Raw genomic sequence first — 56,192 nt, 5'->3', positions numbered from 1 at the left:
AGCAACGCAACATCTGCATCCTCGGCCTGCGCTCGGTCGACCGCGCCGAGCGCGAAGCGCTGCAACAGACCAAGATCCGCTTTCACGACATGCGCCAGATCGACGAGACCGGAATCGCCAAGCCGCTCCAGGCCTTCCTCGACACCGTGGCGGCGGCCAACGGCCTGCTGCATGTCTCGCTCGACGTGGATTTCCTCGACCCTGCCATCGCACCCGCCGTCGGCACCACCGTGCCCGGCGGCGCCACCATCCGCGAGGGCCATCTGGTGATGGAGATGATCTGCGACAGCGGTCTGATGACCTCGCTCGATCTGGTCGAGCTCAACCCCTTCCTCGACGAACGCGGCCGCACCGCCCAGCTGATGGTCGATCTGGCCGCATCGGCGCTGGGCCGCCGCGTCTTCGACCGCCCGACGCGGAGCTTTTCATGACCACGATCCAGGCCCCCCAGGCGGTGGTGATGATCCGCCCGCACGCGTTCCGTTCGAACCCGGAAACCCGCGCCGACAACGCCTTCCAGACCGACAGCGCCACGGGCGACACCGCGCCGCGCGCCCTGGCCGAGTTTGACGCCGCCGTCGCCACCCTGCGCGCAGCGGGTGTCCGGGTGCATGTGTTCGACGACACCGGCGCACAGGACACGCCCGACAGCGTCTTTCCCAACAACTGGTTTTCCACCCATACCGGTGGCCATGTGGCGCTTTATCCGATGTATGCCGAGAACCGCCGCCGCGAGCGCCGCCCGGACGTGATCGAGCTGTTGAAACGCGAATACCGCGTCTCGGACGTGATCGACTATAGCGGGCTGGAACAGGACGGGCTTGCGCTCGAAGGCACCGGCGCCATGGTGCTCGACCATATCGGCCGCATCGCCTATGTCGCCCGCTCGCACCGTGCCGACCCGGTGCTGCTGGAACGCTTTTGCGCCCATTTCAACTATGAACCGATCTGTTTCGACGCAGCCGATGCACAGGGTTGCCCGGTCTATCACACCAATGTTCTGATGGGGATCGGCACCGACTATGCGCTGATCTGCCTGTCGATGATCCCCGACCCGGAGCGGCGCCGGACCGTCGCCGAACGTCTGGCGGAAACCGGTCGCACCGTCATCGACCTCACCCCGGAGCAGATCGGCGAGTTTGCCGGTAACGCCATCGAACTGACCGGTCATCGTCGCCTGCTGGCGCTGTCGGCCCGCGCCCACAGGGCGCTGACCCCCGATCAGATCGCGGTGATCGAACGCTCGGCACAACTGCTGCCGCTGGCGATCCCCACCATCGAAACCGCCGGCGGGTCCGTCCGCTGCATGATCGCCGGCATCCACCTGACACGCCGCCCGCAAAGGACCGCCGCATGACCCTCTCTTCCAGCACCCCCTCCGACAAGGCGCTTGTCCCTTTCGTGTCCGTCGACCACATGATGCGCCTGATCCACCATATCGGCGTCGAAGAGATGATGCGCGGCATCGCCAGCTATATCGAGGCCGACTTTCGCCGCTGGGAAAGCTTCGACAAGACCCCGCGCGTGGCCAGCCATTCACCCGTCGGCGTGATCGAGCTGATGCCGACCTCGGATGGCGAGCTTTACGGTTTCAAATACGTGAACGGCCACCCCAAGAACACCAAGGAGGGGCTTCAGACCGTCACCGCATTCGGCCTTCTGGCCGCGGTCGAGACCGGCTATCCGGTGCTGCTGAGCGAGATGACCATGCTGACCGCGCTGCGCACCGCCGCAACCTCGGCCATGGTCGCCAAATACCTCGCGCCCAGGGGCGCGCATACGATGGCGATGATCGGCAATGGCGCCCAGTCCGAGTTCCAGACCCTGGCGATGAAGGCTATCTGCGGCCTGAAATCCGTACGTCTCTACGATACCGATCCGGCCGCAACCGCCAAGGCTGCCCGCAACCTGACCGGTCAGGGCATCGAGGTGGTGAGCTGCACCAGCTCCGAACAGGCCATCGAAGGTGCCCAGATCCTGACCACCTGCACCGCCGACAAGCAATATGCCACCATCCTGACCGACAACATGGTGGGTTCCGGCGTGCATATCAACGCCATCGGCGGCGACTGCCCGGGCAAGACCGAACTCGCCGAGGCGATCCTGCACCGCTCGGACATCTTCGTCGAATACCCGCCGCAGACCCGGATCGAAGGCGAGATCCAGCAGCTGGCGCCCGACCACCCGGTGATCGAGATGTGGCAGGTGATCACCGGCAAGGTGCCGGGCCGCAGCTCTGACCGTCAGATCACCCTGTTTGACAGCGTGGGTTTTGCCATCGAGGATTTCTCGGCCCTGCGTTACGTGCGCGACCAGTTGCAGGCCACCGGCCTTTATCACGCGCTCGACCTGCTGGCCGACCCCGACGACCCGCGCGACCTGTTCGGCATGCTGCAACGGGCGGCACCTCCCAAGGGCTGAGGGCATGCGAGGCTCTGCCTCGCGCTCCGGAGTATTTGCGGCGAAATGAAAGAGTGGACCCCGCTCTTTCCTCTTGCTGCAAATATACCCGCCGGAGGCATCGCGCCTCCCGCGCGAACCGGCCCCTTGTCAGAGGCCGGGCGGGCCGGTAAGGCGGGGGCATGACCGATACATTGCCCCCCTGCCCCGACTGCGGCTCGGCTTTCACCTATCAGGTGGACGCGCTGCTGAATTGCCCCGAATGCGGTCACGAATGGCAGGCTGTGGAGGAGACCGCGACCGAGATCCGCGACAGTGTCGGCAACCTGCTGGCCGATGGCGACACGGTGACCGTGATCAAGGACCTCAAGGTCAAGGGGTCCTCGGCGGTGGTCAAGGTCGGCACCAAGGTGCGCAACATCCGCCTGGTGGGTGGCGATCATGACATCGACTGCAAGCTGCCCGGCATCGGCCAGATGGGGCTCAAGTCGCAATTCGTGAAAAAGGCAGCGGACTGACCGGTACAAAACGGTCAATCGGGGTCTGAAACGCTGTACAAAACGGTCAAAACCGGCGCTCAGGCGTCCAGCACGGCATCCCAGTAGAGATAGTCGATCCAGCTGTCATGCAGGTGATTGGGCGGGAACTTGCGGCCCACATTGCGCAGTTCTTCGGCCTGTGGCCGACGCGGCGGCCGACGCAAGGCCATGCCCGCCTGACGCAAGGATTTCGACCCTTTGCGCAGGTTGCAGGGGGCGCAGGCAGCGACCACGTTTTCCCAGCTGGTGACGCCCCCGGCAGCCCGAGGAACCACGTGGTCAAAGGTCAGATCGCCCTTGCCGCCACAGTACTGGCAGCGGAATTCGTCCCGCAAAAACAAATTGAAGCGCGTGAAGGCCACGCGCTTCTGAGGTTTCACATAGTCCTTGAGAACCACCACCGAAGGTATTCGGATCACCACGCTCGGGCTGCGGACGAGCTCGTCATACTCGGCGACAATGTCGACCCTGTCGAGCCAGGCCGCCTTGATCGCCTCTTGCCACGGCCACAGCGACAGCGGGTAGTAGGACAATGGCCGGTAATCCGCGTTCAGAACCAGTGCCGGGTGATGTTTCAACACCCCAGGCTCCCGTACAAACTCCGTTCTGAAATCGCCATCCATTCTGGACTCTCTCCTCGTCCCGGATTGCCACCGACCTGACCCGGAGCGGGGAGCGCCCGCTCCAGCTTGATACTGACTATATATCGTGGTTGGCCTCTGGCAAGTCCTGATTACCCACAAGATGTCGCCCTCGTGCTAACGCGCCCAGGTAACAGAGAAGTGACGGTTATCCACAGGCTTGCCGCCGCCGGTCCAGACAGTTATGGCCCTGTCTATGACATGGTTCATCCGCTTCAACAAACCCTATGACGTGCTGTCCCAGTTCACCGATCGCGGCAGCGCCGGTTCGCCGCGTCAGACCCTGTCCGATTTTATCGACCTGCCTGGCGTCTATCCCGCCGGGCGCCTGGATCGCGACAGCGAGGGACTGATGCTGTTGACCGATGACGGGCGCTTGCAAGCCCGCATCGCCGACCCCCGGCACAAGATGGCCAAGACCTATTGGGCACAGGTCGAGGGTATCCCCGACGAGGCCGCTCTGCATGCCCTGGCCAAAGGTGTTGAGCTGAACGATGGTCTCACGCGGCCCGCCCGCGCCCGGCTGATCGACGCGCCGCCGGAGCTGTGGCCACGCACCCCGCCGATCCGGGTGCGCAAATCGGTTCCCGACAGTTGGATCGAACTGACCATCCGCGAAGGCCGCAACCGGCAAGTCCGCCGCATGACCGCCGCCGTTGGCCACCCGACCCTGCGCCTGATCCGTGCGCGCATCGGCGAGTGGACCATCGACGGTCTCGCCCCGGGGCAATGGGAAACCCTGCCCGCGCCCCAATCCGGCCGCTGAGCCACGGCGGACGACCGATAGGCCAACAGCGCCTAAGCTCTTCTTTTTGGTTGCAAATACTCCCGCCGAAGGCATCCCGCCGATCCGCAAGCGGCTCACTTGGCGCATGGTCACCCGGACAGGTTTGCCGCGCTCAGAGCAAGACCTTGTCGCCGCCCTCGCGCCGATAGACCTCACGCGAAACCACACCCGCCTTTGCAAGAGCGGCGCGGAACCGTCCCATATGCGGGGTTGCGAAATGCGCCTCCAGCGCCGCCAGGTCCTGCCATTCCTCATAGACGCGGAACCGGGTCTCCTGACCAAGGACCTGACTGAATTCGTAGAGGATACAGCCGGGCTCATTCAGCGTCTCGGCAACCATGTCCACTGCCGCCGCGCGGGCAAGCTCCACCCCGCCCGCGGCAATCTCGATCACACCTGTCACGATCAGCATGTGTTTCTCTCCCATTCGCCTCTACAGGTTCAGCTTGTCACGCATGAAGGCCAGTGCCACCCCCAGGCCATCCTGGTCGATGCCATGGCCGGTGCCCTTCATCACATGGGCATAGATCTCCTTGAACCCCGCGCCTTGCAGCGCCTCGGCTGCTTGCGGCAAGGATTGCGGCGGCACCACGTCGTCGGCATCGCCATGCACCAGCAGAATCGGCATGCGGCTGACCACCTCGTCAGCCAGCAGGTCCGGCTCCAGGAGCCGTCCCGAAAAGGCGACGATCCCAGCGATCGGATCCTCACGCCGGGGGGCCACGTGCAAGCTCATCATCGTGCCCTGGCTGAAGCCGAACAGCACCACCTGTTCGGGCAGCAGATCCTCGTCCACCATCAGCGCGTCGAGAAAGGCGTTGAAGTCATCGACGGCGGCGGCCATGCCGCGCCGGGCCTCTTCCTCGGACGATCCGTCGAGCCATGGAATCGGAAACCATTGGAACCCAAAGGGCATGCCCGGGATGGTCTCGGGTGCATCAGGAGCGACGAACAGCGTGTCGGGCAGATACTCTCCCAGCACATCGGCCAGCCCCAAGAGGTCCGCGCCGTTGGCGCCATAGCCATGCACGAACACCACCGCCGAGCGGGTATCGCCGGATACCGGTGCCTTGCGCCCGGCCTTCAGAACACGTGTCATCTGATCCCTTCCCTGTCCTTTGACACCCGGTAATAGGCCCAGAGCACCCGCGCCGCAACCGAGCGCCAGGGCGACCAGGCCATCGCCATCTGTCGCAGGGCGCGCTCGCTGGGGCGCTCGGGCAAGTCATAGAGTACCCGTGCCGCCTCTTGCAGAGCCAGATCGCCGGGCGCGAACACATCAGCGCGGCCCAGGCTGAACATGGCGTAGATCTCGGCGGTCCAGACCCCGATGCCGGGCACCCGGATCAGTTCGGCGATCACCTCCTGATCCGGTGCTGTACGCAAGCCCTTGAAATCAATACGCGCTTTGGCAAGCTCGCGGGCATATCGGATCTTCTGTCGGCTCAGGCCCACCGCGCGCAGATCGTCGTCGCTGGCCCAGAGGATCTTGCGCGGGCCGGTCAGACCCGCCGCCCGCATCCGTGCCCAGATCGCGTTGGCCGAGGCGACGCTGACCTGCTGGCTGACAATGGCGCTGAGCAGTTCGGCAAAGCCATCCGGGCGCCGTCGCAATGGCAAGGGCCCGGTCAGCGTCATCGCATGGGCCATGCGCGGGCAACTTTCGGCCAGCCAGGCCGCCCCTTCGGCCACGCAATCGGGGGATTCGATGATACGTCCAACAGTCATCCCGACCCCTGCGACACGATTCCAGTTCACTCAAAGGTTAATCTGTTCACAATAGGTTTCAACCGGCTTGCCGCCGCTTGCATTCACCGATACGCATGCGTCCATGACGCTCGCCGACAACCACACCAGCGACAGTCGCGCCAAACGCAATGTCGCCGTTCTCGTCGCCGCCCAGGCCATTCTGGGCGCGCAGATGCCGATGATCTTTACCATTGGCGGGCTGGCCGGCCAGTCGCTGGCCAGCAATGTCTGCCTCGCAACGCTGCCGATCTCGCTGATCGTTCTGGGGTCGATGCTGGCGGCGACACCGATTTCGGCCATCATGCAGAAATGGGGCCGCCGGGCCGGATTCCTGCTGGGGGCGCTGGCGGGTGCACTGGGCGGCGCGGTCGGGGCCTATGGCCTGTACCTCTCCTCGTTCCCGGTGTTTCTGGTGGGCAGCCTGCTGACCGGCGTTTATATGAGCGCGCATGGCTTTTATCGTTTTGCCGCCGCCGATACCGCCTCGGACGCGTTCCGGCCCAAGGCGATCTCTTATGTCATGGCAGGCGGGCTGGCCGCCGCGATCATCGGGCCGCAACTGGTGAAGGCCACGTCCGACGCTTATGTCATCCCGTTTCTGGGCACATATTACGCGGTGATTGCGGTCAACCTGCTGGGTGCGCTCCTCTTCTTCTTCCTCGACATTCCGCGCCCCACTCCGCCCGCTGCCGACAGCCCGCGCGGGCGCTCGCGGATGGAATTGCTGAAAACTTCGCGTATCGCGGTGGCGGTGATCTGCGCCATGGTCTCCTATGCGCTGATGAACCTGGTGATGACCTCGACCCCGCTGGCGGTGGTGGGCTGCGGATATGATAGGGGCGATGCGGCGGATGTGGTGACCAGCCACGTGCTGGCCATGTATGTGCCCAGCTTCTTCACCGGCCATCTGATCGCCCGGTTCGGGGTGGAAAAGGTCGTAGCCGCCGGTCTGGTGGTGCTGGCCGCCGCCGGGGTGGTGGCGCTGCAAGGCGTTGACCTCAACAACTTCTTCATTGCGCTCATTCTTCTGGGACTGGGCTGGAACTTCGGCTTCATCGGCGCCACCACAATGCTTGCCAGTGCCCATGAACCGCATGAGCGTGGCCGGATGCAGGGACTGAACGATCTGTTGGTCTTTGGCGGCGTCACCATGGCCTCGCTGGCCTCGGGCGGGCTGATGAATTGCTCGGGCGGCAATGCGGTCGAGGGCTGGACTGCCGTTAACCTGGCGATGGTTCCCTTCCTGACCCTGGCGGGGGGGGCGCTGATCTGGCTGATGCTGCGCCCTAGGGATGCGTAAGCGGGGGCGCTGCCCCCGTCGCCTGACGGCGACTCCCCCGGGATATTTTCAGCAAGAGGAAAGAGCGGAGACTGGTTTCTTTGCACCTGGCAATTGCGCTTACCAGCGGCCTGTCATGGCCTGCAGGCTAAGACGCAGATGGCGCGCAAAGGGGCTGAGGCCGATTTGACCCGTCGCGACACGGCCCGGGTCCTGCTGCAACTGGCGAAGGACAGCACCGCTTTGCCAGCCTGCCAACAGCGCGGGCCGGGCAGCAAGTGAGATCAGGGCACGTTTGGCGCGGGCACGCGACAGCCGGTCAAGCCCCTCTTCTGCAAGGCGTCGGATGCCCGCGGGGGAACCATCGAGCAGCGGGATGCGCCCGCGTGCCTCCAGCTCGGGGATGGCGCGAAACCAGTTGGCCAGTCCCGTCGCATAGCCGTAATCGCGCAAGACATCCTCGTCCGCCTGCCCCAGCGCCGCTGCGCTCGCGCAAAGCAGGCTGGCGCTGCTCTGTTCCAGATAGCGGGTCAAGTGGGCGTCATCCTCGAACGGGTCGCGGTAGATGTCCCAGCGCCGCACCGCCACGAACCCATCCAGCCGCGCCGCCATCTGCGGGCTGAGGATACCCGCCAGCGGCGTCACCACCGGATGCCGGCGCGGCGGCTTGCCGAGCGCCAGTTCTTCCAGCGCGTCGCGCCACCATTGCAGCCGCATCTCGGCAATCATCGGCTCGGCCGAGGCCCAGGGCGCGCGCGCCACCTCGACCGCCAGCGCATAGAGCGGGAACAGCACCCGCCGCGCCGCCACCGGCGCCGCCATCGCCGCCGCGAAACGGTCCGGGTCGGCGCGCTGCACCAGCTCGGCGCAGGCGGACAGATCGGCGTCGAAGACGTCGTTCACTCCGCCGCCACCCCTTGCCCCGCGCAATCGCGCAACAGTTTCCAGTTGATCGCGTCCAGCAGCGCCTCGAACGAGGCGTCGACTATGTTGGCGCTGACGCCCACGGTGGACCAGCGCCGCCCCTTGCCATCCTCGCTGTCGATGATGACGCGGGTCACGGCCTCGGTGCCACCCTGGGTGATGCGCACCTTGAAATCCACCAACCGCATGTCGCTGAGGATCGCCGAATAGCGCCCCAGATCCTTGGCCAGCGCCTTGTAGAGCGCGTTGACAGGACCCCGGTCGCTGCCGGTCTCGTCCAGCGACTCGCTGACCGAAAGCAGCTTTTCGCCGTCCACCTTGACCACCACGACCGCCTCGGACAGGCTGACCATGCGGTCATACTTGTTCTTGCGCCGCTCGACCGTGACCTTGTAGCGCTTGACCTCGAAGAACGCGGGCATCTGGCCCAGTTCGCGCCGCGCCAGCAGCTCGAAACTGGCCTGCGCGGTGTCATAGGAATAGCCCTCGTCCTCGCGCAGTTTGATAAGGTCCAGTATACGCCCCAGCGCCGGGTCGCCTGGCGGCACGGTCAGCCCCGCATCGGTCAGCCGCTTGCGCAGGTTCGACTGGCCCGCCTGGTTCGACATCGGGATGATGCGCTCGTTGCCGACCAGCGCCGGGTCGATATGTTCATAGGTTGAAGGGTCCTTGAGGATGGCGCTGGCATGCAGCCCGGCCTTGTGCGCAAAGGCCGAGGAGCCGACATAGGGCGCCTGTTTCACCGGCACCCGGTTCAGGATATCGTCCAGCATGCGGCTGATCCGGGTCAGGTCGGCCAGCGCCCCCGCGCTGACACCGGTTTCGAACCGGCTGGCATAAGGCTCCTTGAGCAGCAGCGTCGGGATCAGCGAGGTCAGGTTGGCATTGCCACAACGCTCGCCCAGCCCATTCAGCGTGCCCTGGATCTGGCGCGCACCCGCCATCACCGCGGCCAGCGAACAGGCCACCGCCTGATCGGTGTCGTTGTGGCAATGGATGCCCAGACGGTCGCCGGGGATACCGGCGGCGATCACCTCGCCCACCACGCGGGCCACATCAGCGGGCATGGCGCCGCCATTGGTGTCGCACAGCACGATCCAGCGCGCGCCTGCCTCCAGCGCGGCGCGGCAGACCTCCAGCGCATAGGCGGGATTGTCGCGATAGCCGTCAAAGAAATGCTCGGCATCAAACAGCGCCTCACGCCCCTGCGCCACGATATGGGCCATCGAGGCGCGGATGTTCCCGGTGTTCTCGGGCAGGTCGATCCCAAGCGCATGGGTCACGTGGTAGTCATGCGCCTTGCCGACCAGACAGACGATGCCCGTGCCCGCGTTCATCACGGCGGCCAGCACATCGTCATTCTCGGCCGAACGGCCCGACCGCTTGGTCATGCCAAAGGCGGTCAGCCGCGCGCGGGTCGCTGGCGCGGCCTCGAAAAACGCGCTGTCGGTGGGGTTGGCGCCGGGCCAGCCACCTTCGATATAGTCGATGCCCAGACTGTCCAGCGCCTGGGCGATGCGCACCTTCTCGGCCGTGGAAAACTGCACGCCCTGGGTCTGCTGCCCGTCGCGCAGGGTGGTGTCGTAGAGGTAGAGGCGGTCAGCCATGGTCCGGCTCCTGCTTCTTTCTGGTAACAAATACTCCGGGGTCCGGGGCAGAGCCCCGGTCCGACGGCTTTGGCCTGCAAAACGGCACGAGAGTCATTGCAACGCTTCCAGCTTGGCCGCGTCGAAATCGGGCCCAGGCACAAGTTCGACGCCGCTCTTGCTCATGCGCACTTCGAGTCCCGCCGCGACCAGGGCGGATTTCAGCCGATCCACTTCCGAGAAATCCTTGCTTGCCATTGCATTCTGGCGCGCAGTGAAGAGCCGCGCCGCCTGCTCCGACAGGTCGACCACCGGAACCTCGGCCCAGGCTCCGATTGCCTCCGTCAGCAGTCCCATTATCCGGGCCGATGCCAGAAGCGCCGGAGGCTCACCTTCGGCAGCAAGACGATGCAGTTCGGCAATCGCGCCTGCCGTATTGAGATCGTCGGCCAGCGCCTCGATCACCGCAGGTGCGGCGCTGGCGGCGGGTTCGATGCCCGCTGTCAGCGCATGCCACTTGCGCAATGTCGCTTCCGCCTCTTTCGCTTTCTTCTCGGTCCAGTCCATCGGCTTGCGGTAATGCGTGCTGAGGAACACGAACCGGATCACCTCGCCCGGGATGCCCTGATCCAAGAGGTCGCGCACGGTAAAGAAGTTGCCCAGCGACTTGGACATCTTCTTACCCTCGACCTGCAACATCTCGTTATGCAGCCATATATTTGCAAAACGACCCTCGGGATGGGCGCAGCAGCTTTGCGCGATTTCGTTCTCGTGATGCGGAAACATCAGGTCGTTGCCGCCGCCGTGAATGTCGAAGCTTTCGCCCAAGAGCTCGTAACTCATGGCCGAGCATTCGATATGCCAGCCCGGCCGCCCCCGGCCCCAGGGGCTGTCCCAGCCGGGCAGATCGGGGGTCGAGGGTTTCCACAGCACGAAATCCATCGGGTTCTTCTTGTAGGGCGCGACCTCGACCCGGGCACCCGCGACCATGTCGTCGACCGAGCGGCCCGAGAGCTTGCCATAGTGCTCTTTCCACGAATCCACCGCGAACAGCACATGCCCCTCGGCCTCATAGGCATGGCCCTTGGCGATCAGGTCAGCGATCATCGCCACCATCTGCGGGATATATTGCGTCGCGCGCGGCATGTGGTCGGGTTCCAGCGCGCCCAATTCGCCCATGTCGTCCAGAAACCACTGGGTCGTCTCGGCGGTGATATCGCCGATAGGTCGCCCGCTTTCGGCCGCGCGCGCGTTGATCTTGTCGTCCACATCGGTGAAGTTGCGGGCATAGGTCACGTGATCCGCGCCATAGACATGGCGCAGCAGACGGTAGAGCACGTCGAACACCACCACGGGCCGCGCGTTGCCCAGATGCGCCCGGTCATAGACGGTGGGACCGCAGACATACATGCGCACATTCTGGGGGTCGATCGGGACAAACTCTTCCTTTGTCCGCGTCCTTGTGTTGTGCAGCTTGATTGTCGTCATCGGTCTTGTTCCTCAACAGCATGCGGCAGGCGCTTGTCAGCGCGGGCTTAGCAACTTGTCTTTGCGAAGGAAACGACGAATGACCAGCCCGCGATTGGATCAGCGGGTAATGCAGCAGATAATGATGCGAATGGTGCGGGTCATGGTATATCGTCTAGCACGCCAGGCCTGCTTCTCCAACATGAAAATCCGGACGGCGATTGACAAGCGGAACCACCTCTGCCCCTCTCCGCCTGGAACGCAGGCAAGGGAAGCGACATGAGACTGTCACGGCGGATAACCGGCCTCACCGGGGGTGGATCGGATGGGTGGGACCTGTTCCTGCGGGCGCGGCGGATGATCGCCGAAGGCATCGCCGTGACCGAGTTGACCATTGGCGAGCATGACACGCGGACGCACAGCTCGATTCTCGATGCCATGGACCGCTCCGCCCGGAGCGGTCATACCGGTTATGCCATGGTGCCCGGCACGGCTCTGTTGCGCGATACGGTGGCCGCGCGGGTGCAAGAACGGACCGGCCAGCGCACCACCCGTGACAACGTGCTGATCACGCCCGGAGGTCAGGCGGCCCTGTTCGCGGCGCATAGTGCGGCTTGTGATCCCGGGGATACGGCGCTGTTTGTTGATCCCTATTACGCCACCTATCCGGGCACGATTCGCGGTGCCGGCGCCCTGCCCCGCGCCGTGATCGCGAGGGCCGAGGACGGGTTCCAGCCGCGCGCCGAAGCGATCGGGGCCGAGGCAGATGGCGCGGTGTCTCTCCTGATCAACTCACCCAACAATCCGACGGGGGTGGTCTATGGCCGTGAAACGCTGGAGGGGATCGCCCGTGTCTGCCGGGATCGCGATCTGTGGCTGATCTCGGACGAGGTCTATGACACCCAGATCTGGGAAGGGGCGCATCTGTCTCCCCGTACTTTGCCCGGAATGGCCGAGCGCACGCTGGTCGTTGGTTCAATGTCCAAGTCCCACGCCATGACCGGGTCGCGCTGCGGCTGGATCGTGGGCCCGGAAGAGGCGATTTCGCATCTGATCACGCTGGCCCCCCATACCACCTATGGCGTGCCCGGGTTTGTCCAGGACGCGGCGGTGTTCGCCCTGGGGGAAGGACGCGACCTGGAAGAGGAAATTGCAACCCCGTTTCGTCGGCGCCGAGAGCTTGCGCAGCATATCCTGGCGGGCCAGAATGCCGTCCGTCTCAGCCCGGCCCAGGGGGCGATGTACCTGATGTTGGATATACGGGCGACCGGCCTGTCGGGCGAGGCCTTTGCCGCGACCTTGCTCGAAACCCACCATATCGCCGTAATGCCGGGGGAAAGTTTTGGCAAGGCGGCGGCGGGCCATGTTCGGGTGGCAATGACCGTTGCCGACGATGCCTTTGCCAAAGCGCTCAAGACGCTCTGTCATTTTGCGGCGCAGCAGGCGCCTAGCCTGCCCCAAATATGATATCGGGCGGCCCGCAGGCCGCCCGCCCTTGATTTCAATAGCCTCAGAACCGGAACGAAGCCCGCAGGTTGAAGGTATCGACGTTGAAATCGCTGCCCGCACCGCCCAGATCGTTGAACTCGTGGCGTAAAACCTCGCCGCTCACGGCCCATTTTTAGGTCACGGGATAGGCCAACCCGACCCCATAGACGAGCCCGGTGTCATTACCGAACGACGTGGTTGCCCGCGCGGCGCCCACCACGCCATAGCCCAGAACCGGTCCGAAATCGTACCCGGCCTTGGCCTTGAACCGGCCGATATTGTCGATCGTGCCGCCAGCACCGCCCAGATCGGCATTCACGCGGTCATATTCGACCTCGCCGCCCAGCACGAACCCGCTACCAAAGGAATAGTCATAGCCGACATGGCCGCCAAATCTGGTGTTGTCCCCGTCGCGCGCGCCCGGTCCGTCGGCGTCGGTGTAACCGACCCCCAGACCAAGATACGGGCCGTTGAACTCACCGGCCAAGGCGGGAAGGGATGCAACCGAGATGATCGCTGCGGCGGATACCAAGAGTTTCATTTTCTGAATCCTTGTCATTGACGCGCCAGCGTCGGATAGGACCAGGACTGCTCTGCCTGCACGTGGCGCCGGCGCATTCTCCAGATGTGAGTCCTGGGCCGGTGCTGCAATGAAAGGTCAGCCACGGATCAAGCCATGCGCTGAAACCTGCCCGATCCCTGGCAGGGATCGCGGTTTTCCGCGCATGGCGTCTGCGACCTTCTGGTCGCAAACAGGACAGAATACGTCGGCATGCACTGTAGGGTCTCGTCATTCGGGAGTGAGGCCATATGCAAGGCGAACGCAGCAAGATCTGTCTGGTCAGTCGCACCATCGGTGCCGATCGCGGTCGCGCGGCGCGGGGTCGGCCAGTCCGGGTCTGAGCACGGATCAGACCTTCGGACCTTTTCAATACCGGATACCCAGACATGAATGACCAGAATCGTAACTCCGCCCGCTCCGGCGGTCGTGCCGCCCGTCGTGCCGCCCGCGCCTCGGCCCTGCCAGATCACCTGCGCCCCATTCGCCCCGGCATGAGCGGCGGTGCGCTCAACGTGCTCAGCCAGCAGGACATGGAGCGCATCCATAACGCCGCGCTCGACGCGCTGGAGCGGATCGGGCTGGCCGATGCGCCGCAAAGCGGCATCGACTACCTGACTGCCGCAGGATGTACCCTGGGCGAGGATCGCCGCATCCGCTTCCCGCGCGCCCTGGTCGAGGATACGCTGGCCCGCGCCAATCGCTCGGTCACGCTCTACAGCCGCGATGGCAAGACCGATCTCGACCTGTCCGGCACCCGCGTCCATTACGGCACCGCTGGCGCCGCCGTGCACATGGTCGATGTGGAGGGTCGAGAATACCGGGATTCGACCGTTCAGGATCTGCACGACGCCGCGCGCATCTGCGAACAACTGGACAATATCCATTTCGTTCAGCGCCCTATGGTCTGTCGCGATATTCCCGACAACCGCGACATGGACCTGAACACGGTCTATGCCTGCTGCGCGGGCACGTTCAAACATGTCGGCACCTCGTTCACCGATCCGTCTTATGTGAAACCGGCCATCGAGATGCTGCATCTGATCGCCGGAGGCGAGGACAAATGGCGAGAGCGGCCTTTTGTGTCGAACTCCAACTGTTTTGTCGTCCCGCCGATGAAATTCGCCACCGAATCCTGCCTGGTGATGGAGGAATGCATCAAGTACGGCATGCCAGTGCTTCTGCTGTCCGCCGGAATGGCGGGGGCCACGGCCCCGTCTACCATCGCGGGTGCCATCGTGCAGGCGGTGGCCGAATGCCTTGCCGGGCTGGTTTACGTAAACGCCGTAAAGCCCGGCGCACCGGCAGTTTTCGGCACCTGGCCTTTTGGGCTGGATCTGCGCACCGGCGCGATGACCGGAGGCTCGGGCGAGCAGGCGCTTTTAACCGCGGGCTGCGCCCAGATGCATCGGTTTTACGATCTGCCGGGCGGTGCCGCGGCTGGTATCGCCGACAGCAAGCTGCCCGATATGCAAGCCGGGTGGGAGCAGATGTGTTCCAACGTGATGGCGGGCCTCTCGGGGTTGAACATGGTTTACGAAGCGGCGGGCATGCATGCCTCGTTGCTGGGCTTCTGTCACGAGAGCCTGATCCTGTCGGATGACCTGATCGGACAGGCGTTGCGCTGTGTGCGCGGGATCGAGGTCAATGACGAAACCCTGGCCCTAGATCAGATCGCCCAGGTCTGCCTGGGCGGATCGGGCCATTACCTCGGCACCGATGCGACGCTGAGCCGGATGCAGTTGGACCATGTCTATCCGACCTATGGCGATCGGACCTCGCCCAAGGAATGGGCCGAGATCGGCAAGCCCGATCTTGTGACCAAGGCAAAGGCACGCAAGGAGCAGATCCTGGCAGAGCGCTCGCCAGCCCGGTTCGACCCGGTGACCGATGCCGCGATCCGGGCACAATTCAACATTTACCTCCGCGCATAAGGCGCTGAAATAGCGCCGTAATACTATCTCAAAATGGTCAATTCAGCTGGCCATTCGGAAATGGGTCACGCTATTTCCAAAGAAAAGAAAAAGGGGGCCGGGGCCCCCTTTGAGTTTCGCCATCCAGGCTCACTTCGTTGACCGCCCGGTTTTTCTGCCTGCGGCCTGGACGCGTCGGGGGCGAGCGCACCCGCCCCGTGATCGAGTGAGGGGGCTGGTCACCCCGCCCCACCCGGGACCCGGCAACCCCAGCAGATGGGGCCGTCGGCTGGAACGCCGGGCACGGATGGACCGCGCCGCCGGTTCCGGATTTCGGCGGGGCCGGATTTCCGAGGGAAGCCCCCGGCCCCTACGCGCCCCGGCGGGGGCGCGATCCTGCACCGGTGGTTACGAGCAGCCGCTCGTCGCACCGCAGGTGTTGCACTTCATGCAGGTGCCGTTTCGCACCAGCGTGTAGTTGCCGCATTCGCCACAGGCCTCGCCCTCGTACCCCTGCATCCGGGCCTTGGTGCGCGCATCCATGCCGGTAACGGTGCCGGAGGTCAGCGCGGTGACAGTCACCGAGGCTGCGCCTGTTTCGGGCACAAGTGTCTGGAGCGCCGCCAACGGGTCGGCGCCGTTCACGGCGCCACCGTTCAGAACCACGAGTTCCTGCGGCAAACGCTTGCGCAGATAGCCGGTCGAGCTGATCTGCTTCAGCACCTCGAGCGATTTGGACGCCGCCGTTTCGGTCACCGGCGTCACGTTCGAGACGCCCTCTTCCTCGCCGCGACCGATATCGTCGAAGGTGGCGCCTTCGGGTTTGACATGCGCCAGGTCAGTGCGGTCGAGATAGCTGACCGCCAGTTCCCGGAACACGTAGTCGAGGATCGAGGTGGCGTTCTTGATCGAGTCGTTGCCCTGCACCATGCCCGCGGGTTCGAACTTGGTGAAGGTAAAGGCGTCGACAAATTCTTCCAGCGGCACGCCATATTGCAGGCCGACCGAAACCGCGATGGCAAAGTTGTTCATCATCGCGCGGAAACCGGCACCTTCCTTGTGCATGTCGATGAAGATCTCGCCAAGGCTGCCGTCACCATATTCGCCGGTGCGCAGATACACCTTGTGACCGCCCACGATCGCCTTTTGGGTATAGCCCTTGCGGCGATGCGGCAGCTTTTCGCGGTGGCTGCGGATCACCTCCTTGACCACGATCTTTTCAATCACCTTCTCGGCCAGCACGGCGGCCTTCTCGGCGGGAGAGCCGCTTTCCAGGATTTCCGCCGCCTCGTCGTCATCCTCGACCAAGGCCGTGGCCAGAGGCTGGCTCAGCTTGGATCCATCGCGGTAGAGCGCGTTGGCCTTGACCCCCAGCGACCAGCTCAGCTCGTACGCCTTCTGGCAATCCTCGATAGTGGCGTTGTTGGGCATGTTGATCGTCTTGGAAATCGCGCCCGAGATGAAACTCTGCGCCGCCGCCATCATGGTGATGTGGCTGTCCACGCCCAGGAACCGCTTGCCCTTCTTGCCGCAGGGATTGGCGCAATCGAAGATCGCATAATGCTCCTTGGAAAGATGCGGCGCGCCTTCAAGCGTCATGGTCCCGCAGACATGGTCGTTGGCGGCTTCGATATCCTTTTTCGAGAAGCCGAGATGGCGCAGCAGGTCGAATGTCGGATCGTTCAGCTTGGCATCCGGGATGCCCAGGACCTGCGTGCAGAATTCCTGGCCTAAGGTCCACTGGTTGAACACAAAGCGGATGTCAAAGGCCGACTCGAGCGCCGCCTCGATCTTGCTCAGCTCATTCGGGCCAAAACCGTGACCGGTTAGCGAGGTATGGTTGATCCCCGGCGCATTGCCAATCGAGCCATGGCCAACGGCATAGGACACGATTTCTTCGATCTGGGAACTCGAATAGCCCAGATGCTCCAGTGCGGCAGGTACCGAGCGGTTGATGATCTTGAAATATCCGCCGCCGGCCAGTTTCTTGAACTTCACCAGCGCGAAATCGGGTTCGATCCCGGTGGTATCGCAATCCATCACCAGACCGATGGTGCCGGTGGGTGCGATAACCGTGGTCTGCGCGTTGCGATAGCCGTTCTTCTCGCCTAGGCTCAGCGCCTCGTCCCAGGCGGTCATCGCCAATTCGACCAGCCGGTTGTCGGGGCAATTGGCGTGATCCAGCGGCACCGGCTTGACGCTCAGCTTTTCATAGCCGTTGGCCTTGCCATAAGCAGCGGCGCGGTGGTTGCGAATGACGCGCAGCATGTGATCGGCATTGCGCTGGTATCCGGAAAACGGCCCCAGCTCTCCGGCGATCTCGGCCGAGGTGGCATAGGCGACACCGGTCATGATCGCGGTCAGCGCACCACACAGCGCGCGCCCCTCGTCGCTGTCATAACCATAACCCATGTTCATCAACAGACCGCCGATATTGGCATAGCCCAGACCCAGGGTGCGGAAATCATAGCTCAGCTGCGCGATTTCCTTGGACGGAAACTGCGCCATCATCACCGAGATTTCCAGCGTCAGCGTCCAGAGCCGGATCGCATGCATATAGTCGTCGGCCTGAAACTCGCCCTCCTTGAGGAAGGTCAGCAGGTTCATCGACGCTAGGTTACATGCGGTATCGTCCAGGAACATATACTCCGAGCACGGGTTCGACCCGCGGATCGGCCCATCTTCGGGGCAGGTGTGCCATTCGTTGACGGTATCGTGGAACTGGATGCCCGGATCGGCACAGGCCCAGGCGGCATGGCCGACCTTTTCCCACAGATCGCGCGCCTTGACCGTTCGGGCGACCTTGCCATCGACCCGGTTGATCAGTTCCCAATCTGCGTCTTTTTCGACCGCCTTGAGGAAGGCGTTGGTCACACGGATCGAATTGTTCGAGTTCTGCCCCGAGACAGAACTGTAGGCATCGCTGTCCCAATCGGTGTCATAGGTCGGGAACTCGATGCTGGTGTGGCCCTGCCTGGCGTAGTCCAGAACCCGCTTGATATAGGTCTCCGGGATCGCGACCTTCTTGGCCTCGCGGATCGCGGCCTTGAGCCCATCGTTGGTGTTTGGATCATAGGCATCCGCCTCGACCCCGTCCCAGGACCGGATGGCGGCGAAGATGCCGTTCAGCATCTTTTCGTGCATCTTCGAGCCGGCCACGATGCTGGCGACCTTCTGCTCTTCGATCACTTTCCACTGGATGAACTGTTCGATATCGGGGTGGTCGGCGTCGACGATCACCATCTTGGCTGCCCGGCGCGTGGTGCCACCCGACTTGATAGCGCCCGCCGCCCGATCGCCGATCTTAAGGAAGCCCATCAGGCCCGAGGACTTGCCGCCGCCCGACAGTTTCTCTCCCTCGGCGCGCAGGTGGCTGAAGTTGGTGCCGGTGCCGGACCCGTATTTGAACAGGCGCGCCTCGCGTACCCACAGGTCCATGATCCCGCCGTCGTTCACCAGGTCGTCACTGACCGACTGGATGAAACAGGCATGCGGCTGGGGATGCTCATAGGCGCTGTCGGATTTGGTCAGCTTGCCGGTCTTGTAGTCTACATAGTGGTGACCCTGAGCCGGGCCGTCGATGCCATAGGCCCAATGCAGGCCGGTGTTGAACCACTGCGGGCTATTGGGGGCCGCGCGCTGGGTCGCCAGCATGAAGCGCATCTCGTCATAATAAGCGCGCGCGTCTTCTTCGGTGGAGAAATAGCCGCCTTTCCAGCCCCAATAGGCCCAGGCACCGGCCAGACGGTCAAACACCTGTTTCGATGAGGTTTCTCCGCCCATCACGGCACCTTCATCGGCGACCGACCGCCACAGGAACTCGGGCACGCCCTTCTCACGCACCTTCTTGAGACGGCTGGGAACGCCCGCCTTGCGAAAGTACTTTTGTGCGATAACGTCGCTTGCCACCTGGCTCCAGTCTTCGGGGATCTCGATGTCGTCCAACCGGAACACGATGCTGCCATCGGGATTGCGAATCTCGGAGGTCGCGGTGACAAACTCCAGCTCCGCATACGCATCCTGCCCTGCAATCGTGAACTTTCTATCGATCTTCATGTCCCCAGCCCCTGGTCCTTTGGTTCATATGTGGCCGCCTGGCCTTGCTCCGATTTCGGGTCCTGACCCGAACCGGATAGATACGCAAAGATCGGCCAGCCGACCCGGTCGGCACTCGGCATCCCTGCGCACTCGTTGGCTTGCGGTCGTCCCATCCATGCGCGGCCTCTGAATTATTAACTACCAGATTTAGTGGCTCAACGCTCGGCTCACACAATCTGACGTATTGGGACATATCAGGTCAACGGCAATTTTTGACTTTCGAGGATTCTTTTTGGTTGACCTCGCACGTGCCGGAATCCGCCCGTCACAGCGCTGCGATTCCTCCACATGTCGTCCACAGGAGTTCGCTGCGACCGCAAAATGACCGTTGCGACGTTTTCCCGATTTTTCAGGCAAGTTTAGCAGCGTTGTCGTTCAGACCCGCGCAACTATACTGCATCGCAGCAAATCTGAATCGGCCTCGCAGCGCCTGTCGAAATGGCATAGAGGTTGCACATCAGCCTGCCAAACACCTGAGTCTCGGACGTGTTCAATTTTCGTGCAATTCTGCTTTGCGTTCCGAGTATCGTTGCATCTTGCACACAAGATGTAGCACGATATCACACTGCCGCTGAGTTTCCGGAACGCCCGGTTGCATTGATCGAAGGATTCGAAGCCGCCTGCGCCGATCGAACCGAGACGTTTCGGCGTCCGGATGCAGAAACCGCGCAATGCTGGGTCTACCTGCCACCGGATGTCACCGCCGCGTTGATTCTGACCCATGGCGGTACCTACGAGGACCTGCCGCAACTCGTCCTTCAGTTGCGCGTGATCCGTCAGACCGATCAGCTATACCGCGCGGATCTGGAGAATTACATCAACGTCCCCCGGACGAAAGGGTCCGACCTGCGTGTTGCTTACAAGGACCAGACCACGCTGCGCAGTATTTCGCGCATGCTTGACGATCTGGGCGGCAAACCGATCATCGAATGAGTGAGGATGGTCGGGGCGGCGAGATTCGAACTCACGACCCCCTGTACCCAAAACAGGTGCGCTACCAGACTGCGCCACGCCCCGGACCGTGCGCCTTCCTAGCGGTGCGCCGTCGATTTGAAAAGGCCTAACACGGCCAAACTGCGGAACCTTGCAAAAAAACCGGATGTCTCAGCCTGGCACCAGCCGAGATTCCGTAACTGGCGGCAAGTCCACCATTTATTTCCAGCACGGCGAACACGTCATCCCCACCGGGGATCGCGGTTTCATCATGCGGGATCGCATTGGAATGCACGCGGGTAACCTCTCCGAACTGATCGACAAAGATCATGTCGAGCGGGATAAGCGTGTTTTTCATCCAGAAGGCCACCCGTTGGGGGCGTTCAAAAACAAAGAGCATGCCAGCGCTTCTGGGCAGGTGCTCGCGAAACATCAGCCCGCGCGACCGGTCCTGCTGAGTGGCGGCCACTTCGATCGAGAACCGCAGTTCGGTCTCCTCGCCTTGGACAAAGACGACATCGTCACGGCAGGCTTCGAGCGCAAACGCCGGCGCGCTCAGGATGATGGCAAGAAAAAAGAGCGCCGCGCGCAACATGGTGATGCCTCAGTCCTTGATGGCCGATTCCCAGGCCAGAACCTCGGCCGCCATCCGACCGCGTTTCCCATCAATGACCCGCATCGCCAGGGCTTCGCCCGGTTGCAGGTCGGCCAAGCCGGACTGGCGCAACACCTCGATGTGCAGGAAGACATCCTCGCTGCGCCCGAAGACATTGGCAAAACCAAAGCCCTTGCCCTTGTCAAACCACTTGACGCGCGCCGGTTCCATCGGCGCCATGCGGATCGCGTCCTGGTCCAATTCGGCAAAATCCGAAAGCACGGCAGCGTCCGACCGCTCTGGCGGAACAATCGAGATGACCTCGATCGCCTGAACACCCCGTTCGGTCCGGTGTGTGGAAATCTCGATCAGCGCGCCATCCGCAACCGAGCTTTGTCCAAAGTTACGCAGGACATTGACATGCAGGAGGATGTCCGGCCCCCCTGCGTCAGAAACGACAAACCCGTACCCTTTGGCAGGATCGAACCATTTCACCCGTCCCCGCACTTGATAGACACTGCTCAGATCTTCGGCCACTTGATTTCCATCGTGGTTGGATACTTTTTCAGACCTCTGATGTGCCGGATTTTCACCCTGATTTTCAAGCGAAAAAAACTTTTCTTTTTCAGGTGGTTGCATTTCACGTCACGCGAATATCAAGGATTTAGGCGCAGGACTTCCCAGCTGTCACCGGGTTTTGCGCAACGCCAAACAAAGCGGTCATGTAGTCTGAACGCACCATCTGCCCAGAACTCGATTTCAACCGGCCGCAACCGGAAACCGCCCCAAAACGGCGGACGGGGCGGATTTGTTCCCTTGGCCGCCGTGACCTTGGCGACCTCGGCCATCAGAGCGGTCCGGCTGGACAGCGGTCGCGACTGCATTGAGGCCCAGGCCCCCAACCGGCTCTTGAGCGACCGGGACTGATAATAGGCATCCGCCTGGGGCCCCTCCTCGCGGCTGATCAGGCCGCGCACGCGGATTTGTCGGCGTAGCGACTTCCAGTGCATGACAAATGCAGCCTTGCCGGCACCATCGAGTTCCTGGGCCTTTGCGCTTTCGTAGTTCGTGTAGAAGACAAACGCGTCTGTCTCGATATCCTTGAGCAGGACCATCCGGACATTTGGCAGTCCATCCGCGTTCACCGTTGCCAACGCGATCGCGTTCGGATCGTTGATCTCGGTGGCCTCGGCTTCGGCCAACCAGTTTCGCGCAATTGCAAATGGGTCATCACCGGCAAAAATGCCAGTCCGGTCACTCATGTCCATCCCCCTGAACAAGTTAATTCGAACCCTAAGCCCTCTTGCCCCTCTCAGCAAGAGCGCGCGCCCTTGAAGCGATATGTCCAATCGCATACACCACTTTCTCATGACGCGAAGACAGGCGGAGAACCGAAGATGTCAAATCAGTTGATGGCGGGCAAACGCGGCCTCATCATGGGGCTGGCCAACGATAAATCCATTGCATGGGGGATCGCCAAGGCACTGTCCGACGCGGGGGCCGAACTTGCCTTTTCATATCAGGGAGATGCGCTGAAGAAACGGGTCGATCCATTGGCGGCTCAGTTGGGCAGCGAAATCGTTCTGCCCTGCGATGTGGGCGACGAGGCATCCATCGATGCGTTATTCGACGCGCTCGAACAGAAATGGGGCAAGCTCGACTTTGTCGTGCACGCCATCGGTTTTTCCGACAAGAACGAACTGCGCGGCCGATATGTCGATACCAGCCGGGCCAATTTCAAGCTGACCATGGACATCTCGGTGTTTTCCTTCACCGCCGTGATGAAGCGGGCCGAAAGGCTGATGACCGACGGTGGCAGCGCCGTCACCCTCACCTATTACGGTGCCGAACAGGTGATGCCACACTATAATGTGATGGGCGTGGCCAAGGCGGCGCTGGAAGCTTCGGTCAAATACCTCGCAGAGGATCTGGGCAAGGACGGTATCCGCGTGAACGCGATCAGCGCCGGCCCGATCAAGACACTGGCCGCCAGCGGCATCGGCGATTTCCGCTACATCATGAAGTGGAACGAATACAACTCGCCGCTGCGCCGTAACGTCACCATCGAAGACGTGGGCAAGTCGGCGCTCTACCTGCTGAGCGACCTCAGCTCGGGTGTCACGGGCGAAAACCTGCATGTCGATAGCGGCTATCACATCGTCGGGATGAAGGCGGTCGACGCCCCCGATATCGACAAGGGGTAATACGGTATGAGCACCAAGGATCCGCATCGCCTGCCGCATGAAAAGGGCTTTCACATCAGCTGGGACCAGATCCATCGCGACAGCCGGGCGCTGGCCTGGCGGCTGGATGGTCAGGGGCCCGACGACGGCGCCTGGCGCGCGGTGGTGGCAATCACCCGCGGCGGCATGGCCCCCGCGATGATCGTCAGCCGCGAGCTGGACATCCGTACCGTCGATACGATCAGCGTGAAATCCTATCACCATCAGTCCCAGGGTCAGGCACAGGTGCTGAAGGCGCCGGATGCGGGTCTGATGGGTGATGGCACCGGAATACTGGTGATCGACGACCTGGTAGACAGCGGCAAGACGCTGGAACTGGTGCGCGCGATGTATCCCAAGGCGCATTTCGCAACTGTCTACGCCAAGCCCAAGGGTCGGCCGATGGTCGATACGTTCATCACCGAGGTCAGCCAGGACACCTGGATCTTCTTCCCCTGGGACATGGCATTGCAATATGTCGAACCCTATCGCGGCACGGATTGATCCTGTCCGGTAAACTCGCGCCCCCACGGGGCACGTTTCAACGATCCAATCACAGACAGAGCACGCCCGATGACCCTGCCCCGCACCGCGACGACCTTTGCCCCTCCGGTGATGGAGGCGCGGCGCTGGCTGGAGGGCGTCACGTTTACGCCTGAACGCCCGCTGATCAATGTCAGCCAGGCGGCCCCGGTCGAGCCGCCGCCCCATGCGCTGCGGCAGGCGATGGCCGACTTTGCCCTGACCGAGGACAGCGCACATCTCTACGGCCCGGTTCTGGGCAACTCGGATCTGCGCGCTGAACTGGCCGCCCAGATCAGCCGCCATTATGGCGGCGCGGTCAGGCCGGAGCAGGTTGCGATCACCTCAGGCTGCAATCAGGCCTTTGCCGCCGCGATCTCGGCGATCACCGGCGAAGGGGATGAAGTAATCCTGCCAACGCCTTGGTATTTCAATCATAAAATGTGGCTCGACATGGCGGGCGTCACGGCGGTGCCGCTGGCCACAGGACCCGATCTGCTTCCCGACGTGGACGCCGCACGCGCCCTGATCACGCCGCGCACCCGTGCCATCGCATTGGTGACGCCAAATAACCCCGGCGGCGTGGAGTATCCCGCCGAACTGGTCGGTGCCTTTTACGATCTGGCCGCCGAACACGGGTTGCGATTGATGGTCGACGAGACCTATCGCGATTTCGACAGCCGGTCAGGCGCGCCGCATGACCTGTTCACCCGGCCCGACTGGGACCAGACGCTGGTACATCTCTATTCCTTCTCAAAGGCCTATCGTTTGACCGGACACCGGGTCGGCGCGCTGGCCAGCGACACCGCCCTGCTGGCCGAGATCGAGAAATTCCTGGATACCGTGGCTATCTGCCCCGGCCAGATCGGCCAGCATGCGGCGCTGTGGGGTATGCAGAACCTTGGCCAATGGGTCGCCGGTGAACGGGACGAAATCCTCGACCGCCGAGCCGCGATCGAGGACGGCATGCCAGCGCTCGCGGCGCAAGGCTGGAAGTTGCTGGGACTTGGCGCATACTTTGCCTATGTCGAACACCCGTTTGACATCCCGTCCGACGAGTTGGCCAAGCGTCTGGTATCCGAGGCCGGTGTTCTGCTGCTTCCCGGGACGATGTTCATGCCCAAAGGCGACCCTGCGGGGGAACGGCAATTGCGCATCGCCTTCGCCAATCTCGACCGCGCCGGGATCGGGCGCTTGTTCGACCGGCTTTCCACCATCCGCATCTGACCTTGCCCACCGATGCCGCCCGGCGTATTCAGGGCGGCAATCAAAGAGGCATGGCAGAACAGCCAGATCAAGCCGCAGCAAGGGGGCGACATGGCCGCACGCGTCAAAAGCTTATCGAAAACCTTCGTCTGGATTCTCATGGGTCTGCTGATGGCGGGCCTTGCAGGGTTCGGCGCCGTGAACCTGAGCGGCACCATCCGCACCGTGGCCACCGTGGGAGAAGAGACGATCAGCGTCGATGAATACGCCCGCGAGTTGCAACGCGAGATTCGCGCCATCGAGGCACAGACAGGTCAGCCCCTGCAAATGAGCCAGGTGCGCGATCTGGGGATTGACCAGAGCGTGCTGGCGCGTCTGGTGGCAATCGCGGCGCTGGATAACGAGGTCGCCGCGCTGGGTGTATCTATCGGGGACGAGAACCTGAGCAAGGAGATCGTCCAGATTCCGGCTTTTCAGGGCGTCGATGGCACGTTCGACCCCGAAGGCTATCGCTATGCGCTGGATAACGCCGGGTTGAGTGAAGCCGAATTCGAGGCCGACCTCCGCCGGGAATCGGCGCGCACCCTTGTGCAGGGCGCCATCATGGGTGGGCTTTCGATGCCCGAGACCTTTGCCGAGACACTGGCCCAATTCGTCGGCGCCCGCCGCAGCTTTACCATGGCGACTGTTGCCCCGGCTTCGCTGGACGAACCGGTGGCGGAACCCACCGACGCGCAAGTCGCCGCCTATTACTCTGAGCACACCGACCGATTCATGCTGCCACAGACGAAACGGATCACCTATGCGATCCTGTCGCCGGAAATGCTGCTGGATAGCCTGAGCGTTGATGAGAGCGCGGTGCGGCAACTCTATGAAAGCCGGGAAAGCGAATACCATCAGCCCGAGCGCCGCCTTGTCGAACGCCTGGTGTTTGCCGATGACGACGCGGCCGCCAGTGCAAAGGCACAGCTCGAAATCGGCTCGGCTACGTTCGAGCAACTGGTGCAGGACCGTGGACTGCAACTGGCCGATGTCGATCTGGGGGACCTGACAGCCGATGACCTCGGCACTGCTGCCGAGGCGGTGTTTGCCGCCGGTGTTGGCGATGTGGTCGGGCCTCTTGCCTCGGACCTGGGGCCCGCGCTTTTCCGGGTGAATGGTACTCTGGACGAACGCCTGACCAGTTTCGAAAGCGTCGAGGCCGAATTGCGTGACGAACTTGCAGGCGAACAGGCCCGCCGCCAGATCGAGGCACAAGCCGAAGCGCTGAGCGACATGCTCGCGGGTGGCGCAACGCTGGAGGAACTGGCGCAGGAAACCGCGATGGAACTGGCCCAGATCGACTGGACCGATGACAGTTCCGAAGGGGTTGCCGCCTATTCCGGCTTTCGCGATGCCGCGACCGAAGTGACCGAAGGCGATTTCCCCGAAATCCGTTTTCTCGAAGACGGATCGGTCTTTGCACTGCGCCTGGACGAGGAATTGGCGCCGCGTCCGGAACCGCTGGAAAGCGCGGGCGATCGTGTCGCTGCGGCCTGGATTGCCGACGAGACGGCCAAGGCCCTTGCCGACAAGGCCGCCAGCGTCGTGACGGGGCTGGCGACCGAGGGCGATTTCGCCGCAACCGGCCTGCCCCACCGGGTCGAAAACGGCCTGACCCGCACCGCGTTTATCGATGGCACGCCGGCTGGCTTCATGGAGCAGGTCTTTGCCATGCAGCCGGGTGACCTGAAGGTGATCAACGGAACCGATGCGGCCTTTGTCGTGCGGCTGGACGAGATCCTGCCGCCTGCCGAAACCGACGAACTGGCGCAGATGAAACAGGCGCTGAACGCCCAGGTAAGTCAGGCCCTCGCCCAGAACATCTTCGACCTTTATGTCCGTGACGCCCAGACCCGTGCTCAGCCAACGTTGGACCAACGGGCTCTGACCGCAGTGCAGACCAGCTTCCAGTAAGGGGCCGCAACATGGCGCTTACCCCCGACTTCGAGACCTTCGCCGGCGCCTACGAGGCCGGAGAAAACCAGATTGTCCATACCCGGCTTGCCGCTGATCTCGACACGCCCGTGTCGCTGATGCTCAAGCTGACGGGCGCCCAGAAGGACGCGTTCATGCTCGAGTCGGTGACCGGCGGTGAAGTGCGCGGGCGCTATTCGATCATCGGGATGAAGCCGGACCTGATCTGGCGTTGCCATGGCGAAACATCCTCGCTCAACCGGTCGGCCCGGTTCGATCCCGAGGCTTTTGCGGAACAGGACGGTAATCCGCTGGCCAATCTGCGGGCGCTGCTGGCGGAAAGCCGCATTTCGCTGCCCGAGGACATGCCTCAGGCATCAGCGGGGCTGTTCGGCTATCTCGGCTATGACATGGTGCGGCTGGTCGAACATCTGCCCGACGTGAACCCGGACCCGCTGGGCCTGCCAGATGCGGTGATGATGCGGCCGTCGGTTGTTGCCGTGCTCGACGGCGTCAAGGGCGAGGTTACCGTCGTCTCTCCGGCCTGGGTCAGCGACGGGCAATCGGCGCGTGCGGCCTACGCACAGGCGGCCGAGCGGGTGATGGATGCGGTGCGCGATCTTGAACGCGCCATGCCGGGGGAAAGCCGCGACCTGGGCGAGGCCTATGAAGTGGCGCCGCCGGTGTCGAACTTTACCAAGGACGGCTACAAGGCGGCGGTGGAGAAGGCCAAGGAATACATCCGCGCGGGCGACATCTTCCAGGTGGTCCCGGCGCAGCGCTGGACGCAGGAGTTTCCGCTGCCGCCCTTCGCGCTTTACCGCTCGCTGCGGCGCACCAACCCTTCGCCCTTCATGTTCTATTTCAACTTCGGCGGCTTTCAGGTGGTCGGTGCCAGCCCCGAAATCCTGGTGCGTGTGTTCGGGCAAGAGGTGACCATTCGCCCGATCGCCGGAACTCGACCGCGCGGGGCCACGCCCGAGGAGGATCGCGCGCTTGAAGCCGATCTTCTGGCCGATAAGAAGGAACTGGCCGAACACCTGATGCTGCTCGACCTTGGCCGCAATGATGCGGGCCGGGTGAGCAGGATCGGCAGCGTGCGCCCGACCGAGAAATTCATCATCGAGCGCTATTCGCACGTGATGCATATCGTGTCGAACGTGGTGGGCGAACTGGCGCCGGACAAGGACGCGCTCGATGCCTTCTTTGCCGGCATGCCCGCCGGCACGGTCAGCGGCGCCCCCAAGGTGCGCGCGATGCAGATCATCGACGAGTTGGAGCCCGAGAAACGCGGTATCTATGGCGGCGGTGTCGGCTATTTTAGCGCAGGTGGTGACATGGACATGTGCATCGCGCTGCGCACCGCCATCGTCAAGGATCGCAAGCTTTATATCCAGGCCGGTGGCGGCGTGGTTTATGACAGCGATCCCGAAGCCGAGTTCATGGAGACCGTGCACAAGTCGAACGCCATCCGCCGCGCGGCGGCCGATGCGGCCCGCTTCACCGGCAACGGCAACCGCTGATGCGGATAATTGATCCGCTGAAACTACCACCCGTTCCGTGGAAGAACGGTGGCGGTGTGACGCGCGAGATTGCCGGAGATCCACCGACCTGGCGCCTCAGCCTGGCTGATGTCGCAAGCGAAGGCCCCTTCTCTGTGTTTTCCGGGCTTGAGCGTGTATTGACGGTGATCGAAGGCGTTGGGATGGAGCTGCATTTCGACCAGCGGATATGCTATGCGCGCTTGGGTCAGCCGCTTGGGTTCCCTGGCGATGCCCCCGTCACCGGCAGTCTGCCTGACGGGCCAGTCCGGGACTTGAACCTGATCTTCGATCCGAACCGGGTGAGCGGTTCGGTCAAAGTGTATTCGGGTGCACAAAGCCTGCCGACAGATCAAGCCGAAGTGGCGATCTATGTTCTTGCAGGCGCTGCGACAATGCAGGGCGAACCACTGGCCGCTGGCCAGATGATACTCGAGCGCGCCGCAGCACTCGACCTCGCCCAAGGGAGCGAGGTCATCCGCATCTCCGTCTCGGATCGCGCCTGAGTATCGACTTTTCTGAGGTACCTCCGCCGAAGGAAACGCGCCCTGCGGGCGCGGCCCCTATTGCGCGCCGCGTGTCATGACCGCAGAGATCGGCGCCAAGGCGACCCGGCTCACGCGATCCTGCAATCCCCAGAGCAGCAGCGCCGAAATGGTGTCCGGCCGGACCCGACCCAGCATGACGACAGCCCCTTCCTGACCAGCGCGAAACGCGGCCTGATCCAGGAACCGGCGCATCACCGTCGGTGATTGCCCGGCACCGTCGAAATCCCGGAACACTACCGCTGCCGGTACACCATCACGGGCCGCCAGCTTGTAGACCGTGTTCAACCCGTTATCCTGTGTCAGCAGCCCTCGCCCGGTTCCCGCCGCAATCGCGGTGACCTGATCCGAGAGCGCCCGGTTGCCCTGTATCCCGGACTCGGTCCCCTCCAGAATGCCCACGGTCTCGGGCAACTGGTCCAGCCAGACAGACATCGACACCTCGGCATCCTGTGCGGTGGAGGTCGCGGCCAGATCGGCGATGATCAGAACCTCGGCGCCAGCGGACCGATAGCGCTGCATTTTCTCGGCCGCATCAGGATCTGTCGGATCGAGTGCGTAACTCAACGGATAAGGAAAATCGCGAAGCGCTTCGCCGCCCAACCCGTCTGCGTCGTCGATCAGGACGATCGACAGCAATGGCTTGTCTTCGGGGTTGTCGAACTCCGCCGCGAACAGGTCGATGGGCCGGGCCTCGGGTACCTCAGCTGCCGTCTCTGACTTGTCGCGCTCGGTCAGCGGAATGACAGGCGTGCCAACGCGGGGCGCCGAAGCCTCTGAACCGATCTGCGGCAGGGCCGCGATCCGGGGGGCTTCCTCCTCCTCGGCTTCCGGTGCCTCTGCGGCCTCGGTATCAGGCGTTGGAACAACATCCCTTTCCGGCGCGGTCGTGGCGGCGACTTCGTCCTTGGACGGTTGCGCATCGGTACTGGCAGCAACCTCCGGCGAAGCGTCCGGAACGGTGGGTGCGGTGGCCTGATCCGGAACCGATGTGGTCGACAATGCCGGTTGTGCCGGGGCGGCGGTGTTGATCGTGGGCTCGGCGCTGTCTTGCGGCGCAAGCGGCGCTTCGGCCAGAGGCGCCGGGGCAACCGGTTCGACACCGTCCACCGAGACATCCGCACCTGCCACCTCGGTCGGTTCCCTGATCGCATCCGAGGCGGCGCCGACAACGGGTTTCTCGGGCGGTTGGGTGTCAGCTCCGGACAAGGCGGCCGGCGTTTCGCCCGCTTCCTTCACATCCGGTTGGCGGGGAGCCAATTCAACCAGGTCCGCATCACGCCCGGGTGCCGCGATGTTTCCCGTCTCGGACAGTGCCGCACCGCTCTGCGCGGACGGGGCGTCGCTTGCGACATCTGGACGTTTCGGCAAAGGGGTTGCAAGTGACAGCCACGCCCCCGCGATTGCTACCAGGATCGCGCCCGTTAGGATACCTCCGAAATATCCGCCCATCTCCTCAAGCCTCTTTGATTGGTCTTGTTTCTACTTTTTGCCTGTTGCTCCCGTCTGCCCTTGACGCTGCCGCGCAAGCCTGAGCATGTAGGGGCGCGACCACTATAGCTTGGCTGGGCCCTGCGCCACCAGCCCCTAATGCCCGACAGGAAAAGGCCCAAGATGCTGCTCTTGATCGACAACTACGACAGTTTCACATACAACCTCGTGCATTACCTGGGCGAACTCGGCGCCGAGATCGAGGTGCGTCGCAATGACGCCCTGAACGTGCAGGAAGCGATGGCCATGCGGCCCGCCGGCATCCTGCTGAGCCCGGGTCCCTGCGACCCCGATCAGGCCGGAATTTGCCTTGCCCTGACCGAAGCTGCCGCTGAAACGCGCACACCGTTGATGGGTGTTTGCCTGGGTCACCAGACCATCGGTCAGGCCTTTGGCGGCAAGGTGGTGCGCTGCCATGAGATCGTGCATGGCAAGATGGGCAAGATGCACCATACAGGCAAGGGCCTGTTCGCCGGACTCCCCTCGCCCTTCGAGGCGACCCGGTATCATTCCCTGGTCGTGGATCGCGAGAGTCTGCCGGACTGCCTGGAAATCACCGCCGAGTTGGAAGACGGCACCATCATGGGGCTGCAACACAAGAGCCTGCCGATCCACGGTGTTCAGTTCCATCCGGAATCCATCGCCTCGGAACACGGGCATGCGCTGCTGAAGAATTTCCTTGATACGATGAAGGTTCCAGCATGAGCGACGCGCTGAAACCGCTGATCGGGGCCGCCGCCGACCGCCCGCTGACCCGCGCCGAGGCCGAAGCGGCCTTTACCATCCTATTCGAAGGCGAAGCGACGCCCAGCCAGATCGGCGGCCTGCTGATGGCACTGCGTACCCGTGGCGAAACCGTCGATGAATTCGCAGCCGCAGCCGCCGTGATGCGGGCCAAATGCAACGCCGTGCGCGCGCCCGAGGGGGCGATGGATATCGTGGGCACCGGCGGGGATGGCAAGAATACACTCAACATCTCGACCGCGACCGCCTTTGTGACCGCTGGCGCAGGCGTGGTCGTGGCCAAGCACGGCAACCGCAACCTCAGTTCGAAATCGGGCACCGCCGATCTGCAATCGCAGATGGGAATCAACGTGATGGTCGGCCCGAAAACCGTTGAAAAGGCGCTGAAAGAGGCTGGCATCGGCTTCATGATGGCGCCCATGCACCACCCGGCGACCGCGCATGTGATGCCGACCCGGACAGAGCTGGGAACCCGCACCATATTCAACATCCTGGGGCCGCTCACCAACCCCGCCGGGGTCAAACGCCAATTGACCGGTGCCTTCACCCGGTCGTTGATCCGCCCCATGGCCGAAACACTGGGACTGCTGGGCTCTGACCGCGCTTGGCTGGTGCACGGCTCGGACGGTACCGACGAGATGACGATCACCGGCATCACCTGGGTCGCCGCGCTGGAGGACGGAACGGTCAAGGATGTCGAGCTTCACCCCGAGGATGCCGGGCTGCCGGTGCATCCGTTCGAGGCGATCATCGGTGGCACGCCCGAAGAAAACGCCACCGCGTTTCGCGCCCTGCTGGATGGCGCGCCTTCGGCCTATCGCGACGCGGTGCTGCTTAACGCCGCCGCCGCGCTGGTGGTCGCTGGCGCCGCCGCCGACCTGCGTGAAGGCGTCGCCATGGCCGCCGAAAGCATCGACAGTGGCAAGGCCCGCGCCAAAGTTGAAGCACTTGCCCGCATTACACAGGAATCCGCATGACCGAGACTGTTCTGGACAAGATCAAAGCCTACAAGCTGGAAGAAGTCGCAGCCGACAAAGCCCGCGTGCCACTTTCGGCGATTGAGGCGGATGCGCGAGAGGTCGGGCCGGTGCGTGGCTTTGCGCGCGCACTCATCCGCGCGACACGCGACGGCTATGGCCTGATTGCCGAAATCAAGAAAGCCAGCCCCTCCAAAGGCCTGATCCGTCCGGATTTCGATCCGCCCGCCCTGGCACGCGCCTATGCCGAAGGTGGCGCGACATGCCTGTCGGTTCTCACCGACACCCCCAGTTTTCAGGGCGCCAAGAAATACCTGACAGCGGCCCGCGCGGCCTGCACGCTTCCGGCTTTGCGCAAGGATTTCATGTACGATCCCTATCAAGTTGTCGAGGCACGCGCGCTTGGCGCAGATTGCATCCTGATCATCATGGCCTCGGTCGAGGATGCACAGGCCGCCGAACTGGAGCAGACCGCCATCGACTGGGACATGGATGTTCTGATCGAAGTGCATGATGAGGCCGAACTGGAACGGGCACAGCAGCTGAAGAGCCCGCTCATCGGCATCAACAACCGCAACCTGAAAACCTTTGAGACGTCGCTCGACACCACCCGTCGGCTGTCAAAGCTCGTACCCCCCGACCGGGTCATCGTCTGCGAAAGCGGGTTGAACACCCGGGCCGATCTTGCCGATATGGCCCGCTATGGCGCGCGGTGTTTCCTGATCGGCGAAAGCCTGATGCGGCAGGACAATGTGGCCGAGGCGACCCGCACCCTGCTGACGGACCCGCTGATGCCCGGAGCGATGTGATGACGCTCACCCATTTCGACGCCAAGGGCGACGCGCATATGGTCGATGTCTCGGACAAGGCAGTGACGGATCGGGTTGCGGTTGCGCGCGGTCATGTGGTGATGGCGCGGGCAACATTCGATCTGATCTCCGAGGGCCGTGCCAAAAAGGGCGACGTGCTGGGCGTGGCGCGTCTCGCCGGTATCATGGGGGCCAAGAAGACCCCTGATCTGATCCCGCTCTGCCATCCGCTCCCGATCACCAAGGTTGCCGTTGAACTGACGCTCGATCCGGACCTGCCTGGTGTTCAGATCGAAGCGACGGTCAAGACCACCGGCCAGACCGGCGTCGAGATGGAGGCACTTACAGCAGTGTCCACCGCGGCGCTGACGGTCTATGACATGGTCAAGGCCGTCGACAAGGCGATGCGGATCGGTGATATCCGCGTGGCCCTTAAATATGGCGGAAAATCAGGACGTTATGAGGCGACATGATCACCGTCGAAGAAGCGCGCCAACTGCTGCTGGATCTGGTCGCCCCGGTGGATGCCGAACAGGTGCCCTTGGCACAGGCGGCCCGGCGCGTGTTGGCGGCCGATGTGGCCGCAACCCGGGATCAGCCGCCTTTTGCCGCCTCGTCGATGGACGGCTACGCCTTGAAATCCGCCGAGGTGGAACGCCACGCGATGTTCAAGGTGATCGGAGAGGCCGCCGCCGGACATCGCTTTAGCGGCCGGGTCGGCGCTGGACAGGCGGTGCGTATCTTTACCGGCGCCCCGGTTCCAGAGGGCGCGGATTTTGTTGTCATTCAGGAAGATGTGACGCGAACGGGTGACCTGATCACCATCCGGGACCACCCTGGAGAAAAGTCCAACATTCGCCCGGTGGGGGCCGATTTCCGCGCTGGCCAGACCATCTCTTCTCCCCGGACGCTCCGCCCCGAAGACATCGCGCTGCTGGCGGCGATGAATACGCCGGTGGTTCCGGTGCGCCGCAAACCGGTTGTTGCCCTGATCTCGACCGGTGACGAGTTGGTCCTGCCCGGCGAAGATCCTGGGCCCGATCAGATCATCGCCTCGAACACCTTCGGCCTGAAAGCGATGTTCGAGGCGGCTGGCGCGCATGTCCGCGTGTTGCCGGTCGCGCGCGATACGCGCGGATCGCTCGCCACCGCTCTGGATCTTGCGACGGGTGCCGATCTGGTCGTCACCATTGGCGGGGCGTCGGTCGGCGACCACGATCTGGTCGGCGATGTCACCGCTGGCCTAGGCATGGAGCGCGCTTTCTACAAGGTGCGTATGCGACCGGGCAAACCCCTGATGGCCGGACGCCTGAACGGAATGGCAATGGTTGGACTGCCGGGAAACCCTGTCTCTGCAATGGTTTGCGGGCATATCTTCGTGTTGCCCATGTTGCACAAGCTGCTTGGCCTCAATCCGCAGGTCTCGTTTCAACGGGCGACCTTGTCAGCGCCGCTATCGGCCAACGGACCGCGCGAACACTACATGCGGGCCTTGGTCGAGAATGGCCGGATCACCGTGTTTGGCGATCAGGATAGCTCGCTCCTGTCCATTCTAGCGCAGGCGAACGCCCTGCTGATGCGCCCGCCCGACGACCCGGCCCTGGCCGAAGGAACCCAGGTACTCTACTTGCCGTTGTAAGGGGCTGATACGCGTGTTGACACAAAACAGGAACATGCGTAGAACAAATGTAAACACAACGGCAAAGGGCGCGGGACATGCTGACCAAGAAGCAACTGGATTTGCTGGAGTTCATTCACAAGCGGATGCAGGCGGACGGGGTTCCGCCCAGCTTCGACGAAATGAAACTGGCACTGGATCTCCGGTCGAAATCCGGCATCCACCGGTTGATTACCGCGCTGGAGGAACGGGGTTTCATCCGCAGGCTGGCGCACCGCGCCCGGGCGATTGAAATCGTGAAACTCCCCGAAAGCCTTGGCGGGGAACCAACAACAGGTTTCACCCCCCGCGTGGTCGACGGCGACCGCCCCAATTCGCGCCCGGCGAATGCCGAGCCGGTCGGCATCCACGTGGTGGAGCTTCCCGTCATGGGCCGAATTGCCGCCGGTGTTCCGATCGAGGCGATCAGCCACGTGTCGCATCAGGTTGCGGTCCCCGGCAGCATGATCGGCCGCGGCGAGCATTACGCGCTCGAGGTCAAGGGCGACTCAATGATCGAGGCCGGCATCAACGATGGCGATGTCGTGGTGATCCGCGAAACCTCGGTTGCCGACAATGGTGACATCGTCGTGGCCCTTGTCGAAGGACAGGAAGCAACGCTGAAACGGTTCTTCAAGCGAGGTGGATCCATCGCGCTTGAGGCGGCTAATCCGGCCTACGAGACCCGCGTCTTTCCCGAGGACAAGGTGAGCGTTCAGGGCCGTCTTGTCGGGTTGATCCGGACCTACTGATCCCGCTGGAGTGCCGGCGACCATAGTCGGCGGTTCTGCCCCGCGACGGCGATGATCTTGCCGTCGGCTCCCAGGCTGACCGCGCCCGTGCGCGACAGGCTGACCGGGTCGAACACCGTGCACGGACCTTTCAGGTTCAGCGGAACCGAGGAGATGACGATCTCGGTCTTGGTACATCCGGTCAGATGTTGCGCCCCGCGTTTGCCCGTCACATGTACAATCTCGACCGCCCCGCTTCGTAACCGCTTTACATTGCCCTCACCCGGCCAGCGCGCGGCGGCGCTGGGTTGGTCGGCCCCGTCACCGTCATTTTCCAGCCAGACCCCGGCGATGAAGCCGGACCCGCGCGGCTTGCTCAGCGCTCGCCCCTCGGGTGTCATGATCCCGACCAGCCCGCCGGTGTCGGCAACCAGAATTTCGGGCCGCTCTACGAGGGACCACAGCACCAGCGACAGCGCAACGACCGGCACACCAGCCAACCGTAGCCAACCGCGCCACAGCACGATCCACAGCCCACCGAGCGCCAGCAGTGGCAGTACCTCTGCCTCTGGTCGCGCCACAAAACCCAGGGCGTCGTCGAGTGCGGCGACCCAATGTGCCACGCCAAGGATCCAGGATAGCCCCAGCCCCATGAGCTCGAGCCCGATCCAATCGAGCGAGAGCGGGAACAGCACCAGTGCCAATACCGCCGCCGGAATGATCAGCAGGCCCATAAGCGGGACTGACAGAAGATTTGCCAGCAGCCCGAAATGGGCAATGGTATTGAAATGGGCAGCAGCGACGGGCGCCGTGGCAAACCCCGCCACGGCTGACGACACGACCAGGCCGATCAGCGGTTGCGCCCATCTTGGTCCCGGGCTGATTTCGGCGTCCCTGATCCAACCAAAGACCGCAACGAGCGCCACTGTCGCAGCGAAACTCATCTGGAACCCCGGGCCAAGCAGCGCCTCGGGACGCAGCAGCAGCACGCAGACCGCCGCAGCGGCCACCGCCCGCAAGGACAAAGCACGCCGGTCGAGCAGGATCGCCCCCAGCATGACCGCGACCATGACAAAGGCCCGCTGTGTCGCCACATTGCCACCCGACAGCGCCAGATACCCTGCCGCGACCAGCAAGGCTCCGACAGCGGCGAACTTGCGTACCGGCAGGCGCAACGCGAGCGACGGAACCAGAGACAGGCAAACCCGCAAAGCGGAAAACACGAACCCTGCCAGAAGCCCCATGTGCAATCCCGAGATCGCCAGCAGATGCGCCAGGTTGCTCGCCCGAAGCGCCACCAGGGCGGATTGGCTGACGCCGCTGCGATCGCCCGTGGTCACAGCAGCGGCAAAGCCGCCGACATCGCCCGGCAAATGGTCACGAATCCGGTCCGAGGCCGCCATCCGGACAGCAAGCAGGCGCAGCCGGAATGCGCCGGTATCCGCGGCAGCCGAGACCAAAACAGGTGTCCGCGTGTAGCCGATTGCCCCCAAAGTCTGAAACCAGGCATGACGCCGGAAATCGAAACCACCGGGCTCGACCGGACCCTGCGGCGGCGCCAGATGCGCCATTGCCATGACACGCCCGCCCGGAGGCATCTTCACGCTATCGTCGGACAATGAAATCCGAACCTGAGCCGGTATCTGATCGCCTGCGATCCTGTCCATACGGACCTGATCCAATGTGACCCGCAACCGGTCCGAGGCGGACCGGTCCAGCGCGATGACCCGACCTTCGACCGGGCCGTAATATCGCCAGTCAAGCACCGGAGCCGCAACATAATGGGCGCGTGCAGCCGCCAGCAAGAAACCTGAGCCGGACAGGACAAGTGCCCAGAGCAAGGGTGACCAGGCACCGGAAAACCGTTTGGTCAGGACCGACAGGAAAAGTGTACCAAAGCCGATCGCCCCAAGAGCGGCAAGGCCCGGTTCCTGCGACGGCAGGAAATACAAACCGATCCCAATGCCCAGAAAGACCGGAACCCAGGGAAACAAGTGCCCCCTCTGTTCCAGCAGTCCGCGTTCGATCTTGGCCAGAACGCGCATGCTTGCTCCTGATCGCACGGCTCGTTAGACAGACGTCAAACCCTAATTTCTCACGGTTACCAAAAGGTAAATTGCTCATATGCCGGATCAGGTCGTCACCCGATTTGCACCCTCGCCCACCGGGTATCTCCATATCGGCGGTGCGCGCACCGCCCTGTTCAACTGGCTCTATGCCCGGGGACGCGGCGGTAAATTCCTGCTCAGGATCGAGGATACCGACCGGGCGCGCTCCACGCCCGAGGCCACGGCTGCCATCCTGCAAGGGTTGAACTGGCTGGGTCTCGACCATGACGGCGAGGTGTTCAGCCAGTTCGAGCGCGCGCCCCGGCATGCCGAAGTGGCACGCGAACTGCTGGCCCAGGGCAAAGCCTATAAGTGCTTTTCAACACAGGAAGAAATTCAGGCCTTTCGCGATGCAGCGCAGGCCGAGAAACGCTCGACCCTGTTCCGCAGCCCCTGGCGCGATGCCGATCCGTCGACCCATCCGGACGCGCCGTATGTCATCCGCATCAAGGCGCCCCAGGGCGGGGAAACCGTGATCCACGACCGGGTTCAGGGCGACGTGACCATCCGCAACGACCAGCTTGACGACATGGTGCTGCTGCGCTCGGACGGGACGCCGGTCTATATGCTGGCGGTGGTGGTCGACGACCACGACATGGGGGTGACCCATGTGATCCGGGGCGACGACCACCTCAACAACGCCGCCCGTCAGATGATGATATACCAGGCGATGGGCTGGGACGTGCCGGTCTGGGCCCATATCCCGCTGATCCATGGACCCGACGGCAAGAAGCTGTCCAAGCGTCATGGCGCACTGGGGGCGCAGGAATATCAGGCCATGGGCTATCCCGCTGCCGGAATGCGCAACTATCTGGCGCGGCTGGGCTGGAGCCATGGCGACGATGAATTCTTCACCGATGCGCAGGCGCGGGAGTGGTTTGACCTGGACGGAATCGGCAAATCGCCCGCGCGCTTCGATCTGAAAAAACTCGAGAATCTGTGCGGTCAGCATATCGCGATCTCGGATGATGCTGCACTGCGGCAAGAGCTTGAGGCCTATCTGGCGGCGGCTGGGCTGCCCGCGCTCAGCGCGACACAATCCGGTGATCTCGAACGTGCGATGTATTGCCTCAAGGAGCGGGCCCGCACTTTTCCGGAACTTGTTGAAAAAGCGGCTTTTGTCTTGTCATCCCGCCCGATCCGACCGGACGAGAAAGCTGCCGCTGCACTGGCGTCTGTATCCGACGGTATACTGAAAGAATTGACGCCGCACTTGCAAAATGCTAGCTGGTCGCGAGATAGTCTGGAAGATGCTTTGAACGCGTTTGCCGAGGCACATGGAACCAAGTTTGGCAAGCTTGCCGGCCCCTTGAGGGCAGCACTTGCGGGACGTTCGACGACGCCTTCGGTTTTTGACATGATGCTGGTTCTGGGACGCGACGAAAGTCTGGCCCGCATCCAGGACGCGGCCGAGGCTGCCTGATCTTTGCGATCGGGTAATCTCACGCGGTTAAGACCCGGGTCTGCACGCGCGCGTGCGGACACGCCCGCATGGGATGCGCGCAAGATGGTGCGCCCCGTGCCTGCCACAAGGAAGGGACAAGAATGACTGAAGAAAAGAAAACCGCGACGCTCAGCCTGAACGGCCAATCCTATGAGTTGCCAGTCCTTTCGCCGTCGACGGGCCCGGATGTCATTGATATCCGAAAGCTTTACGGTCAGGCGGGGGTGTTCACCTATGACCCCGGCTTCACTTCGACAGCAAGCTGCGACAGCACCATCACCTATATCGACGGCGAGCTGGGCGAGCTGTTGCATCGCGGTTATCCGATCGACCAGCTCGCGGCCAAGTCTCATTACCTCGAGGTCTGCTATCTGCTGCTCTACGGTGAGTTGCCGACCGCCAAGGATCTGGAGAAGTTCGAGACCACGATCACCCGCCACACCATGATCCATGAGCAGATGCATTACTTCTTCCGCGGCTTCCGCCGCGATGCGCATCCGATGGCGACCATGGTGGGTGTGGTCGGCGCGATGTCGGCCTTCTATCACGACTCGACCGATATCGCCGACCCGCATCAGCGCGAGATCGCCAGCCACCGGCTGATCGCCAAGATGCCGACCATCGCGGCGATGGCGTATAAATACTCGATCGGCCAGCCATTCATGTATCCGCGCAACGATCTGGATTACGCGGCCAACTTCCTGCAAATGTGCTTTGCCGTGCCGGCCGAGCATTACCATGTGGACCCGATCCTGGCCCGCGCCATGGACCGGATTTTCACCCTGCATGCCGATCACGAGCAGAACGCCTCGACCTCGACGGTGCGTCTGGCCTCGTCCTCGGGCGCCAATCCGTTCGCCTGTATCGCTGCCGGGATCGCCTGTCTCTGGGGGCCCGCGCATGGTGGGGCGAACCAGGCGTGCCTTGAAATGCTTAAGGAAATTGGCTCTCCGGACCGTATCCCCGAGTTCATCGCCCGCGCCAAGGACAAGAACGATCCGTTCCGCCTGATGGGCTTTGGCCACCGGGTCTACAAGAACTTCGACCCGCGCGCGACGGTGATGAAACAGTCCGCCGACGAGGTGTTGGATCTGCTGGGCGTGGAGAACAACCCGATCCTGGCCACCGCCAAGGAACTGGAGCGCGCGGCCTTGGCCGACGACTACTTCGCCGAGAAAAAACTGTTTCCGAACGTGGACTTCTACTCGGGCATCATCCTTGAGGCGATGGGTTTCCCGACCTCAATGTTCACGCCCATCTTCGCGGTGTCGCGGACCGTGGGCTGGATCAGCCAGTGGAAGGAACAGCTGTCGGATCCGCAGCACAAGATCGGCCGCCCGCGTCAGCTCTATCTCGGCTCGACCGCGCGCGATTATGTGGATATCGAAGACCGCTGATCCGATCCGTCGGAACAGGCCAATTCAACCCCGGTGGAGCCATCCGCCGGGGTTTTCCTTTTGTCCCACGAATTGACCGTTTTGTACGTCGCCAAAGACCCCGATTGTCCGTCTTGTACGGCGGTCACCGGGCCCCCGACCCAGCCTGCCAAAGCGATTCCCCGACCGGCCAGAAGCGGGTTTGTCCGAGTCGTTTCCGTTTTCACCCGCTGCGCCGGGCCACGGGAAAAACCGTTTCCCAGACGTAAACACCGCGTACCCTGATTTAGGGGTTTTGGCCGGGAAAACGGTAAATTTGTGTTCAAAACATGGCGCGCGCCCTAGTGTCGGCCACTGATCTTTGAAGGGGGATTTCCATGACCGGAACCGTTGGCGAAAAGACACAGATTACCGTCTCGCTGGGCTGCGAGCCGAGATTGCTGGTGACCATTGTCGAAAAATTCGATGGCGGATTGTTCATCGACATCAAGTCGGAGGATCCGGAGGTCGATGCCGGTGACCTTGACGGGTTCTTTTTCAACTTCACCGATGAAGCCACCCTGAACGGGTTGCACATCTGGCCGGACGAGAACCAGGGCACCGAGTGGGCGCCTGTCACCGATGTGCAGATGGACCCGGACGCGGTCGACAGCCTGAGCAACGGGGCGCAGTTGGCCGAGAGCTATGATGCCGGGATCCAGTTCGGGCTGAGCCCGGATTCGACCGAAGGCTATGTGAGTGCCGCCAACTTTACCATGTGGTCGGAAAACGGCCCGCTAAGCATCGAAGATATCGACCTCGACAGTCTTGCCGCGGTGGTGAACTCGGACACCGAAAACGGGTTGGTCAAGACCGTGAGCGACCAAAGCGGCGGCGGAGACAGCTTTGACGACGAAGAGCATGAAGACGAAGAATGCGCCTTCCTGATCGAGGGGCCGGTCAACACCGAGGTGGTGCTGACCCAGCTTGAGAATGGCGATATCCGGGTCGACCTGGAGGTGCTGGAGGGCGACGACCCGGATGCGACCGGACAGATCGGCGATATCAACGGTCTGTTCTTCAACATCGCGGACGACAGCCTGCTGAACGGGATGACCGTGAGTGGCGAGGACGTGACCGGTTCGCAATTCGCGGCCGGGTCGGTCAACGATCTGGGTAACGGCGTCAACATGGAGGGCGCACAGGAGGGCGAGACCGGCGAGACCGAAAACGGGTTCGATGCGGGTATCTCGATCGGGCGAGGCGGGATCGGGCATGACGACGATATCCGCGCCACCAGCTTTACCCTGTCGCATCCCGACGGGCTGAGCCTCGACGATTTCGAGGGCGAGATGTTTGGCCTGCGGCTGACCTCGGTCGGGGAAGAGGGCAGCGAAGACCGGGAAGGGTCGCTGAAACTGCTTGGCCAGTGCGAGGAGGACCCGCAGCCGCCGGTCTGCGACGACCAGTACTACCTCAACGATGTCATGGCGCTGATGACCCAGCCCATGCATGACGAGCTGGCCTATGAGATGATGGCAAGTGAGCCGGTCGACGAGGTGGATCTGGTCGAGACCTATTGAGCCCGGTCAGAACAGGTTGAGCTGATCGCCGGGCTGCGGCGGCACCCGGAACAGATCGCATCTGAGGGCTGGCGCCTGCTGCGCCAGCCCGACGCGTTTGCAGGCGGCGCGAAACCGTTGCGCCATCATCTCGGCATACTGACCCTCGCCCCGCATCCGGTGGCCCCAGCGCGGATCATAGTCGCGGCCGCCATGCATCTCGCGCAGGCGCGCCATCACCTTGGCGGCCCGGGTCGGGGCATGTTCGGCCAGCCATTCCTGCCAGAGCTGCGACACCTCGCGCGGCAGGCGCAGCATGATCCAGCTGGCGGTGTCGGCGCCGGCCTCGGCCCCGGCGGCCAGAAGCGCCTCCATCTCGTGATCGGTGAGGCCGGGTACCAGCGGCGAGGTCATCAGCCGCACCGGCACCCCTGCCCCGGTCAGCGTGCGGATCATCGCCAGCCGCCGCTTTGGCGCGGGCGCGCGCGGCTCCATCCGCCGCGACAGATCGGCGTCGAGCGTGGTGAGCGAGATGCCGACGCGCACCAGCCCGCGCGTTGCCATCGGACCGAGGATATCGAGGTCGCGTTCGATCAGCGCGCCCTTGGTCACGATGGCGACCGGGTGATTGAATTCGGCCAGCACCGCAAGGCAATCGCGGGTGATCCGGTGGGTTTTCTCGATCGGCTGGTAGGGGTCGGTATTGGTGCCGACGGCGATGGGCGCCACCTTGTAACGGCGCGCGCTGAGTTCGGCGCGCAGGATCGCGCCCGCGTTTGGCCGCGCCACCAGCCGGGTTTCGAAATCGAGCCCCGGCGACAGTCCGAGATAGGCATGGGTCGGGCGGGCAAAGCAATAGACGCAGCCATGTTCGCAGCCGCGATAGGGATTGATCGAGCGGTCGAATGGCAGATCGGGCGATCGGTTATAGGTGATCAGGCTGCGCGCGGTCTCGATCGCGACATGGGTGCGCAGCGGCGGCAGATCCTCGTCGCGGTCCCAGCCGTCGGATTCGGCGACACGGTCATGCCGTTCGAACCGCCCCGCCTCGTTGCTGAGCGCGCCACGCCCGGGGGTGCGGATGCCGAGATTCTGCGATGGATCGGTGGGACTCATGGAACATGAGTAGAACATCAAGCGAACATTCCGCAAGGGTTGGTTCACACGCGGCGGCGCGAAGACGGCGGATCATGTGCCCGGCCCATGATCATTCTGCGGATTACTCATTATCAATCCGGCGAATTCCTTTCTATAGGTCGGTTGCAACACCGCCCATGTCGCAATCGACGCAGTCGAAAAGTGACCCTTGGGCAAAAAGGGAAAAAACGCATCCGGGGCATTCCCCCACCAACGCTCAAGGAATCACGCCATGTCGGAAGAAGAAGACATCATCCTGTCGGAACTCGACGACGAGGAACTCGTCCAGCAGATGTTCGACGACCTCTATGACGGTCTCAAGGAAGAGATCGAAGAGGGTGTGAACATCCTGATCGAGCGCGGCTGGGCCCCCTATGACGTGCTGACCAAGGCACTGGTGGGCGGCATGACCATCGTCGGCGCCGACTTCCGCGACGGCATCCTGTTCGTTCCCGAAGTGCTTCTGGCCGCCAACGCGATGAAGGGCGGCATGGCCATCCTGAAGCCGCTGCTGGCCGAAACCGGCGCGCCGCGCGTCGGCAAGATGGTGATCGGCACCGTCAAGGGCGACATCCACGACATCGGCAAGAACCTTGTGTCGATGATGATGGAAGGTGCCGGTTTCGAGGTGGTCGACCTGGGTATCAACAACCCGGTCGAGAATTACATGGATGCGCTGGAGCGGGAACAGCCCGACATCCTGGGCATGTCGGCGCTGCTGACCACCACCATGCCCTACATGAAGGTGGTGATCGACACGCTGGTCGAAAAAGGCGTGCGCGACGACTATATCGTGCTGGTCGGCGGCGCGCCGCTGAACGAGGAATTCGGCAAGGCCATCGGCGCCGACGCCTATTGCCGCGACGCGGCGGTGGCGGTCGAAACCGCCAAGGACTGGGTCGGGCGCAAGCATAACCGCATGGCGGTCTGAGACCTGTCTCTCTCGCATGCAGGGCCGCCCTTGAGAGCGGCCCTTTTTGTTGGCGATACGCCGACTGTGTCACATCTCGGTCACCTTTCCCTCTGACTTTGGCCAGCTTCGGGCCTTAGGTTGTCAGCCGTACCCAAGCTGCCCGGAGGTGCCCATGCCCACGACCTTTACCGCGCTGTTCCTAGGCAATCTGGCCGATATCGACACGTTCGAGGGGAACAATTCGGCCGAAAACGCCGCCGCTCTTGTCGGGATGACCTTTGGCAGCGCCACCGATCCGCTGGTCGACAGCGCCGTGACCTGGAGCGCGGTAGGAGATCCGGGGTCGTTCTATGACATGGACAATTCCCCGCCCGAACAGTTCTCGATCGATGGCGGTCCGGCACAGACCTTTGACGGCACCGCCGTCTATGACGCCACCATCACCTATACCGATGGCAGCACCGCAACCATCACCGCGGTGCTGGCCCAGGATGTGAACGGCAATACCTATCTGATGCCCGAGTTCAACGCCAATGCCGACCAGAGCGCGCTTGAGGCGGGAATCATCCAGTCTCTCACGCTCGATGCGCTCACCGGGGGCGGCGCCAATTATTCCGGCCTGACCGCCAACCGGCAGGACTGGCAGCTGGTCACTTGCTTCACCCCCGGCACCATCATCGACACCGCAGACGGGCCGCGCCTGATCGAGGAGTTGCAGCCGGGCGACCTGATCCGCACCCTTGACCATGGCGACCAGCCGCTGCGCTGGATCGGGCGTACCACCGTGCGCGCCACCGGGGCCCTTGCGCCGGTGCTGATCCGGGCCGGGGCGCTGGACAACCGGCGTGACCTGATCGTCTCGCCCCAGCACCGGATGCTGATCGAAGGCTGGCGGGCCGAGCTGGTCACCGGCCATGTGCAGGCCCTGGTGGCCGCCAAGCATCTGGTCAATGCCCGCGATATCCTGATCGCGCCGGGCGGCGAGGTCACCTATATCCATCTGCTGTTCGACCGGCACGAGATCATCTGGGCCGAAGGCTGCCCGACCGAAAGCTTCCACCCCGGGCAGATGGGCTGGTCGGGTCTGGAACAGGCGGCGCGCGACGAGATCCTGATGCTGTTCCCGGAACTGGCAACCACCGGCATGCAGAGCTTTGGCCCGCTGGCCCGCCCTGCCATCCGCCAGCACGAGGCCTTGCTGTCGGTCGCCTGACACATCCGGTCGCCTGCGTGCTTGCCTTTGCCGCGCGGGCCTTGGCATTCTGCGCCGACCCCAACCGGCACAAGGCGGCCCCGACATGACCATGCTCCCCGATGACGCCCAGCTGACCCGCAGCGGGCTCAGCCTGAGCAGCGGCGACGCCCGTATCCTGCTGATCGCCTGTGGTGCGCTGGCGCGCGAGATCCTCGCATTGCGCGACCGCAACGGCTGGACCCATATGGATCTGACCTGCCTGCCCGCCATACTGCATGTCCATCCTGAGCGAATCACCGCCGCGGTCGAGGAAGCGGTGGCACGCCACCGCGACAGGTATCAGCGGATTTTCGTGGTCTATGCCGATTGCGGCACCGGCGGCCTGCTTGAAGCCGCCTGCGCGCGGCTGGGGGTCGAGATGGTCAAGGGCCCGCATTGCTATTCCTTCTTCGAAGGCAACGACCGGTTCACCGAGATCGCCGAAGAGGAGTTCACCGCCTTTTACCTGACCGATTTTCTGGTGCGGCAGTTCGATGCCTTTGTCTGGAAACCGATGGGCTTCGACCGTCACCCGGAGCTGATTCCGATGATGTTCGGCAATTACACCAAGCTGGTCTATCAGGCCCAGACCGACGACCCGGCCCTGACCGAAAAGGCGCGCATCTGCGCCGAGCGGCTCGGCCTCACCTTCGAGCGCCGATTTACCGGCTATGGCGATCTGGAAACCACGCTGGCGGGTTGGGCGGATAAGGCACCGCGCGGCTAGGCCGCGCGCGCCCGTCCTGCCGCCGTTCAGGCGATCTCTGGCGCGGTCAGCCGCGCCATGGCGTTGGCCTCGTATGCGGCGATGGCGGCGCCATCCAGATGGCTGTCGACGCGCTCGACCCAGGCCTTGATGGCGGGGCTGTCGGGCAACAGGTGGGGTGCCCACTGAAAGGGCGAGGCCAGCAGGATGTCGGCAAGGCTCAGCGTCTCGCCGAGCAGAAACGGCCCCTTCTGCACGCCCTGTTCCAGCACGGCGCTGAGTTCAGCCGTGCCGCGAAAGGTCTCGGTGATCGCCGGATGCTCCAGCCCGGCGAAGGCGGCCACAAGGACCGGCTCCAGCACCCCGCCCGAATAGGCCATCCAGCTGAGGTAAGCGCCGCGCCCAGGCGCGCCGATGGCGGGGCTGAGCGGCTGGCCGAACAACTCGTCGAGATACATCATGATGGCCGCGCTTTCGCGAATCCCGGTGCCGTCGTCGGTGACCAGATAAGGCACCTTGCCCTCGGGATGGGGATTGCGCGGATCATGCCGCCCGCTGCCGTCATGGCGAATGACGTCGACGGTCACCACCTCGACCTGATCCAGCTTGCCCATCAGCATCAGCTGCGCGATGACGCGGGAAGAGCGGGTATGGGGCGAATAATAGAGTCTTGGCATTTGGATCACCTTTGATCTGTCGGGTTGAAGATACCCCCAAGTGCCAATACCCTCTTGCCAGATCCTGTCAGGAGCATTGCCGGACCCTGCCCCATGCCCAAGACCGACCGCCTGTTCCGCCTTCTGCACCTGATCCGGGGTTTACGCCCGCCGGTGACCGCCGCGCGGTTGGCCAGCGCGATGGAAGTGTCCGAGCGCACGATCTATCGCGACATCGACAGTCTGCGGGCAGCCGGTGCCCGGATCGAGGGCGAAGCGGGGGTCGGCTTTACCATGGTCGAGGACCCCGCCCTGCCGCCGCAGACCTTTACCCGGATCGAGATCGAGGCACTGACGCTGGGGCTGGCCGATGTGACCCAGCGCGGCGATGCCGATCTCGCCCAGGCGGCCAGTGACGCGCTGGTCAAGATCCTCGCCACCCTGCCCGAACGCCAGCAGCGGCAGGCCATGCATGCGGTCAACATGGCGCAGCGCCTGATCACGCCCGCGACCCCCAGCATCGACATGACCCTGCTGCGCGAGGCGATGTGGGCCGAAGAGGCGCTGGAGATCGGGTATCGCGACCTGAAACAGGAGCGCACCCGACGCCGCATCTATCCGCTGGCGCTGTCCTATCACGACCGCAGCGTGATGCTGCTGGCCTGGTGCTGCAAGCGGCAGGATTTCCGCAGCTTTCACGTGACCCGCATCGAGGGCTATGAAAGGACGCAAGAGAGCTTTCGCCCGCGGCGGGTGGTGTTGTTGCGGGACTATGTCGCGCGGCTGCGCGCGCGGGATCAAGCCTGTCTGAATGGCCTCGCGTAAGCGCTCAGGCGGCCTCGGCCGCCACCGCGCGGATCCGTTCGATCATCGCGCGCAGCCCGTTCGAGCGCTGTGCCGAGAGGTGATCGTGCAGCCCCAGCCGCCCCAGTTCGGCGCGCGCGTCGATGGCGCCGACCCCGGACACCGGGGTGTCGTTGTAGAGCGTCCTGAGCACCGCGATCAGCCCGCGCACGATCATCGCGTCGCTGTCGCCGTCGAAGCGGAAGTTGCCGTTGTCGATGACCGGTTGCAGCCAGACCTGGCTGGCGCAGCCATGCACCTTGTTGGCGGGCACCTTGAAGGCCTCGTCCAGCGGCTCCATCGCCTTGCCCAGTTCGATGACATGGCGATAGCGGTCCTCCCAGTCGTCAAGGAACTCGAAATCCTCGACAATCTCTTCGAAGGCGGGGCTTGCCATCTGTCGCTCCTGCTCTGCTCACGCGGGTTTGCTGTGACCTAAGGTGCCCGGGGCGGCCTGTCCAGCCCCGGCATGGCTTTTCAACGCGGCCGGGATGCGCTAACCGGTAGTCAAGGACCATTGCAATACGGGGCGCGTGCGCGAGATGCTGAAACCACTGACCGTTCTTGTGACTGCCGGGATGATGCTGAGCGCCTGTGGCGGCTGGCGCGACTCGCGGGTGAACCCGTCGAACTGGTTCGGCCCCTCGAATCCGGCGCCGGTGGCGGCCTCGGCCGATGCCGACGCCAATCCGCTGATTCCCAGCGGTGGCGGCAAGGGTCTGTTCGCCCGTCCCGATCCGGTGGACAACACCATCCCGATCACCCGGGTGACCGAGCTGAAGGTCGAGCCGACCACCACCGGCGCCATCGTCTATGCGGTGGGCATCGCCAATCGCCAGGGCGCCTTTGACGCCGAGCTTCGCCGGGTGGTCAGCGAGGAAAACGCCAAGGCGGGTATCCTGGCCTATACGTTCCGCGTCGATTACCCCGAAGACGCAACCCCGCAGGGCGCCGAGAACACCCGCACCGTGCGGGCCGCCGCCAGCCTGACGCGCAAGGATCTGGCCGGGATCAAGCTGATCCGGGTCGAGGGCCAGCAGGGCGCGCTGGAAACGCGCCGCCGCTAAAGCTGGATCAGCCGGATGGTCTGGCCCTTGGCGGCCAGCGCCACCTTGCCGTCGCAAAGCCGCAGCGCGTCCTCGCCGAACACCTCATACCGCCAGCCGGTCAGCGCGGGAACCGCGCGCTCGCCCGCCGCGATCAGGTCGAGATCGGCGCTGGAGGCGATGAGTTTCGCCGCGACGCCCTCGTTTTCGGTCTTGGCCTTCAGCAGAACCCGCAAGAGATCGGCCAGCGCCGGGTTGACCTGAAGGTTCTCGCGTCCGTTTTCGACCTTGGGCATCTTTTCGGGTGGGCATTCGATCCCGCGCTTGACCGCGTCGAGGATGCCATCGGCGATGGTGCCCTTGCGCGCCTCGCGCAGCAGGAGCCGCGAGCCGCCGAGGTCGGCATGGGTGCGCGGCTTGGTCGAGGCCAGCTCGATCAGTGCGTCATCCTTGAACACCCGGCTGCGCGGGATGTTGTTGGTCTGGGCGTGGCTTTCGCGGAACGCGGCCAGTTCGCGCACCACGGCCAGGAACTTGCCCGAGGAGGTGCGGGTCTTGATCCGGCGCCACGCCTCTTCGGGCTGGATGTCGTAGATGGCCGGGTCGGTCAGGGTCTGCAACTCCTCCGCGACCCAATGGGTACGGCCTGTCTTCTGCAACTCGGACGAGAGATGTTCGTAGATGCGGCGCAGATGGGTGACATCGGCCAGCGCATAGGTTTTCTGCGCATCCGTCAGCGGGCGGCGCGACCAGTCGGTGAAGCGCGAGGTCTTGTCGACGCCTTGGCGGCAGATCTTGCGCACCAGCGTTTCATAGCCCACCTGTTCGCCGAAACCGCAGACCATCGCGGCGACCTGGGTGTCGAACAGCGGCTTGGGAAACACGCCCGCATCGACCCAGAAGATCTCCAGATCCTGCCGGGCGGCATGGAACACCTTGACCACCGCCTCGTTGCGGAAGAGGTCATAGAGCGGGTCCAGTTCCAACCCCTCGGCCAGCGGATCGACCAGAACCGCGCTGTCCTCGTCCTCGCCGGGATAGGCGAGCTGGATCAGGCAGAGCTTGGAGTAATAGGTCCGCTCGCGCAGGAATTCGGTATCGACGGTGACATAGGGATGCGTTGCGGCGGCGGCACAGAAATCGGCCAGGTCTTTCGTCGTGGTCAGAGTTTTCATTCGGCTATGATCTTGCTCTTGCTTTTCTTTGCGTATGATCCCTGCCCTGCGATCGGCCCGGATTGTTCGACCTTAGGGTCATACCCGAATATCTGCAAACCCCCTTTCGGCAACACTGGGTTTACATCAGGGCAACCAGACCGGGCGGCGGTCACCGCCGGCAAAGCGGCGCAGGACGGCAGGATAGAGTTTGTGTTCCCAGGTCAGGACCCGGGCTGCGAGGGTTTCCGGCGTGTCGCCGGGTTCGATGGCGACTCGGGCCTGGCCCAGGATCGGGCCATCGTCCAGTTCCGAAGTCACCTCGTGCACGGTGCAGCCATGTTCGGTGTCACCCGCCGCCAGCGCGCGGGCGTGGGTGTGCAGCCCCTTGTATTTCGGCAGCAGCGAGGGGTGGATATTCAGCATCCGACCCTGAAAGCGGTCGGTGAACCCGGCCGTGAGCACCCGCATGAACCCGGCCAGGCAGACGATATCGGCGCCCGCATCGAGGATCAGCTTGATCAGTTCCGCCTCGAACGCGGCACGGTCCTTGCCAAAGGGGCGGTGATCGACCACCGCCGTGGGCACACCGCGCGCGGCGGCCTTGGCCAGCCCGCCCGCGTTTGCGTCATTCGAGAGCACCAGGCAGGGACGCGCCGGATGGTCGCCGGTCATGCTGTCGACCAGCGTGACCATGTTCGACCCGCCGCCCGAAATCAGGATCGCGACGCGCTTTGGGCTCACAGCAGCTTGCCCGTATAGGCGATGCCGGGCGTGGTGGTGACGGTGCCGATGCGGGCGACGGTTTCGCCCTCGGCCCGCAGCAGCTCGGCCAGCGCCTCGGCCCGGTCGGCGGCGCAGACCACGATCATGCCGATGCCGCAGTTGAAGGTCTTGAGCATCTCGCGCTCGACAATGCCGCCGGTCTCGGCCATCCAGCGGAACACGGGTGGCAGATCCCATGTGTCGAGGTCGATGGTGGCGCCCATGCCCTCGGGCAGGACGCGCGGCAGGTTCTCGGTGAGGCCGCCGCCGGTGATATGGGCCAGCGCATGCACGCCGCCGGCGCGGATCGCGGCCAGCACCTGACGCACATAGAGCCGGGTCGGCGTCAGCAGCGCCTCACCCAGTTTTCCGGGGCCAAAGGGGCAGTCCGATTCCCAGCTATTGCCCGAGATCTCGACCAGTTTGCGCACCAGCGAATAGCCGTTGGAATGCACCCCGTTCGAGGCAAGGCCCAACAGAACGTCGCCCTCGGCCACGCCTTCGGGCAGCGCGGTGCCCCGCTCCATCGCGCCGACGGCAAAGCCCGCCAGATCGAAATCGCCCGCCGGGTACATGCCGGGCATCTCGGCGGTCTCGCCGCCGATCAGGGCGCAGCCCGATTGCACACAGCCCTCGGCAATGCCCTCGATGATGCGGGCGGCCTGCTCGGTCTCGAGCTTGCCGGTGGCGAAATAATCAAGGAAAAACAGAGGTTCTGCGCCCTGACAGACCAGATCGTTGACGCACATGGCCACCAGGTCGATACCGACCCCGTCGACCAGCCCGGTGTCGATGGCGATGCGCAGCTTGGTGCCGACCCCATCGGTGGCCGCGACCAGAACCGGGTCGGTGTAGCCTGCCCCCTTGAGGTCGAAGAGCGCGCCGAACCCGCCCAGCCCGCTGGCCACGCCGGGACGGTTGGTGCGCTTGGCGGCCGGCTTGATCCGGTCCACCAGCGCGTTGCCCGCGTCGATATCCACCCCTGCCTCGGCATAGGTGATGCCGTTCTTGCCGCTGGTCATCCTCTGGCTCCTTCCAAAACGTTGCGGCAGCCTTTAGCGCAAGGCGAAACGGAAGGGAACAGGGATCGCCCCGCACCGCGACATTGGGTGCGAGGCTGGGGGTTCGGGGCTGGGGCATCAGAGACCGAATTGCCAGGGCGCGGGCTGCCAGGCATAGGTCGTGCCCTGCCGCAGCACCCGACCCAGCGCCGGAAAGTCGAGATGCGCGCCGGTCACCAGCAGGTTGTCGGCGACGGCCCGGTCCAGCATCCGGCGGCGGGTGGCCACGGTCAGCGCTGGGTCGTCGTCAAAGGCGATGGTCCAGCCCGGCTCGGCAAATTGCAGCGCGGTGGAATGGATCAGGTCGCCCCAGAACAACAACCCTTCGCCGCCCGCATCCAGCATGAAGCCGGTATGGCCCGGCGTATGCCCCGGCAGGTCCAGCGCGGTAAGACCGGGCGCCGCCTGACCCTCGCCTTGCAGCAGGCGGAGACGGTCGGCATAGGGCGCCACCGCGCGGCGCGCCATGTCGAAGAAGCCGCGACTGCCCTCGGGCACGCTGGCCAGGATGGCTTCATCGTGCCAGAAATCCCATTCGCGCTGCGCCACCACCAGTTCGGCCTTGGCAAAGGCTGCCGTGCCGTCAGCGGCCAGGAGACCGCCCGCGTGGTCGGGATGCATATGGGTCAGCAGCACGGTGTCGATGCTGTCAGGAGCGACCCCAACCGCCGCCAACCCCGCATGCAGCGCGCCCAGCCCCGGTCCCATCAGCTGGGCGGTACCGGTGTCGATCAGCACCCGGCGCCCGGCACGTTCGACCAGATAGCCGTTGACCGGGATGGTCAGCGCATTGTCCTGCATCCGGTGCAGGCCCTGCGCCAGCACCTGTTGCGCGCGGGCCTCGTCATAGCCGTTGATCAGCTGGGTGCCGACCGGCAGATGCCCGTCGAGGAGCACCGTCACCCGCGCATCGCCCAGGGTGAAGCCATGGGTGATGGCGCCCGCGCCTGTGGTCGCGGCCTGCGCCACGCCGCCAAGGGTCAGCACCGGCGCTGCCGCAAATGTGGCCAGAAGGCTCCTGCGATTGATTGTCATAAGAAACTCCACTATCTGTTCCGGGGCATTTCCCCGTGCGGCAGAGGTAAGACGCCGGAATGGCCCGGAATATCCCTCTGTCTCCGATATCCGTTATCAGCATTGCTTATAGGTGGGACATGGATCGGCTGACGCTGCTTGAAACCTTTGCCGTCGCGCTCGACGAGGGCAGCCTGAACCGGGCCGCCCGCAGGCGCGGCATCACCCAATCGGCGGTCAGCCAGCAGATCAAGCAGCTGGAGGCCTCGATCGGCCAGCAACTCCTGCACCGCACCGCGCGCGGCATCCATGCCACCCGGGCGGGCGATCTGGTTTATGTACATGCCCAGACCCTGCTGTCGGGCTATAACCGGATGACAGCCGAGCTGGACCAGCTGGAAAGCAGCGTCTCGGGCACGTTCCGCATCAGCGTCAGTTCCTTTCTGGGGCGCAGCGTGATCGGGCCGATGCTGATCGAGATGAACGCCGCCCATCCCGATCTGAACATCGTCATGCGGCTGGAGGACCGGCTGGTCGATGTGGTGCGCGAGGGCTATGACCTGGCGATCCGCACCGGGCGGCTGGGCGATACGGACGGATTCGGGCGCAAGATCTCGGTGGTGGAAACCGTGCTGATCGCCACGCCCGCCTATCTGGATCGCGTCGGCCGCCCCGTCCAGCCCGAAGACATGAAGCGGCTGGATTTCATCCAGCATCACGAAGACCAGACCAAGGGGTTCTTTCCCCTGCGCCGCGACGGGCGGGAATACCCGGCGCCGGTGCGGGTGGGGTTCACCGCCGACGACCCGGATCTGATCATGCGGGCGGTCGCCTCTGGCTCGGGCTATACCCGGGTGCCCCGGTTCATGGTTGCCGAACAACTGGCCAGCGGCACGTTCGAGCTGGTGCTGCCGGAATACCAGCCGCCGATCAAGGATGTGTTTGCCGTCTACCCCTCGCGCCACACCCCCGACCGGCGCCGTGATCTGACCATAGAAAACGCGGTGGCGCGGTTCGCGGCGCTGCGTGCGCCACAGGCGGAAGCGGACACAATCACCGCTTGACCCTGTGGCCCGCATTGCCTAACCAACAGGCAGGCGGGCCTGTAGCTCAACGGTTAGAGCAGAGCGCTCATAACGCTTTGGTTGCGGGTTCAAATCCTGCCAGGCCTACCAGATCTTACCGCCCTATCACGATATCGGCGCAAAGACCGCCCAGCCGTTCGCTGTCGCCCAGCCGCAGCGCGCCGCCATGGGCGCGCGCGACATCGGCGACGATGGCAAGACCCAGGCCCACGCCGCCGCCCTTGTTCTGATTGCGCGCCGCATCGAGCCGCTGGAACGGCTTGATCGCCTCGGCCCGCTTGTCCGCCGGAATGCCGGGGCCGTCATCCTCGACCCGGATGCGCAGGAATTTTGACGTCATGGCAAGGCTCACCTCGGCCCGGTTGCCGTAACGCAGGGCATTACCGATCAGGTTCTCGACAGCGCGGCGCAGCGCCATGGGGCGGAGCATGACCTTTTCGCCCGCATCGCAGCCTTCGGTCGCGACAAGCTGCACATCGGTGCCGGACCTCTGGGCATCCTCGACGATCTGGCGCAGCAGTTCACCCGGGTCGACCGGCTCGGGCATCGCTTCGGATGCCCCGCGCGAGAAATCGAGAAAGGCGTCGAGCATCTGCTGCATTTCGCTGACATCCTGCAACAGCGGAGCGGCGTCCTCTTCATCGAGCATGGAGAGCCCGAGTTTCAGGCGGGTCAGGGGCGTGCGCAGGTCGTGGCTGACCCCGGACAGCATCAGGGTGCGCTGTTCGAGGTGCCGCTCGATCCGGGCGCGCATATCCAGAAAGGCGCTGCCAGCGGCGCGAATCTCGATGGCGCCAGAGGGGCTGTAGGGCACGGTATGGCCGCGACCAAAGGCCTGCGCCGCATCCGACAGCCGTTTGAGCGGGCGCAACTGGTTGCGCATGTAGAGGAACGCAATCGCCGTCATCAGCACGCCGAAGAACACCATGGTCACGATCAGCTGATGCGGCGCGGCCGGCGACAGCCGGCGGCGGTCAAAGCTGAGCTCGACCGGGCCCAGGTCGGTGTCGATAAACAGCCGCGCCTGGCGGGTGTTGGGCAGTTCCACCGCCAGCACCTGGGGCAGCCGGTTGCGAATCGTGCGCAGCACCTGGCGACCGGTGTAATCGGTCCATTGCCGCAGATCGGCCTTGGGCACCTCCTCGGTCGCGATAAAGCGCATGTTGATGTGCAGTGGCGACAGGAACGGCGCCAGCGTGGTCAGAAAGTGGTCCTGGGTGCCCGCCTCGGGTGCCTGCCGCGCGATCATCTCGATCTCGCGCACCACGGTCAGGGTCATCTGCTTGGTCACATCCTCCAGATGGCGTTGCAGGAACACCACCGAGACCACGATCTGTACGACGATCACCGGCACCACGATGATGATCGCCGCCCGCGTGTAGATGCTGCGCGGAGAATAGTGTTTGAGCCAACGGAAGGTCATGGGCTAAGCCTAGCCTGCCGCCAGAGGGAGCAAAAGACGGATATGATGACCCCGCCCGACGATTTTGACCCGCCCGTGGGTGTTGCTGCCGACCTGGCCCCCGGCCTGCGCCGCCTGGTGGCGCCGAATCCCTCGCCGATGACCTATCGCGGCACCAACACCTATCTGGTCGGCACGCGCGAGTTGGCGGTGATCGACCCCGGCCCGGAGAGCCCCGCGCATCTGGAGGCGATTCTGGCGGCGCTGGAGCCGGGACAGAGCATCAGCCATATCGTCGTCACCCATACGCATCTGGACCACTCGCCGCTGGCCCGCCCGCTGGCCGCGCGCACCGGCGCGCCGGTGCTGGCCTATGGCGGGCCGGAGGCCGGGCGCAGCGCGGTGATGCAGGCGCTGGCCGACGCTGGGCTGGCGGGCGGTGGCGAGGGCATCGACCGCGCGTTCACCCCCGACCGGACTGTGGCCGATGGCGAGGTCATCGCGGGCGACGGCTGGGCGCTGGAGGTGATCCATACTCCCGGCCATTTGGGCAATCATATCGCGCTGGCCTGGGAGGACATCTGTTTCACCGCCGACCACGTGATGGGATGGGCCAGTTCGCTGGTCTCGCCCCCCGATGGCGACCTGACCGATTTTATGGCGGCGTGTGCCCGGCTGCGCGCCCGCAACTGGCGCGCGTTCCATCCCGGCCACGGGGCGCCAGTGGATACGCCCGCCGCCCGGCTCGACTGGCTGATCGAACACCGACTGGGCCGCGAGGCGGCGATCCTGGCGGCGCTGGAGGATGGCGCGGCCACGGCACGTGGCCTGGCCGAGCGGATCTATACCGAGACACCGGCCGCCCTGCTGCCCGCGGCCGAGCGCAACGTCTTCGCTCACCTCGTTGATCTTTATGGAAAAACCCGCGTTTCACCCATCGGAGACCTGGCCGCCGGAGCGACGTTTGAGCGTCTGAAATAGGGGATCGGCATTTTTCCCCGAAAAATTGCCCGGCCCCTCTGGACGCCCGGAATCGCTGTTGCTATAGGGCACGCACCGTTCCGGCGTAGCTCAGCGGTAGAGCAGTTGACTGTTAATCAATTGGTCGTAGGTTCGATCCCTACCGCCGGAGCCAAAATCCTCACCTCTCAGGTCACCTTGTCGCCGCTGTGCCAGGCGCAATCCGCATGGCCGCTCCCGACCTCGCCATTTTCGCAAAATTTTCCGCGCACCCTCTGGACGCCCGGAATCGCTGTTGCTATACGGCGCGAACCGTTCCGGCGTAGCTCAGCGGTAGAGCAGTTGACTGTTAATCAATTGGTCGTAGGTTCGATCCCTACCGCCGGAG

General features: G+C 63.7%; 53 protein-coding genes and 4 tRNA genes (1 of these 57 running past the window's edge). 34 read left to right on the top strand and 23 right to left on the bottom strand.

The genetic code is table 11. The annotated features are described in order from the left end of the window. From rocF to OE747_RS16515, 4 genes are all read left to right on the top strand, one after another. Positions 1–431, top strand: partial view of an arginase gene (gene rocF / locus OE747_RS16530; protein WP_263829659.1) — the 3' end only. Its footprint begins 496 nt before the window's first position; 431 of the gene's 927 nt are visible here — the last part of the coding sequence; the start codon falls outside the window, past its left edge; it ends in the stop codon at positions 429–431. Continuing rightward, positions 428–1,357 (top strand): citrulline utilization hydrolase CtlX, encoded by a 930-nt coding sequence (gene ctlX / locus OE747_RS16525; protein WP_263829658.1) that lies wholly within the window; start codon positions 428–430, stop codon positions 1,355–1,357. The genes rocF and ctlX overlap by 4 nt, the downstream gene beginning before the upstream one ends. Then, a complete protein-coding gene (locus OE747_RS16520; RefSeq protein ID WP_263829657.1) occupies positions 1,354–2,421 on the top strand; it encodes an ornithine cyclodeaminase in 1,068 nt (355 codons plus the stop codon). Before ctlX ends, OE747_RS16520 begins: the two co-directional genes overlap by 4 nt. 161 nt (positions 2,422–2,582) lie before the next feature. After that, positions 2,583–2,918, top strand: a complete 336-nt coding sequence (locus OE747_RS16515; RefSeq protein WP_263829656.1) for a zinc ribbon domain-containing protein YjdM — start codon at positions 2,583–2,585, stop codon at positions 2,916–2,918. Between the two features lie 59 nt (positions 2,919–2,977). Here the strand turns inward: OE747_RS16515 and OE747_RS16510 are convergent, their stop codons facing one another. Next, on the bottom strand, positions 2,978–3,562 hold the full coding sequence (locus OE747_RS16510; RefSeq protein WP_263829655.1) for an HNH endonuclease: 585 nt from the start codon (positions 3,560–3,562) through the stop codon (positions 2,978–2,980). A 214-nt stretch (positions 3,563–3,776) separates the two neighbouring features. On the opposite strand from OE747_RS16510, the gene OE747_RS16505 reads away from it, so the two are divergent. Further along, positions 3,777–4,346 (top strand): rRNA large subunit pseudouridine synthase E, encoded by a 570-nt coding sequence (locus OE747_RS16505; RefSeq protein WP_263829654.1) that lies wholly within the window; start codon positions 3,777–3,779, stop codon positions 4,344–4,346. A 133-nt stretch (positions 4,347–4,479) separates the two neighbouring features. Here OE747_RS16505 and OE747_RS16500 read toward each other — a convergent pair whose 3' ends face one another. The 3 genes from OE747_RS16500 to OE747_RS16490 are packed head-to-tail and all read right to left on the bottom strand — an operon-like array spanning position 4,480 to position 6,095. Beyond that, positions 4,480–4,779, bottom strand: a complete 300-nt coding sequence (locus OE747_RS16500; protein WP_263829653.1) for a putative quinol monooxygenase — start codon at positions 4,777–4,779, stop codon at positions 4,480–4,482. Between the two features lie 21 nt (positions 4,780–4,800). Beyond that, positions 4,801–5,466: an alpha/beta hydrolase gene (locus OE747_RS16495; RefSeq protein WP_263829652.1), complete on the bottom strand. Its 666-nt coding sequence runs from the start codon at positions 5,464–5,466 to the stop codon at positions 4,801–4,803. Next, positions 5,463–6,095, bottom strand: coding sequence for a DNA-3-methyladenine glycosylase family protein (locus OE747_RS16490; protein WP_263829651.1), 633 nt, complete (start codon positions 6,093–6,095; stop codon positions 5,463–5,465). Before OE747_RS16490 ends, OE747_RS16495 begins: the two co-directional genes overlap by 4 nt. A 103-nt stretch (positions 6,096–6,198) precedes the next feature. On the opposite strand from OE747_RS16490, the gene OE747_RS16485 reads away from it, so the two are divergent. After that, positions 6,199–7,416 carry an MFS transporter gene (locus OE747_RS16485; RefSeq protein ID WP_263829650.1) on the top strand — a complete coding sequence of 406 codons (1,218 nt, stop codon included), beginning with the start codon at positions 6,199–6,201 and terminating at the stop codon, positions 7,414–7,416. Positions 7,417–7,515: 99 nt separating this feature from the next. On the opposite strand, the gene OE747_RS16480 is transcribed toward OE747_RS16485, so the two are convergent. The 3 genes from OE747_RS16480 to cysS form a co-directional block, all read right to left on the bottom strand. Beyond that, positions 7,516–8,298 carry a squalene/phytoene synthase family protein gene (locus OE747_RS16480; RefSeq protein ID WP_263829649.1) on the bottom strand — a complete coding sequence of 261 codons (783 nt, stop codon included), beginning with the start codon at positions 8,296–8,298 and terminating at the stop codon, positions 7,516–7,518. Further along, on the bottom strand, positions 8,295–9,926 hold the full coding sequence (cimA, locus tag OE747_RS16475) for a citramalate synthase (protein WP_263829648.1): 1,632 nt from the start codon (positions 9,924–9,926) through the stop codon (positions 8,295–8,297). Before cimA ends, OE747_RS16480 begins: the two co-directional genes overlap by 4 nt. A 93-nt stretch (positions 9,927–10,019) precedes the next feature. Beyond that, on the bottom strand, positions 10,020–11,393 hold the full coding sequence (gene cysS / locus OE747_RS16470; protein WP_263829647.1) for a cysteine--tRNA ligase: 1,374 nt from the start codon (positions 11,391–11,393) through the stop codon (positions 10,020–10,022). Positions 11,394–11,651: 258 nt separating this feature from the next. Here cysS and OE747_RS16465 point away from each other — a divergent pair, with 258 nt between their 5' ends. Next, a complete protein-coding gene (locus tag OE747_RS16465; RefSeq protein WP_263829646.1) occupies positions 11,652–12,839 on the top strand; it encodes a pyridoxal phosphate-dependent aminotransferase in 1,188 nt (395 codons plus the stop codon). 154 nt (positions 12,840–12,993) lie between these two features. On the opposite strand, the gene OE747_RS16460 is transcribed toward OE747_RS16465, so the two are convergent. Next, positions 12,994–13,401, bottom strand: coding sequence for an outer membrane protein (locus OE747_RS16460; protein ID WP_263829645.1), 408 nt, complete (start codon positions 13,399–13,401; stop codon positions 12,994–12,996). Positions 13,402–13,808: 407 nt separating this feature from the next. On the opposite strand from OE747_RS16460, the gene OE747_RS16455 reads away from it, so the two are divergent. Beyond that, on the top strand, positions 13,809–15,353 hold the full coding sequence (locus tag OE747_RS16455; protein WP_263829644.1) for a trimethylamine methyltransferase family protein: 1,545 nt from the start codon (positions 13,809–13,811) through the stop codon (positions 15,351–15,353). Between the two features lie 387 nt (positions 15,354–15,740). Here the strand turns inward: OE747_RS16455 and OE747_RS16450 are convergent, their stop codons facing one another. Then, positions 15,741–19,388 carry a vitamin B12-dependent ribonucleotide reductase gene (locus tag OE747_RS16450; protein WP_263829643.1) on the bottom strand — a complete coding sequence of 1,216 codons (3,648 nt, stop codon included), beginning with the start codon at positions 19,386–19,388 and terminating at the stop codon, positions 15,741–15,743. A gap of 639 nt (positions 19,389–20,027) precedes the next feature. Here OE747_RS16450 and OE747_RS16445 point away from each other — a divergent pair. Beyond that, positions 20,028–20,363 (top strand): hypothetical protein, encoded by a 336-nt coding sequence (locus OE747_RS16445; protein WP_263829642.1) that lies wholly within the window; start codon positions 20,028–20,030, stop codon positions 20,361–20,363. A gap of 7 nt (positions 20,364–20,370) precedes the next feature. On the opposite strand, the gene OE747_RS16440 is transcribed toward OE747_RS16445, so the two are convergent. From OE747_RS16440 to pdxH, 4 genes are all read right to left on the bottom strand, one after another. Continuing rightward, a tRNA-Pro gene (locus OE747_RS16440) sits at positions 20,371–20,447 on the bottom strand. Between the two features lie 43 nt (positions 20,448–20,490). After that, the gene (locus OE747_RS16435) at positions 20,491–20,958 is read right to left on the bottom strand and encodes a DUF192 domain-containing protein (protein WP_263829641.1); all 468 of its coding nucleotides are present in this window, start codon (positions 20,956–20,958) and stop codon (positions 20,491–20,493) included. A 9-nt stretch (positions 20,959–20,967) separates the two neighbouring features. Further along, the gene (locus tag OE747_RS16430) at positions 20,968–21,495 is read right to left on the bottom strand and encodes a cold-shock protein (RefSeq protein ID WP_263829640.1); all 528 of its coding nucleotides are present in this window, start codon (positions 21,493–21,495) and stop codon (positions 20,968–20,970) included. A gap of 119 nt (positions 21,496–21,614) precedes the next feature. After that, entirely contained in the window at positions 21,615–22,220 is a 606-nt protein-coding gene (pdxH, locus tag OE747_RS16425; RefSeq protein ID WP_263829639.1) for a pyridoxamine 5'-phosphate oxidase, read from the bottom strand. Positions 22,221–22,355: 135 nt separating this feature from the next. Here pdxH and fabI point away from each other — a divergent pair, with 135 nt between their 5' ends. The 6 genes from fabI (at position 22,356) to OE747_RS16395 (ending at position 28,911) form a co-directional block, all read left to right on the top strand. Continuing rightward, positions 22,356–23,162 (top strand): enoyl-ACP reductase FabI, encoded by an 807-nt coding sequence (fabI, locus tag OE747_RS16420; RefSeq protein ID WP_263829638.1) that lies wholly within the window; start codon positions 22,356–22,358, stop codon positions 23,160–23,162. 6 nt (positions 23,163–23,168) lie between these two features. Beyond that, on the top strand, positions 23,169–23,684 hold the full coding sequence (gpt, locus tag OE747_RS16415) for a xanthine phosphoribosyltransferase (RefSeq protein ID WP_263829637.1): 516 nt from the start codon (positions 23,169–23,171) through the stop codon (positions 23,682–23,684). Positions 23,685–23,753: 69 nt separating this feature from the next. Next, positions 23,754–24,929 carry an aminotransferase gene (locus tag OE747_RS16410; protein ID WP_263829636.1) on the top strand — a complete coding sequence of 392 codons (1,176 nt, stop codon included), beginning with the start codon at positions 23,754–23,756 and terminating at the stop codon, positions 24,927–24,929. A gap of 90 nt (positions 24,930–25,019) precedes the next feature. Continuing rightward, positions 25,020–26,864 (top strand): peptidylprolyl isomerase, encoded by a 1,845-nt coding sequence (locus tag OE747_RS16405; protein ID WP_263829635.1) that lies wholly within the window; start codon positions 25,020–25,022, stop codon positions 26,862–26,864. 11 nt (positions 26,865–26,875) lie between these two features. Continuing rightward, positions 26,876–28,387: an anthranilate synthase component I gene (gene trpE, locus OE747_RS16400; protein WP_263829634.1), complete on the top strand. Its 1,512-nt coding sequence runs from the start codon at positions 26,876–26,878 to the stop codon at positions 28,385–28,387. Beyond that, positions 28,387–28,911, top strand: coding sequence for a HutD/Ves family protein (locus OE747_RS16395; RefSeq protein ID WP_263829633.1), 525 nt, complete (start codon positions 28,387–28,389; stop codon positions 28,909–28,911). Before trpE ends, OE747_RS16395 begins: the two co-directional genes overlap by 1 nt. Before the next feature lie 57 nt (positions 28,912–28,968). Here the strand turns inward: OE747_RS16395 and OE747_RS16390 are convergent, their stop codons facing one another. After that, on the bottom strand, positions 28,969–30,159 hold the full coding sequence (locus OE747_RS16390; protein ID WP_263829632.1) for a divergent polysaccharide deacetylase family protein: 1,191 nt from the start codon (positions 30,157–30,159) through the stop codon (positions 28,969–28,971). Between the two features lie 405 nt (positions 30,160–30,564). On the opposite strand from OE747_RS16390, the gene OE747_RS16385 reads away from it, so the two are divergent. From OE747_RS16385 to lexA, 6 genes are all read left to right on the top strand, one after another. Further along, positions 30,565–31,146, top strand: a complete 582-nt coding sequence (locus OE747_RS16385; protein ID WP_263829631.1) for an anthranilate synthase component II — start codon at positions 30,565–30,567, stop codon at positions 31,144–31,146. Continuing rightward, entirely contained in the window at positions 31,143–32,162 is a 1,020-nt protein-coding gene (gene trpD / locus OE747_RS16380; protein WP_263829630.1) for an anthranilate phosphoribosyltransferase, read from the top strand. Before OE747_RS16385 ends, trpD begins: the two co-directional genes overlap by 4 nt. Beyond that, positions 32,159–32,971 (top strand): indole-3-glycerol phosphate synthase TrpC, encoded by an 813-nt coding sequence (trpC, locus tag OE747_RS16375; protein ID WP_263829629.1) that lies wholly within the window; start codon positions 32,159–32,161, stop codon positions 32,969–32,971. Before trpD ends, trpC begins: the two co-directional genes overlap by 4 nt. Next, a complete protein-coding gene (gene moaC / locus OE747_RS16370; protein WP_263829628.1) occupies positions 32,971–33,444 on the top strand; it encodes a cyclic pyranopterin monophosphate synthase MoaC in 474 nt (157 codons plus the stop codon). Before trpC ends, moaC begins: the two co-directional genes overlap by 1 nt. Then, entirely contained in the window at positions 33,441–34,610 is a 1,170-nt protein-coding gene (locus tag OE747_RS16365) for a molybdopterin molybdotransferase MoeA (RefSeq protein WP_263829627.1), read from the top strand. Before moaC ends, OE747_RS16365 begins: the two co-directional genes overlap by 4 nt. Positions 34,611–34,687: 77 nt before the next feature. Next, positions 34,688–35,380 (top strand): transcriptional repressor LexA, encoded by a 693-nt coding sequence (gene lexA / locus OE747_RS16360; RefSeq protein ID WP_263829626.1) that lies wholly within the window; start codon positions 34,688–34,690, stop codon positions 35,378–35,380. On the opposite strand, the gene OE747_RS16355 is transcribed toward lexA, so the two are convergent. After that, on the bottom strand, positions 35,374–37,404 hold the full coding sequence (locus OE747_RS16355) for a ComEC/Rec2 family competence protein (protein ID WP_263829625.1): 2,031 nt from the start codon (positions 37,402–37,404) through the stop codon (positions 35,374–35,376). The genes lexA and OE747_RS16355 overlap by 7 nt on opposite strands. A gap of 79 nt (positions 37,405–37,483) precedes the next feature. On the opposite strand from OE747_RS16355, the gene gltX reads away from it, so the two are divergent. From gltX to OE747_RS16340, 3 genes are all read left to right on the top strand, one after another. Next, on the top strand, positions 37,484–38,890 hold the full coding sequence (gene gltX / locus OE747_RS16350) for a glutamate--tRNA ligase (protein WP_263829624.1): 1,407 nt from the start codon (positions 37,484–37,486) through the stop codon (positions 38,888–38,890). Between the two features lie 122 nt (positions 38,891–39,012). Then, positions 39,013–40,308 (top strand): citrate synthase, encoded by a 1,296-nt coding sequence (locus tag OE747_RS16345; protein ID WP_263829623.1) that lies wholly within the window; start codon positions 39,013–39,015, stop codon positions 40,306–40,308. Between the two features lie 356 nt (positions 40,309–40,664). After that, positions 40,665–41,849 carry a hypothetical protein gene (locus tag OE747_RS16340; RefSeq protein ID WP_263829622.1) on the top strand — a complete coding sequence of 395 codons (1,185 nt, stop codon included), beginning with the start codon at positions 40,665–40,667 and terminating at the stop codon, positions 41,847–41,849. A gap of 6 nt (positions 41,850–41,855) precedes the next feature. Here OE747_RS16340 and OE747_RS16335 read toward each other — a convergent pair whose 3' ends face one another. After that, on the bottom strand, positions 41,856–42,944 hold the full coding sequence (locus OE747_RS16335) for a PA0069 family radical SAM protein (RefSeq protein WP_263829621.1): 1,089 nt from the start codon (positions 42,942–42,944) through the stop codon (positions 41,856–41,858). 253 nt (positions 42,945–43,197) lie between these two features. Here OE747_RS16335 and OE747_RS16330 point away from each other — a divergent pair, with 253 nt between their 5' ends. The 3 genes from OE747_RS16330 (at position 43,198) to OE747_RS16320 (ending at position 45,839) form a co-directional block, all read left to right on the top strand. After that, a complete protein-coding gene (locus tag OE747_RS16330; RefSeq protein WP_263829620.1) occupies positions 43,198–43,896 on the top strand; it encodes a corrinoid protein in 699 nt (232 codons plus the stop codon). Positions 43,897–44,050: 154 nt separating this feature from the next. Then, positions 44,051–45,091, top strand: a complete 1,041-nt coding sequence (locus OE747_RS16325; protein ID WP_263829619.1) for a Hint domain-containing protein — start codon at positions 44,051–44,053, stop codon at positions 45,089–45,091. Positions 45,092–45,176: 85 nt separating this feature from the next. Beyond that, on the top strand, positions 45,177–45,839 hold the full coding sequence (locus OE747_RS16320) for a DUF1638 domain-containing protein (RefSeq protein WP_263829618.1): 663 nt from the start codon (positions 45,177–45,179) through the stop codon (positions 45,837–45,839). Between the two features lie 26 nt (positions 45,840–45,865). Here OE747_RS16320 and OE747_RS16315 read toward each other — a convergent pair whose 3' ends face one another. Then, a complete protein-coding gene (locus OE747_RS16315; RefSeq protein WP_263829617.1) occupies positions 45,866–46,495 on the bottom strand; it encodes a glutathione S-transferase family protein in 630 nt (209 codons plus the stop codon). A 93-nt stretch (positions 46,496–46,588) separates the two neighbouring features. Here OE747_RS16315 and OE747_RS16310 point away from each other — a divergent pair, with 93 nt between their 5' ends. Then, positions 46,589–47,299: a helix-turn-helix transcriptional regulator gene (locus OE747_RS16310; protein ID WP_263829616.1), complete on the top strand. Its 711-nt coding sequence runs from the start codon at positions 46,589–46,591 to the stop codon at positions 47,297–47,299. Between the two features lie 4 nt (positions 47,300–47,303). Here the strand turns inward: OE747_RS16310 and OE747_RS16305 are convergent, their stop codons facing one another. Beyond that, a complete protein-coding gene (locus OE747_RS16305; protein WP_263829615.1) occupies positions 47,304–47,714 on the bottom strand; it encodes a SufE family protein in 411 nt (136 codons plus the stop codon). Between the two features lie 145 nt (positions 47,715–47,859). Here OE747_RS16305 and OE747_RS16300 point away from each other — a divergent pair, with 145 nt between their 5' ends. Beyond that, entirely contained in the window at positions 47,860–48,384 is a 525-nt protein-coding gene (locus OE747_RS16300) for a hypothetical protein (RefSeq protein WP_263829614.1), read from the top strand. Here OE747_RS16300 and rnd read toward each other — a convergent pair. The 4 genes from rnd to OE747_RS16280 form a co-directional block, all read right to left on the bottom strand. Continuing rightward, positions 48,381–49,538 (bottom strand): ribonuclease D, encoded by a 1,158-nt coding sequence (gene rnd / locus OE747_RS16295; protein ID WP_263829613.1) that lies wholly within the window; start codon positions 49,536–49,538, stop codon positions 48,381–48,383. The two genes, OE747_RS16300 and rnd, sit on opposite strands and share 4 nt — an antisense overlap. Before the next feature lie 126 nt (positions 49,539–49,664). After that, positions 49,665–50,261 carry a phosphoribosylglycinamide formyltransferase gene (gene purN, locus OE747_RS16290; RefSeq protein ID WP_263829612.1) on the bottom strand — a complete coding sequence of 199 codons (597 nt, stop codon included), beginning with the start codon at positions 50,259–50,261 and terminating at the stop codon, positions 49,665–49,667. Then, on the bottom strand, positions 50,258–51,304 hold the full coding sequence (gene purM / locus OE747_RS16285) for a phosphoribosylformylglycinamidine cyclo-ligase (RefSeq protein WP_263829611.1): 1,047 nt from the start codon (positions 51,302–51,304) through the stop codon (positions 50,258–50,260). Before purM ends, purN begins: the two co-directional genes overlap by 4 nt. Before the next feature lie 117 nt (positions 51,305–51,421). After that, positions 51,422–52,378: an MBL fold metallo-hydrolase gene (locus OE747_RS16280; protein WP_263829610.1), complete on the bottom strand. Its 957-nt coding sequence runs from the start codon at positions 52,376–52,378 to the stop codon at positions 51,422–51,424. Positions 52,379–52,497: 119 nt separating this feature from the next. Between OE747_RS16280 and OE747_RS16275 the strand changes: the two genes are divergently transcribed. Both OE747_RS16275 and OE747_RS16270 read left to right on the top strand, forming a co-directional pair. After that, positions 52,498–53,421 carry a LysR family transcriptional regulator gene (locus OE747_RS16275; protein ID WP_263829609.1) on the top strand — a complete coding sequence of 308 codons (924 nt, stop codon included), beginning with the start codon at positions 52,498–52,500 and terminating at the stop codon, positions 53,419–53,421. A 35-nt stretch (positions 53,422–53,456) separates the two neighbouring features. Then, positions 53,457–53,532: transfer RNA gene (locus OE747_RS16270), tRNA-Ile, on the top strand. Between the two features lie 4 nt (positions 53,533–53,536). Here the strand turns inward: OE747_RS16270 and OE747_RS16265 are convergent. Continuing rightward, on the bottom strand, positions 53,537–54,865 hold the full coding sequence (locus tag OE747_RS16265) for an ATP-binding protein (RefSeq protein ID WP_263829608.1): 1,329 nt from the start codon (positions 54,863–54,865) through the stop codon (positions 53,537–53,539). Between the two features lie 45 nt (positions 54,866–54,910). Here OE747_RS16265 and OE747_RS16260 point away from each other — a divergent pair, with 45 nt between their 5' ends. The 3 genes from OE747_RS16260 to OE747_RS16250 all read left to right on the top strand — a co-directional run bounded on the left by OE747_RS16260 (position 54,911) and on the right by OE747_RS16250 (position 56,192). Next, positions 54,911–55,825 (top strand): MBL fold metallo-hydrolase, encoded by a 915-nt coding sequence (locus OE747_RS16260; RefSeq protein ID WP_263829607.1) that lies wholly within the window; start codon positions 54,911–54,913, stop codon positions 55,823–55,825. 79 nt (positions 55,826–55,904) lie between these two features. Beyond that, a tRNA-Asn gene (locus OE747_RS16255) sits at positions 55,905–55,979 on the top strand. A 141-nt stretch (positions 55,980–56,120) separates the two neighbouring features. Beyond that, positions 56,121–56,192 (top strand) — tRNA-Asn (locus tag OE747_RS16250).

The sequence above is a fragment of the Ruegeria aquimaris genome (genome assembly GCF_025751555.1).
GTDB classification, from domain to species: domain Bacteria; phylum Pseudomonadota; class Alphaproteobacteria; order Rhodobacterales; family Rhodobacteraceae; genus Ruegeria_B; species Ruegeria_B aquimaris.
The sequence above is the reverse complement of the archived record's forward strand: the minus strand, read 5'-3'. Positions and strand labels throughout refer to the sequence as shown.

Excerpts from the sequence above, each read along its gene's own strand:
- OE747_RS16260 (WP_263829607.1), top strand. The coding sequence starts at position 54,911 with ATGACCCCGCCCGACGATTTTGACCCGCCCGTGGGTGTTGCTGCCGAC.
- OE747_RS16315 (WP_263829617.1), bottom strand. The coding sequence starts at position 46,495 with ATGCCAAGACTCTATTATTCGCCCCATACCCGCTCTTCCCGCGTCATC.
- cysS (WP_263829647.1), bottom strand. The coding sequence starts at position 11,393 with ATGACGACAATCAAGCTGCACAACACAAGGACGCGGACAAAGGAAGAG.
- OE747_RS16490 (WP_263829651.1), bottom strand. The coding sequence starts at position 6,095 with ATGACTGTTGGACGTATCATCGAATCCCCCGATTGCGTGGCCGAAGGG.
- cimA (WP_263829648.1), bottom strand. The coding sequence starts at position 9,926 with ATGGCTGACCGCCTCTACCTCTACGACACCACCCTGCGCGACGGGCAG.
- OE747_RS16275 (WP_263829609.1), top strand. The coding sequence starts at position 52,498 with ATGGATCGGCTGACGCTGCTTGAAACCTTTGCCGTCGCGCTCGACGAG.
- OE747_RS16410 (WP_263829636.1), top strand. The coding sequence starts at position 23,754 with ATGACCCTGCCCCGCACCGCGACGACCTTTGCCCCTCCGGTGATGGAG.
- OE747_RS16320 (WP_263829618.1), top strand. The coding sequence starts at position 45,177 with ATGACCATGCTCCCCGATGACGCCCAGCTGACCCGCAGCGGGCTCAGC.
- trpC (WP_263829629.1), top strand. The coding sequence starts at position 32,159 with ATGACCGAGACTGTTCTGGACAAGATCAAAGCCTACAAGCTGGAAGAA.
- OE747_RS16325 (WP_263829619.1), top strand. The coding sequence starts at position 44,051 with ATGCCCACGACCTTTACCGCGCTGTTCCTAGGCAATCTGGCCGATATC.
- gltX (WP_263829624.1), top strand. The coding sequence starts at position 37,484 with ATGCCGGATCAGGTCGTCACCCGATTTGCACCCTCGCCCACCGGGTAT.
- OE747_RS16505 (WP_263829654.1), top strand. The coding sequence starts at position 3,777 with ATGACATGGTTCATCCGCTTCAACAAACCCTATGACGTGCTGTCCCAG.
- OE747_RS16520 (WP_263829657.1), top strand. The coding sequence starts at position 1,354 with ATGACCCTCTCTTCCAGCACCCCCTCCGACAAGGCGCTTGTCCCTTTC.
- moaC (WP_263829628.1), top strand. The coding sequence starts at position 32,971 with ATGACGCTCACCCATTTCGACGCCAAGGGCGACGCGCATATGGTCGAT.
- OE747_RS16455 (WP_263829644.1), top strand. The coding sequence starts at position 13,809 with ATGAATGACCAGAATCGTAACTCCGCCCGCTCCGGCGGTCGTGCCGCC.
- OE747_RS16310 (WP_263829616.1), top strand. The coding sequence starts at position 46,589 with ATGCCCAAGACCGACCGCCTGTTCCGCCTTCTGCACCTGATCCGGGGT.
- OE747_RS16280 (WP_263829610.1), bottom strand. The coding sequence starts at position 52,378 with ATGACAATCAATCGCAGGAGCCTTCTGGCCACATTTGCGGCAGCGCCG.
- OE747_RS16365 (WP_263829627.1), top strand. The coding sequence starts at position 33,441 with ATGATCACCGTCGAAGAAGCGCGCCAACTGCTGCTGGATCTGGTCGCC.
- OE747_RS16265 (WP_263829608.1), bottom strand. The coding sequence starts at position 54,865 with ATGACCTTCCGTTGGCTCAAACACTATTCTCCGCGCAGCATCTACACG.
- fabI (WP_263829638.1), top strand. The coding sequence starts at position 22,356 with ATGTCAAATCAGTTGATGGCGGGCAAACGCGGCCTCATCATGGGGCTG.
- OE747_RS16345 (WP_263829623.1), top strand. The coding sequence starts at position 39,013 with ATGACTGAAGAAAAGAAAACCGCGACGCTCAGCCTGAACGGCCAATCC.
- OE747_RS16435 (WP_263829641.1), bottom strand. The coding sequence starts at position 20,958 with ATGTTGCGCGCGGCGCTCTTTTTTCTTGCCATCATCCTGAGCGCGCCG.
- pdxH (WP_263829639.1), bottom strand. The coding sequence starts at position 22,220 with ATGAGTGACCGGACTGGCATTTTTGCCGGTGATGACCCATTTGCAATT.
- ctlX (WP_263829658.1), top strand. The coding sequence starts at position 428 with ATGACCACGATCCAGGCCCCCCAGGCGGTGGTGATGATCCGCCCGCAC.
- OE747_RS16305 (WP_263829615.1), bottom strand. The coding sequence starts at position 47,714 with ATGGCAAGCCCCGCCTTCGAAGAGATTGTCGAGGATTTCGAGTTCCTT.
- OE747_RS16340 (WP_263829622.1), top strand. The coding sequence starts at position 40,665 with ATGACCGGAACCGTTGGCGAAAAGACACAGATTACCGTCTCGCTGGGC.
- OE747_RS16500 (WP_263829653.1), bottom strand. The coding sequence starts at position 4,779 with ATGCTGATCGTGACAGGTGTGATCGAGATTGCCGCGGGCGGGGTGGAG.
- OE747_RS16300 (WP_263829614.1), top strand. The coding sequence starts at position 47,860 with ATGCTGAAACCACTGACCGTTCTTGTGACTGCCGGGATGATGCTGAGC.
- rnd (WP_263829613.1), bottom strand. The coding sequence starts at position 49,538 with ATGAAAACTCTGACCACGACGAAAGACCTGGCCGATTTCTGTGCCGCC.
- OE747_RS16335 (WP_263829621.1), bottom strand. The coding sequence starts at position 42,944 with ATGAGTCCCACCGATCCATCGCAGAATCTCGGCATCCGCACCCCCGGG.
- OE747_RS16450 (WP_263829643.1), bottom strand. The coding sequence starts at position 19,388 with ATGAAGATCGATAGAAAGTTCACGATTGCAGGGCAGGATGCGTATGCG.
- OE747_RS16330 (WP_263829620.1), top strand. The coding sequence starts at position 43,198 with ATGTCGGAAGAAGAAGACATCATCCTGTCGGAACTCGACGACGAGGAA.
- OE747_RS16405 (WP_263829635.1), top strand. The coding sequence starts at position 25,020 with ATGGCCGCACGCGTCAAAAGCTTATCGAAAACCTTCGTCTGGATTCTC.
- OE747_RS16465 (WP_263829646.1), top strand. The coding sequence starts at position 11,652 with ATGAGACTGTCACGGCGGATAACCGGCCTCACCGGGGGTGGATCGGAT.
- OE747_RS16385 (WP_263829631.1), top strand. The coding sequence starts at position 30,565 with ATGCTGCTCTTGATCGACAACTACGACAGTTTCACATACAACCTCGTG.
- OE747_RS16355 (WP_263829625.1), bottom strand. The coding sequence starts at position 37,404 with ATGCGCGTTCTGGCCAAGATCGAACGCGGACTGCTGGAACAGAGGGGG.
- OE747_RS16510 (WP_263829655.1), bottom strand. The coding sequence starts at position 3,562 with ATGGATGGCGATTTCAGAACGGAGTTTGTACGGGAGCCTGGGGTGTTG.
- OE747_RS16495 (WP_263829652.1), bottom strand. The coding sequence starts at position 5,466 with ATGACACGTGTTCTGAAGGCCGGGCGCAAGGCACCGGTATCCGGCGAT.
- purM (WP_263829611.1), bottom strand. The coding sequence starts at position 51,304 with ATGACCAGCGGCAAGAACGGCATCACCTATGCCGAGGCAGGGGTGGAT.
- OE747_RS16515 (WP_263829656.1), top strand. The coding sequence starts at position 2,583 with ATGACCGATACATTGCCCCCCTGCCCCGACTGCGGCTCGGCTTTCACC.
- OE747_RS16395 (WP_263829633.1), top strand. The coding sequence starts at position 28,387 with ATGCGGATAATTGATCCGCTGAAACTACCACCCGTTCCGTGGAAGAAC.
- OE747_RS16460 (WP_263829645.1), bottom strand. The coding sequence starts at position 13,401 with ATGAAACTCTTGGTATCCGCCGCAGCGATCATCTCGGTTGCATCCCTT.
- OE747_RS16485 (WP_263829650.1), top strand. The coding sequence starts at position 6,199 with ATGACGCTCGCCGACAACCACACCAGCGACAGTCGCGCCAAACGCAAT.
- gpt (WP_263829637.1), top strand. The coding sequence starts at position 23,169 with ATGAGCACCAAGGATCCGCATCGCCTGCCGCATGAAAAGGGCTTTCAC.
- lexA (WP_263829626.1), top strand. The coding sequence starts at position 34,688 with ATGCTGACCAAGAAGCAACTGGATTTGCTGGAGTTCATTCACAAGCGG.
- trpE (WP_263829634.1), top strand. The coding sequence starts at position 26,876 with ATGGCGCTTACCCCCGACTTCGAGACCTTCGCCGGCGCCTACGAGGCC.
- trpD (WP_263829630.1), top strand. The coding sequence starts at position 31,143 with ATGAGCGACGCGCTGAAACCGCTGATCGGGGCCGCCGCCGACCGCCCG.